Source organism: Klebsiella sp. 141153 (assembly GCF_032601995.1).
In the GTDB taxonomy this organism is placed as follows: Bacteria; Pseudomonadota; Gammaproteobacteria; order Enterobacterales; family Enterobacteriaceae; genus Klebsiella; species Klebsiella aerogenes.
In genome coordinates this window covers 1-57,671 of record NZ_JAQIRJ010000008.1, presented here as the reverse complement: position 1 = coordinate 57,671, position 57,671 = coordinate 1, and the positions used below count along the sequence as shown (strand labels likewise).

Here is a 57,671-nt window from a genome sequence, read left to right as displayed (position 1 = left end):
ATCGTCGTTACGCAGAGAATCAAGATAATCGAGATACTGTTGGTCAACGTCTTTGGTGACGTACACGCCGTTAAAGACAGAACACTCGAACTGTTGAATGTCCGGGTTTTCGGCGCGTACCGCTTCGATCAGATCGTCCAGATCCTGGAAAATCAGGCCATCGGCGCCGATGATCTGGCGGATCTCGTCAACTTCGCGACCGTGGGCGATAAGCTCGTTGGCGGTCGGCATATCGATACCGTAGACGTTCGGGAAGCGAATTTCCGGCGCCGCGGAGGCCAGATACACCTTTTTCGCCCCCGCTTCGCGCGCCATTTCGATAATCTGTTCAGAGGTGGTGCCGCGAACGATAGAGTCATCCACCAGCAGCACGTTCTTATCACGGAATTCGGCGCGGTTGGCATTCAGCTTACGGCGCACGGATTTACGGCGCAGCTGCTGGCCCGGCATGATAAAGGTACGACCAACATAGCGGTTTTTGACGAAGCCCTGACGATACGGTTTATCAAGGATACGGGCAATCTCCAGGGCGATATCGCAGGAGGTTTCCGGGATCGGAATAACGACATCGATATCCAGATCTTCCCACTCACGGGCAATTTTCTCGCCAAGCTTCGTGCCCATGTTCACGCGGGCGCTATAGACGGAAATCTTGTCGATAAAGGAGTCCGGACGCGCGAAATAGACGTATTCGAACAGGCATGGGTTGCTGACCGGGTTTTCCGCGCACTGGCGGGTAAACAGCTGGCCTTTCTCGGTGATGTAAACCGCTTCGCCCGGCGCGACGTCGCGCAGAAATTCAAAGCCCAGAGTATCCAGCGCCACGCTTTCGGAGGCGACCATATACTCGGTGCGGCCATCGCCGATATCGCGCTTGCCGAGCACCAGCGGACGAATACCGTTCGGGTCGCGGAAAGCGACCATGCCGTGGCCGATAATCATCGCCACGCAGGCGTACGCGCCGCGGATCTGGCGGTTCGTCGCGGCAATCGCGGCGAAAATGTTATCGGCTTCCAGCGGGTAATGACGGAAATTATCCAGCTCGCTGGCGAAGATATTGAGCAGAATTTCGGAATCGGAGGTGGTGTTGATGTGGCGGCGTTTTTCTTCAAACAGCTTTTGACGCAGCTCGTGGGCATTGGTCAGGTTGCCATTATGGGCCAACGTAATGCCGTACGGCGAGTTAACGTAAAAAGGCTGCGCTTCAGAAGCGCTGGAACTGCCTGCCGTTGGGTAACGGACGTGGCCAATCCCCATATTTCCCTGCATACGCTGCATGTGGCGCGCTTCGAACACATCGCTCACCAGTCCGTTGGCTTTACGCAAACGGAAGCAGTTATTTGCATCAATGGTGATGATGCCCGCGGCATCCTGCCCACGATGCTGAAGCACCGTTAACGCGTCATAAATCGACTGGTTTACCGGCATAACACCGGCGATACCGACAATACCGCACATACGTCTTTTCCTCGTTAAGCTACATCCCAACGCTTATGCTTTGGGCAAGAAACTTGACGAGCTCTGCAGATAGTCAAAGAACCATCTGATAACGAAACTGAACTGCGGGATAAGCTCAGACTTTTGCCAGTCTTCACTTTTTGCCATACCGGTGAAGCTGTCGAGAAAGAACAGAATAGCGGAGACGATCAGCACGCCGCGCAGGGCGCCAAAACAGATCCCCAACACCCTGTCTGTTCCTGACAGACCGGTTTTCTCTACCAGAGCGCCTATCACATAGTTAACGATAGCGCCGACGATAAGCGTTGCGATAAACAATATCGCGATAGCAATCCCATTTCGGACCAGTTCGTCTTCAAAGCCCGTGAACCAGACAGCCAGGTAAGTGTAGTAATGACTGGCGACAAAGAAGGCACATCCCCATGTCACCAGCGATAACGCTTCACGAACAAAGCCGCGGATAAGGCTAACCAAACAGGAAAAACCAATTACCGCAATAATGGCGTAATCAATCCAGACCATATACATCCCACGATTTTACGCCCTGTCGTCCAGTTCGGGGCGCATTCTAACAGAAAAAGAAAACGTTTGCGTAGGGATTTCCGTGCCCTACAGAAATAAAAATGGCGCTGAAAAAACATTCAACGCCATACAGCCTGACGCCTCTTCAGGGCGTATCCGGCAAGGGTTTCAGCAGGTTAACCCGCTTGCTGGCTCACCCAATCGGAGCGGATATGGTTTTTTAATTCGGGCTATATCCCATGACCACGCCGCTCAGGCCAGAAATTTGCTGCAGCTCGCCGAGTTGCCCCTTCAGCTTGTCTTTCGACGCATCCGGCCCCACCAGAATACGGGTAATTTTACCCTGAACCGGCGTGGATGGCGATGTCCAGGCTTTAAAGCCCGAGGAACGCAGCTTACCCACGATTTCGTTAACCTTATCGGCATTCTTCAACGCCCCTAACTGCACCACATAGGCTTTTCCGGTCGGCGCCGGAATCGCGGCCTGCTGCTGTTGCGGCTGTGGTTGCGGCTGCGGTTTCGCCGGAGGCGGCGTCTGCGCGACCTGCTGCGGCTGCGGTTTCTCAACCGGCTTCGGCTGTGGTTTCGGCTGCGGCTTAGCGGCCACCACCGGCTCCTGAACTTCATCGAAGCTATTGTTGTTTACCGGGATGCGCGACGGATCCAGCGATGGCGCCGCGGCGTCTCCCGCTCTCACCTCTTCCGCGGCGCCTTCCGGCGGCTGCGAAGGCAGCGCCTGGGTAGCCGCCGGCAGCATATCCGGCTCATCGCGATCGCCCGGCTTCGGCACCAACGGGATCGCCGCAAACTCATCCTGATAATGTTTTTTCTGACCGTCGAGCAGACCCGGGAGAATAATTACCCCCAGCGCTACCAGTACAATCGTCCCGACTAAACGGTTCTGAAACTTACTCGCCACCGATTCTCCCCGCGTCTATCTCTTCCATTACATGCGCTACCGTGTGGAAGGAACCACACACCAGCACCGTATCTTCGGCTTTGGCATCCGCCATGGCGGCATGCCACGCCTGGGCTACGCTGTCATAACTTTGCCCTGCGCGCAGATGCGCAATCAGCTGATCCGCCGTGGCGCCGCGCGGCCCTTCCAGCGGCGCGCAGTACCACGCGTCTACTTCAGGCGCCAGATTCGCCAGGGTTCCGGCGATATCTTTATCATGCAGCATACCAATAACCGCCAGTACGCGCCCCGTTTTCGCTAAGGTTTTGAGACGCCCGGCGAGATAAGCCGCCGCATGCGGGTTATGCGCGACATCGAGGATCACCCGCGGCGCCTCGCTGATAATCTGAAAACGCCCCGGCAGCATGGCGTGATGAATACCGTCGCGCAGCGCCTGTTCAGCGACGTTAAGCCCGCTGGCGCGTAGCGCCGCCAGCGCCGTCGCGGCGTTCGGCAATGGAACCTGCGGCAGCGGCAGCCCTGCCAACTCGCCCTGACCATCGCTAAAGTTCCATGACTGGCCAGTCACGCTATAACGCCAGTCGTGGTCGCGGCGCAACAGCGTCGCGCCTTTTTCATCCGCCACGTCGGCAATCGTGTGCGGCATATCGGGTTCGCCCACCACTGCCGGTTTGCCGGCGCGGAAAATACCGGCTTTTTCACGGCCAATGCTTTCACGATCCGGCCCCAGCCAGTCGGTATGATCCAGCGCGATGCTGGTGACCACCGCCACGTCGGCATCGACGATATTCGTGGCGTCCAGGCGCCCGCCGAGGCCCACTTCGAGGATAACCACATCGAGCTGCGCCTGCTTAAACAGCCATAGCGCGGACAGCGTGCCAAATTCAAAATAGCTCAGCGAGATATCGCCGCGTGCCGCTTCGATTTCGGCAAATGAGGCAGTATGCGCCGCTTCCGGCAGCTCAGCGCCCTGAATACGCACGCGCTCGGTATAGCGCACCAGATGCGGCGAACTATACACGCCAACTTTATAACCCGCCGCCATCAGCACGGATTCCAGCGTCCGGCAGGTGGTGCCTTTGCCGTTGGTACCCGCCACGGTAAAGACAAACGGCGCCGGTTTTAGTATCGCCATCCGTCCGGCGACTTCGCTCACCCGCGAAAGCCCCAGATCGATGGCTTTACTGTGCAGATGCTCCAGATAAGAAAGCCACGTAGCCAGGGGCGACGTGGCCTGAGGAATAGGATCTTTTTCCATGATGTCCGCGAGAGTTAACGGTAAAAAAAAGGGCAGCGCCTGTCGGCCCTGCCCTCTGCATTATCAGGCCTCTGGTTCCTGATCCGGTACCGGTGGCACCACCTCGCCTTCGTGAGGCGCATCGGCCTGCGGCGAAGGAAGATTCATCAGTTTCGCCAGGATGCTGGCTAATTTCAGACGCATTTCAGGACGACGGATAATCATGTCGATCGCCCCTTTCTCAATCAGGAACTCACTGCGCTGGAATCCCGGTGGCAGCTTCTCACGCACGGTCTGCTCGATAACGCGAGGACCGGCGAAGCCGATCAGCGCTTTCGGCTCGGCGATATTAAGATCGCCCAGCATCGCGAAGCTCGCGGAGACGCCGCCCATGGTCGGGTCGGTCAGCACGGAGATGTACGGTAAACCGCGTTCCTGCATTTTCGCCAGCGCCGCGGAGGTCTTCGCCATCTGCATCAGCGACATCAGCGCTTCCTGCATACGGGCACCGCCGGAAGCGGAGAAGCAGATTAGCGGGCAGTTGTCTTCCAGCGCCTGCTCAACCGCACGGACGAAACGCGCGCCAACAACGGAACCCATCGAACCGCCCATAAAGGCGAATTCAAATGCCGCCGCCACGACAGGCATGCCGTGCAGGGTGCCTTTCATCACCACCAGCGCGTCTTTCTCGCCGGTCTCTTTCTGTGCAGAGGCCAGACGGTCTTTATACTTTTTCGAATCGCGGAACTTCAGCACATCCTTTGGCTCGAGCTCGCTACCCAGCTCCACGAGAGAACCTTCGTCCAGCAGGCTATGCAGGCGATTGCGCGCCGACATACGCATGTGGTGATCGCACTTAGGGCAAACCTCCAGGTTGCGCTCCAGCTCTGCGCGGTACAGTACCTGACCGCAGCTGTCGCACTTGGTCCATACACCTTCAGGAATACTTGCCTTACGGGTGGGGGTTATATTGCTTTTAATTCGTTCAATCCAGCTCATTGATAACCTTTCTACCTGAACCTGGTCGATGCCAGTTTTGTCGCAAGGGGCGCATAATGCCACTTTTGCCCCTCACAGACCATGAATGTTGCACATTAAATCATAACATCCCGTAACATGGGATAAAAAAGTGGTCGAACCGCTCACACTTTGCGCGCCGAACGTCATAGCAACGCCCGGCGAAAATGCCGCTAAGGGCTTATTTGGCCTGCTTTGCCGCCGCCCGGCGATGGCGAATCAATTCGATAACACCTGGCAGTACCGACAGGACGATAATCGCCACGATCAGCAGCTTCAGATTTTCCTGCACGATCGGCAAATCACCAAACAGGTACCCGGCATAGGTGAACAGCAGTACCCACAGCAGCGCGCCTACCACGTTATACGCCGCAAAATGACGATAGGACATGTGGCCCATTCCCGCCACAAACGGCGCAAAGGTTCTGACGATCGGCACAAAACGCGCGAGGATGATGGTTTTGCCGCCGTGGCGTTCATAGAAGGTATGGGTTTTGTCGAGATAGCTGCGACGGAAAATCTTCGAGTTCGGATTGCTGAATAGCTTTTCGCCGAACAATCTACCGATGGTGTAGTTCAGGGCATCGCCAACAACGGCGGCAATGACCATCAGCGTGACCATCAGGTGTACGTTGAGATCGTTAGTTGGCAGCGCGGAGAGCGCGCCGGCGACGAACAGCAGAGAATCTCCGGGCAGGAACGGCGTCACCACCAGGCCGGTTTCGCAGAACAGAATCAAAAACAGGATGGCGTAAACCCAGACGCCATACTGTGCGACCAGCTCCGCAAGGTGCACATCAATATGCAGGATGAAATCAATCAAAAAATGAATCAGGTCCATATTTGTCTTAGCCTTTAGTGACAACCGCCCCCTGTTACGGGGGCGCTGATATTAGTCCGCCAAAAATAGCGGGCCCATCGGCATTACCGGCAGATCGAAATGGGCCGGATAATCCACCGACACCAGATACAATCCTTCCGCTTTCGCCGTCGCGGCAGCCAGAGTCCGGTCCTTCGCCGCCAGCAGTTCTGCAATCCAGCTCTCTGGCTGGTTTCCGGCGCCTACTTCCATCAGGCTGCCGACGATGTTCCTTACCATATGATGAACAAAAGCGTTCGCCTTCATATCCACCACCACATAAGCCCCGTGACGGGTCACGTTGATATGCATCACGTTGCGCCACGGCGTGCGCGACTGACATTGCACCGCGCGAAACGAGGTGAAGTCATTCTCGCCAATTAAACACTGCGCGGCGCGATGCATCCGCCCGGCATCCAGAGGGTGGTAATAATGCGTCACCCCCTGGCTTAACACCGCCGGACGCAGGCGGTGATTATAGATGACGTAACGGTAACGACGGGCCGTCGCGCTGAAGCGGGCGTGAAAATCGTCCGCAACATGCTTCACCCAACGCACGGCGATGTCACCAGGTAAATTCGCATTTACGCCCAGCGTCCACGCGGCGTCTTTACGCTGAGCGCGGGTTTCAAAGTGCACCACCTGGCCGGTACCGTGTACGCCGGCGTCGGTACGCCCGGCGCAGAATACGTGTACCGGTTCGGCCGCCACCTGCGACAGCGCCTTTTCCAGCTTTTCCTGCACGCTGCGCACTTCGTTTTGCCGCTGCCAGCCGTAGTATTTGCTGCCGTCGTACTCGATGCCCAGCGCGATTTTATACACCGGCTGCTGCTGTGCTTCAGACATCAGTACAAATACTCCTGAACCAGCTTCTCGGCGATTTTCACCGCCATCAGCGCGCCGCCAAAGCGCACGTTATCGGCAACCGACCAGAACTGAATCTGCTCGGGCATGCCGTAATCGTTATGCACGCAACCGATGGACAGACGCGCGTTACCGGAAGCATCGCCGACCTGCGTCGGGAACTCGCCCTCTTCAGAAAGCTCGATATCCTCGCCGCGGGTAAAGGCGTCGCGCGCCTCCTCCGCCGCTAGCGGACGCAGCGCTTCAAAATTCACCATCTGCGCATGACCATAGAAGACCGGCGATTGCACGACGCTCGCGGAAATCATCAGGCCGTCATCCTGGAGAATTTTGCGCGCTTCATCGACGATACGTCGTTCTTCGCGCACGCTACCTTCGCGATCCGGCAGAATCGGCAGCATATTGAATGCCAGCTGGCGACCAAAGAAATCGTCTTCATCAATCGGAATACCGTTCAGCAGCTTCGCGCTCTGCCCCGCCAGCGCATCGACCGCTTTTTTCCCCTGCGCCGAGGCAGACAGCAGGTTGGTAACGGTAATACGCGACAGGCCGCCATCATCGATCAGCGGTTTCAGCGCCGTCAGCAGCTGGCTGGTCAGGCTGTTTGGTACCGCAATCACGTTACGGTTGCGGTAGTCGCCGAGCACGAACGGGTTAACGTCCGGCACCACCAGCGGCACGTCCGGCTCCAGCGCGAACAGGCCGCTAAGATCGATAACCAGACAACCGGCGTTGGTGGCTTCTTCGACATACGCCGCGCTGGCTTCGACGCCTGCGGCGAAGAAAGCCAACTGGGCCTGGGTCCAGTCAAATTCGGCGGCGTCCTGCACGATGACCGATTTGCCACCATAACGCAGATGTTCGCCCGCGCTTTCATTGCGCGCCAGCGCATAAATTTCGCCTACCGGAAACTGGCGTTCAGCAAGGGTTTCAAGCAGGGCTTCGCCTACGGCGCCGGTTGCGCCCAGTACGGCAATATTCCAGCCTTCAGACATGGTGGTGTACTCCAGAAAATAGCGACCCTGCCGGATTATCCGACAGGGGCATTAAGAAGATATTAACGAACAGGATGATGTACGGCATTAAAACCGAGCTGACGCAGCAGCGTCGCTGCTTTTTCATCGCTGCACTGTACGTACAGGGACGACCATTCGCGGCGTTCCTGATAATTTTTACGCAGCTTGTCGAATTCGCCGGCAATGCCTGCCACTTTACGCAGCGGCGCATCATCGCGGCGCACATCATACACCAAATGGACCAGCCTTTTTAGCGTCGCCTGATCGAGCGGGCCGTGCAGAGTGATGCGGCCAAATTCCGGCGCCGGCAGTAGCGTATCCAGCGCCACCTGCTGCGGATGACCAATGAACGCGCTATAGGCTTCAAACACCTGAGTGGTGCCGCGCGCTTTGCCTTCAAGGGTATAACCGGCGATATGCGAGGTACCGATATCGACACGCGCCAGCAACTCAGTATTCAGATCCGGTTCGGGTTCCCAGACGTCGAGCACCACGCTCAGTTGCTGCCCGGCCTGCAAGCGCTTGAGCAGCGCCGCATTATCCACCACGGGGCCACGGCAGGCGTTAATCAGAATAGCTCCCGGCTGCAGGCGGCTAATCAGCGCTTCATCGGCAAGATGCAGCGTTTTATACTGTCCGTCTTTAAACAACGGCGTGTGGAACGTCAGGATATCCGCCTGCTGCACTAACTCGTCCAGGCTGCGGAAATCGCCTTCATCGCCGCGATCGGCGCGCGGCGGATCGCAGAGTAACGTTTTAATTCCCAGCGCTTCCAGACGTTTTTGCAAACGCCCGCCAACGTTGCCGACGCCGACGATACCGACGGTGCGGTCAGCCAGCGCGAATCCATCGCGCTCGGCGAGCATCAGCAGCGCCGAGAAAACATACTCCACCACCGCGATCGCATTACAGCCCGGCGCGGCGGAAAAGCCAATCCCCGCCTGCTGCAGCCACGCTTGATCGACATGATCGGTGCCTGCGGTGGCGGTGCCGACAAACTTAATCGTCTTACCGGAGAGCAGCGCTTCGTTCACCTTAGTAACGGAACGCACCATCAGCGCGTCGGCGTCGGTTAACGCTTCCTGCGGAATGGGACGACCGGGAACGGCCTGCACGTCTCCCAAACGGCTAAAAAGCTCACGCGCATAGGGCATATTTTCATCAACGAGGATTTTCACGGTTCAGTACCTGTCTGAGAACGAGAGTAAACCGGGGAAGTGTGCCATAATCTGGCCGCCAGGAACATCATCACCCGGCTTAAGTACAGCACTACGGTAAGGATTCATCATGACACCACCCGTTTCAGGTATGTCCGATCGCCCTCCGGGGACTGGCCCATCCGGCGCATCCGCCGTGGGTCCAAATGCGCTCACCATGCAGCAACGCACCGTTCTGGAGCGGCTGATAACGCGTCTGGTGACGCTGACATCGCAGCAAAACGCCGAAGTGTGGGCCTGCGTGAAGCACGATCTGGGTCTGAAAGGCGATACGCCGCTACTGGCGAGCCATTTCAGCGCGGCTGAGAGCAACCTGAATCAGCGCTTAAGTATCGCTCAGCAAAACCATCACCACCGGCAAATTCTCGCCCAACTCAGCGAACTGCTGACCCAGGGGAATAACCGTCAGGCGGTGAGCGATTATATCCGCCAGAATTATGGTCAAACCGTGCTGCATGCGCTGACCCAGGCGCAGCTGGAGAACGTGCTGCATCTGCTGCAAAACGGCCAGTTGGCGATCCCGCAGCCGCAGCAGCGTACGCCGACGCTGCGTCCTTTGCTGCCGGCGGAACATAACACCCTGAACCAGTTAGTGACCAAACTGGCCGCCGCAACCGGCGAATCGAGTAAGCTTATCTGGCAATCAATGCTTGAGCTGTGCGGCGTGAAATCCGGCGAGCTGATCCCCGCCACCCACTTCACCCCGCTCTCATACTGGCTGCAGGCGCGACAAACGCTGAGCGCGCAAACCGCACCGACGATGAATTCGCTGCAGGCAGCGCTTAAGCAACCGCTGGAGGCGCAGGAGTGGCAGAAAATCGCCGATTTCGCGCAAAGCAGTTGGCAGGTAACGCCAACGACGACCTTAACCAGCCCGCAAGTGCTAACGCTATTAAATAAAGTCTTTGCGCTACGCGTGGCCCGCGCCCAGGCGACAATGGCAATTACCCCGGTCGAGCCACTGCCCGCCCCCCATGCGGTGTATAGTAAAAAAGCGTGGACGGTGGCAATTGCGCTGCTGGTGGTGATTATTCTGCTGTGGCTGGTGCTGTAAGCCTAAAACAATAACGGCGGCCTGATAGCCGCCGTTATGCCTTTATTTACGTAGCGTCAACAGAGTGACCACAATCCCTAATACCGCGCAAATCGCCCCGGCAAGAAAAACGGATGCATAGCCCAACGAGGTGGCAAGCAGGCCAGTCAGCGGGCCGGTGACGCCGTAAGAGATATCCTGAAACGCGGCATAGCCGCCAAGCGCGGTGCCGCGAACCTGAGCCGGAACCCGTTTGACTACCTCCACGCCCAGCGCCGGGAAGATAAGCGAGCAACCGCAGCCGGTCAAAGCGGCGCCCGCCAGCGCCACCCAGGCGCCCGGCGCTTGCCACAGCAGCGTCAGGCCAATAGCTTCAATCAGTAGTGACACCATCGCCACCTTAATGCCGCCGAAGCGATCCGGCATCCAGCCGAACAGAATACGCATCAGGACAAAAGCGCCGCCAAACGCGGTCAACGTGAAGCCGGCCATCGCCCAGCCGTGGCTGGCGAAATAGAGCGAAACAAAGGTGCCGATTACCGCAAAGCCGACGCCCTGCAGGCCGAGACCAATCCCCGGCCGCCAGATCATGCCGATGACGCTCCATAGCGAAGGACGCTCGCCGCCGTGAGCGGGAACTTTACGGACCGTGCCGTTAATCGCCCACGCCAGCAACGGCAGCGCCATCGTGACGCAGGCCAGCGTCGCCACGCCGAAACGGCTGTAAATCAGCAGCCCCAGCGGCGCGCCCACCGCCAGCGCCCCATACATCGCCATGCCGTTCCACGACATCACTTTACCGGAACGACGCGGGCCAACCAGCCCTAATCCCCAGCTTAAGTTGCCGGTCAGCAGTTGGCTTTCACCAAAACCGAGAATCAAACGGCCCAGCACCAGCAGGCCAAATTTGGCCATTACCGGCACCGGCAGCAGCGCCGCCGCCAGCCAGGCGCCGCCGGCCAGAGCACAGGCCAACATTCCTTGCAGCACCGAGCGTTTCGCGCCGTACTGATCGGCCAGTCTCCCGGCATAGCCGCGGGTTAAGACCGTGGCGAGAAACTGGATGCCGACGGCCACGCCGACGAGAGTGTTGCCAAAACCGAGATCGTGATGCACAAATAGTGGGATAACCGGTAGCGGCAACCCCACGGTCATATAGGTCAGAAAAACCGCAAAGGTAATGCGAAATAGCGAGAGATTCTCTGAAGCGTTGTTTATCGTTTTTGTCGCTGCGGACATGCGTTACCCCAGTTTTGCAGAGCAAGGCGAGAAGATGGAATGAGAATAATGGCGAGCAATTTGCCTTCTCTCGCCGGGCGCTGTCAAGACGTCAAAAAAAGGGGAGCCTGAGGCTCCCCTGGTTCTGTTTCGTACCAATTAGGCGTTGTATTTACGCATAACCAGAGTAGCGTTGGTGCCGCCGAAGCCGAAGCTGTTGGACATCACGGTGGTCAGCTGAGCATCGGTCGGTTTGGTGACGATGTTAAGGCCGGCAGCCTGCTCGTCCATCTCTTCGATGTTAATGCTTGGCGCGATAAATCCGTGCTCCAGCATCAGCAGAGAGTAGATGGCTTCCTGTACGCCTGCGGCGCCCAGAGAGTGGCCGGTCATCGCTTTGGTGGCGGAGATAGCCGGGCTATTGTCGCCGAAGACTTCGCGGATAGCGCCCAGCTCTTTCACGTCGCCTACCGGAGTAGAAGTGCCGTGGGAGTTCAGGTAGTCAATCGGGGTATCAACGCCGTGCATCGCCATCTGCATGCAGCGCACTGCGCCTTCGCCAGATGGCGCAACCATGTCCGCGCCATCGGAAGTCGCGCCGTAACCGACGATTTCCGCATAGATATGCGCGCCGCGCGCCAGCGCGTGTTCCAGCTCTTCAACCACGACCATGCCGCCGCCGCCCGCGATAACGAAACCGTCGCGGTTCGCATCATAGGTACGGGACGCTTTGTCCGGAGAATCGTTGTATTTGGTGGACAGCGCGCCCATGGCGTCGAACTCGCAAGCCATTTCCCAGCACAGCTCTTCGCCGCCGCCGGCAAAGACGATGTCCTGTTTGCCCAGCTGAATCTGTTCTACTGCGTTACCGATGCAGTGTGCGGAAGTGGCGCAAGCGGAGCTGATAGAGTAGTTGACGCCGTGGATTTTAAACGGCGTGGCGAGGCAGGCGGATACGCCGGAAGCCATCGCTTTGGTGACAACATATGGGCCCACGGCTTTCAGACCACGCGGGCTACGCATGGCATCGGCGCCGAAGACCTGGAATTTCGGGGAGCCGCCGCCGGAACCTGCAATCAGGCCGACACGCGGGTTATTCTGGTATGCTTCCGGCGCCAGACCGGCGTCGGCTACCGCCTGCTCCATGGACAGATAAGCATAAATGGATGCGTCGCTCATAAAGCGCACTACTTTGCGGTCAATGAGGCCCGTGGTATCCAGTTTGACGTTGCCCCATACGTGGCTACGCATTCCTGAATCCTTCAGCTCCTGAGAGAAAGTGATCCCTGAACGTCCTTCACGCAGAGATGCCAGGACTTCCTGCTGGTTATTACCGATGCTGGAAACGATGCCCAAGCCAGTAATCACTGCACGTTTCATTCAATACCTCTGTAAGTCGCACTATTTTAAGTTTCGAGTCGCACAATAGCGTACACTTGTACGCCGAACAAGTCCGATCAGCCATTTTGTGTATAAATTTGCGCCTTCTGGCACACATCGTTAAGATCGCGCTACGCCTTGTGATTCGAGTAACTTACGTGAAACAAAACGCCATACAACCCGCCAACCTGGAATTCAACGCTGAGGGTACACCTGTTTCCCGAGATTTTGACGACGTTTATTTTTCTAATGACAACGGTCTGGAAGAGACGCGCTACGTTTTTCTCAACGGCAACCGGCTTGATAGCCGTTTCCCAACCCACCCGCGCTCGCTGTTTATCGTCGCGGAGAGCGGCTTCGGCACCGGGCTCAATTTCCTGACGCTGTGGCAGGCGTTTGCTGTTTTTCGTCGCGATAATCCGCAGGCTACGCTGCAAAGATTACATTTCATCAGTTTTGAAAAATTTCCGCTGAAGGCCGACGACCTGCGTCTGGCGCACCAGCACTGGCCGGAACTGGCGCCATGGGCTGAACAGCTACAGGCGCAGTGGCCGCTACCAATCGCGGGCTGCCACCGCCTGCTGCTCGACGATGGCCGCGTCACGTTGGATTTATGGTTTGGAGATATCAACGCGCTTACCGACCAGCTTGATGATTCCCTTAACCGCCAGGTCGACGCCTGGTTCCTCGACGGCTTCGCGCCGGCGAAAAATCCGGATATGTGGACGCCGGGGCTGTTTTCCGCCATGGCGCGCCTGGCCCGCCCCGGCGGCACGCTGGCGACCTTTACCTCAGCCGGTTTCGTGCGCCGCGGGCTGCAGGAGGCCGGTTTTAGCATGCAAAAACGCAAAGGCTTTGGCCGCAAGCGCGAAATGCTAATCGGCGAATTGACCGCCGACGCTCCGACGCTGGCGCGGACGCCATGGTTTGCCCGCAGCGGCAGCCAATCGCGCGAAGCGGCGGTGATCGGCGGCGGTATCGCCAGCGCCCTGCTCTCGCTGGCGCTGCTGCGTCGCGACTGGCAGGTGACGTTGTACTGCGCTGACGATGCGCCCGCCAGCGGCGCATCCGGCAATCGCCAGGGCGCGCTGTATCCGCTATTAAGCCAGCACGATCCAGCGCTGGCGCGCTTCTTCCCGGCGGCGTTTACTTTCGCGCGCCGCGTTTACGACGCGTTGCCAGTGGAATTCGATCATCAATGGTGCGGCGTAACCCAACTCGCCTGGGATGAAAAAAGCGCGCAGAAAATCGCCCAAATGTTGGCGTCAGATATACCTGCGGAGATCGCCCGCGCGGTGACGGCGGATCGGGTCGCTGAACTTACCGGCGTTGATACCGGCTGTGGCGGCATTACCTATCCTGCCGGCGGCTGGCTGTGCCCGCAGCAGTTGACGGCAGAATTGCTGTCGCTGGCGGCAACGCAGGGACTACGCAGCCACTTCGGTTATCCCGTTGAAACGCTCAGCGCGGAGGGCGACGGCTGGTTGCTCAATCAGCAGCATCATCATCAGGCGGTGGTACTGGCGAACGGACATCGCCTGACTGATTTTGCCCAGACCGCGCAGTTGCCGGCTTATCCGGTCGGCGGCCAGGTTAGCCATATCCCCACCACGCCGGGGCTTTCCGCCCTGCGCCAGGTGTTATGCTATGACGGCTATCTGACGCCGCAGAATCCCGCGAATCAGCAACACTGTATCGGCGCCAGCTATCATCGCGGCAAGACAGATACCGATTTCAGCGCCGAAGATCAGATGCAAAATCGCCAGCGCCTGATTGATTGTTTCCCGCAGGCGGCATGGGCAAAAGAGGTGGATGTTAGCGGCAACGACGCCCGCTGCGGCGTACGCTGCGCCACCCGCGACCACCTGCCGATGGTGGGCAACGTTCCGGATTATGAGAAAACGTTGACGCAGTACGCCACGCTTCACGAACAGCAGGAAAATGTCGACAGCGCGCCGGTTTATCACAATCTGTTTATGCTCGCGGCATTGGGATCTCGTGGGCTGTGCACCGCGCCATTGAGCGCCGAACTGCTGGCCGCGCAGATGAGTGAAGAACCGCTGCCGCTGGATAGCGACACGCTGGCGGCGCTGAATCCGAATCGGCTGTGGGTGAGAAAACTGCTGAAGGGAAAAGCGGTAAAATAACGGCGACTTGCGCCTTATCCGGCCTACGGTCCGTGCGGTCTGCCGTTAATTTATTCACTACGCAGGCTAAAACTGCCGGCGCTGGTGGCCTAAAAACCCCCGGTGGAGCTGCCGCTTACCGGGGCTACAGCGCTGTGCGATTTGGTAGCCCGGAAGGCCCTGTGCGCTCTCTGCGCCACGGAAAACATCTTGCAGAAGAATTAACCGGGAGCGCAAGATACTCTGGAGCGAAACGAGATAAATGCTTTCTCAAGATAAAAGTTGCAAACCGATAACAGTATCTACAGCCTGGTAGCCCCGGTAAGTGCAGCGCGACCGGGGAGAGTCTCCGGATGTCGGCTAACGCCTCATCCGGATGACATCAGTTATCAGGCCTGATTTTTCGCCTGCTGGTACAGGTTATTCCACATTCCCTGCACCAGAATCTGGTCCGGCGGCGACAGTTCACCCGCGCTGATGGCCTTTTCCAGGCTGCTGGCGACTTTATCATTAATCGCCTGCGCCGAGTGCTCCCCTTCCCCTTCCAGCTCGGCCACCGCCAGCGTCAGGTGGCCGCGCAGATAACCGCCAGCAAACAGTTCGTCATCACTGGCGTGGTCTACCATATCGTCAATTAACGCCAGAATGCGTGATTCAAACTCCGCGATCATCGTCTTTCCTCTTTCATTTGTAATTCGTGGCTTTAGTGCAGGTCTTCCGGCCACGGAAATTGTTCTGCCGTCAGCGGCGGCGTTTGGTAATACTGTTGCAGCGCGCGAATAAAGCGCGCCGGGCGCTCAGGGATCCCCTGCTCCAGATAAGTCATCACCTGGGCATGCACGCGCCGCTGAAACGCAATACGGTCGGGTTCAAAGTCGCCTTCCAGGTTGTCGCAGCTGACGTTAAATGGAAATCCCGCCGCCGTACAGAACAACCAGTCAAAAGCCTGTGGCTTAACCTCGACGTCTTCGAACTTGCTTTGCGTCATTGCATCGCGGCCGTCCGGGCAGTACCAGTAACCAAAATCCACCAGCTCGCGCCGCGCCTTGCCGGCGATACACCAGTGGGAAATTTCGTGCAGCGCGCTGGCGTAAAAGCCGTGGGCAAACACGATCCGGTTATAGGGCACTTCGCTATCTGCAGGAAGATAGATCGGTTCGTCGTCGCCTTTAACCAGACGGGTATTAAAATCATCGGCAAAGCAGCCGTCAAAGATCTCGACCAACTGCTGATAATGGTGTTGCTGTTGCATTAGTGAATTCCCAACCACTGCAAAATCTCAGCCCCGTGGCTGTCGTAAAGAAGTTTAGCGCTCATCACCGCGGAGACGATGACGATCATTGGCCGAATCAGCGACTGTCCTTTACTCAGCACCAGCCGCGAACCGGCGCGAGCGCCGATAAACTGCCCGGCCATCATCACAAAACCGGTAGCCCAAATCACTTTGCCGCCAATAATAAACAGCAGCAGGCCGCCAATATTGGAGGTGGCGTTTAGTAGTTTGGCGTGAGCGGTGGATTTCGCCAGATTAAACCCGGCGAGCGTCACAAAGGCCAGCGCATAAAAAGAACCGGCGCCGGGGCCAAAAAAACCGTCGTAGAAACCAACGCTGCCGCCAGCGACCAGCGCGAACGGCAAGCCATACAGGCGACGCTGACGATCGGATTCCCCGAGCTTCGGCATCAGCAAAAAGTACAGCCCGATGCCAATCACCAGCAGCGGCAGGATTTGCTTTAAAATATCGGACTGCACGTGCTGCACCAGCAGCGCGCCCGCCGTCGAGCCGATAAAAGTCATCAGAATATTGAGTTTCTGATCGGCGAGATTCACTACCTTGCGACGGATAAAATAGAGCGTCGCGGAAATGGAACCGCCGCAGGCCTGTAGCTTGTTGGTCGCCAACGCCTGAGCGGGCGGCATACCCGCCGCCATCAGCGCCGGGACGGTCAACAACCCGCCGCCGCCGGCTAAGGAATCAATAAATCCGGCCAGAATCGCGACAAAAAAGAGCGCCACCAGAACCATTGGCGACACCATAAACAGCTCGGCAAAACTATCCATTAGAGAAGATGCTCATCCAGTAGCGCCTGGCAGGAAGGCGGCAGCGGAGGCGGCGTCTTCTTCACAGGTGGGGTTGACCCAGGTTTAGGTGGTTCAAACCAGCTTTGCAGCTCGGCTCCGCAGCCATCGCCAGCCGGCGGCGGTGCTTGATCTTCGCACTCAAGGCTGCCCGCCGGGCAACGCAGGCGCACGTGCATATGAGCGCGATGCTGGAACCACGGGCGGACTTTGCGTAGCCATTGGCGATCGTTACCGGCATCGAGGCACAATTGCTGTTTGATAGCCGGGTTGACGAAAATACGTGTTACATCGTTATCTTCCGCCGCCATTTTAATCAGGTTGCTGATTTGCGGGCTCCACAGCGACGGCACCACCCGCTTACCATCGCGGGCGACTAAGTCCAGCGCCTGCGGTTTCAGCAGCTGTGCGGAGGTCCAACGGGTCTGCGGTAGTTGCAGGAAAATATCAACATCCAGACCCGACTGATGGCTGGCGTGGCCGCCGTTAAAGCGCCCGCCGGCAGGCATGCCCATATCGCCAATCAGCACCGTCCCCATACCTTTATTGTGCGCCTGCAGGCTCAGTCGCTGAATAAACTGCACGAGATCCGGGTGGCCGAAGTAGCGCCGCTGATCGGTACGCATCACCTGGTAATCAGGGGAGTTCAACGGTAACGGCTGGGCGCCGACGATGCAGCCATTCGCAAACGCGCCAATAGACTGAGCGCTGCCGCTAATCGGCTGGGATATTTTCTGCCACGGCGTCGCCGCCAGGCTGGCGGTGCTGGCCAACAGCGCCAGCAGTGCGATAACGGTATTTTTCATCGGTTACCAGCGTGGAATTGTTGTCGTCACGTCGCCATTCTGCGCGCGCTGACGCATAAAGTGATCCATTAACACGATAGCCAGCATGGCCTCGGCGATTGGAACCGCGCGAATGCCGACGCACGGATCGTGACGCCCTTTGGTGATCATTTCGACTTCTTCGCCGAAGCGGTTAATCGTATGACCGGGAACGGTAATACTGGAGGTTGGCTTCAGCGCGATGTTAGCAACAATTTGCTGACCGCTGCTGATACCGCCAAGAATGCCGCCGGCGTGGTTACTCTGGAAGCCAGCTTTGGTGATTTCGTCGCGGTTTTCACTGCCGCGCAGTTTGACCACCTCAAAACCATCGCCGATTTCTACCCCTTTCACCGCGTTGATGCTCATCAGCGCGTGGGCGATATCGGCATCCAGACGGTCGAAGACCGGCTCGCCGAGGCCCGGAGGAACGCCATCCGCCACGACGGTCACTTTCGCGCCGATCGAGTCGCCCTCTTTTTTCAGGCCGCGCATCAGTTCATCCAGCGCCTCGATTTTATCCGGATCCGGGCAGAAGAATGGGTTCTGCTCAACCTGATCCCAGTCTTTGATAGCCAGCGGAATATCGCCCATCTGCGTCAGGCAGCCGCGGATAACAATACCGAATTTGGCCGCGAGGAATTTTTTGGCAATCGCCCCGGCCGCCACGCGCATCGCGGTTTCACGCGCGGACGAACGCCCGCCGCCGCGATAGTCGCGCAGGCCATATTTCTGCTCGTAGGTGTAATCCGCATGGCCCGGACGGAACACATCTTTGATAGCGCCGTAGTCCTGAGAACGCTGATCGGTGTTTTCAATCAGCAGGCCAATGCTGGTGCCGGTGGTCACGCCTTCGAAGACGCCAGAGAGGATTTTCACCTGGTCCGGTTCGCGGCGCTGGGTGGTGTAACGCGATGTCCCAGGGCGACGGCGATCCAGGTCGTGCTGCAGGTCGGCTTCGGTCAGCGGAATGCCTGGCGGCACCCCGTCGACGATGCAGCCCAGCGCCAGGCCGTGCGATTCGCCGAAGGTGGTGACGCGAAAGAGTTGTCCAATTGTATTTCCTGCCATCACGGCTCCGTTCTTTTCGTTATGTTTGCGTGTTGTTTTTTTAGTCTTTATAAATGCCGAAATGCGCGCGCGCGTCAATGAGCTGCTGTTTAGTCAGCATAAAGACGCCATCACCGCCGTTATCAAACTCAAGCCAGGTGAACGGCACGTCCGGGTACTGCTCCATCAGATGTACCATGCTGTTACCGACTTCACAAATCAGAATACCGTCGTCGTTGAGGTAATCCGGCGCGCAGCCAAGAATGCGGCGCGTCAGCTTCAGACCATCGCTGCCGGAAGCCAGACCCAGCACCGGCTCATGCTCATACTCGTCCGGCAGGTCAGCCATATCTTCTTCATCAACGTACGGCGGATTGGTCACGATCAGATCGTACTGCAGCTTCGGCAGATCGCGGAACAGATCGGAGCGGATCGGCGTAACCTGGTTAATCAGGCCATGCTCTTCAACGTTATGTTCGGCAACGGCCAGCGCGTCCGGGGAGATATCGACAGCGTCGACTTCGGCTTCCGGGAAGGCATAGGCGCAGGCGATAGCAATGCAGGCGCTACCGGTACACATATCGAGAATATGTTGCGGTTTATGGTTTATCAGCCCGGCGAACTGGTTATTGATCAGTTCGCCAATCGGCGAACGCGGTACCAGCACGCGCTCATCGACATAGAATTCATGGCCGCAGAACCACGCTTTGTTGGTCAGGTAAGCGACGGGAATACGTTCGTTGACGCGGCGAATCACGCGCTCGACGATACGATGTTTTTCGCTGGAGGTCAGGCGCGCGGCGCGCATATCTTCCGGTATATCTAACGGCAGGTACAGTGAGGGTAATACCAGCTGTACGGCCTCATCCCACGGGTTATCGGTACCATGACCGTACCAGATGTTGGCGGCGCTAAAACGACTTACCGCCCAACGCAGCATGTCCTGAATGGTCTGCAGCTCATTGACCGCTTCATCAACAAAAATTTTATCCACGCAATCCTCCAGGGCACGCTCTGCTATAAATTCGGCGGCTAGTTTGCCACGACGGCGGCGATAAATCAGCATTCTTGCGCAGCAGGAGTGGGGAAAAATAGGTTTTCCTTGCCTGAAGCGCGGGCGAGTCGGGTAAACTACCGAAAAGAAATAGTGAGATTGGGCAATGAAAAAGAAAACACCGCTAAGCGCGGAGGATCAGGCGCTGTTCCGCCAGCTAATGACCGGCACCCGGCAAATTAAACAGGACACCATCGTACACCGCCCGCAGCGCAAGAAACTCAGCGAGGTACCGCCCAAGCGATTGCTGCAGGAACAGGTGGATAACAGCCACTATTTTTCCGACGAATTTCAGCCGTTGCTCAATACGGAAGGCGCGATGAAGTACGTGCGCGCGGATGTCAGCCATTTTGAGCTGAAAAAACTGCGCCGCGGCGACTATTCGCCGGAGCTGTTTCTCGATCTGCACGGTTTAACCCAACAGCAGGCGAAACAAGAACTCGGCGCGCTGATTGCCGCCTGCCGCCGCGAACACGTCTTCTGCGCCTGCGTGATGCACGGGCACGGCAAACATATCCTCAAGCAGCAAACGCCGCTGTGGCTGGCGCAACATCCGCATATTATGGCGTTCCATCAGGCACCAAAAGAGTACGGCGGCGATGCCGCGCTATTGGTACTGATTGAAGTTGAAGAGTGGTTGCCGCCGGAGCTTCCGTAAACGGAAGCTCCGGGGGGAAAGCCTTAGATTGCTTTCGCCATTCTCAAATTGCAGGGGCTCATCTGCCAGGTGAATTCGCCCTTGCCGTCGGCGTCGAGGGTGACGCAGGCAATGGCTGAGGTCGTAAACATCGGGGGCGTTTCCCCCGGGCACAGCTCTGAGACGAGGTACCCCACCAGCGGCAGGTGTGAAACGACCAGCGCCGTTTTCACGCCTTCATTTGCCAGCGCCTGAAGATAAGCGCTGACCATCCCTACATCGCCGCATGGCGTGAGTTCCGGCATCACGTCGACATCTTTCGGCAGGTTCATGCACTCCCCTACTATGTCCAGAGTTTGCTCTGCACGCAGGTAAGGGCTGACAAGCACCCGCTCAATATCCACTTTTTGACCTTTCAGCCAGGTTGCCATCTGACGAGATTCGTCACAACCGCAAACGGTTAAGGGACGAACGGAGTCACTGGCTGCATCGAGGGCAGCGTCGCCGTGACGCATGATAAAAACTTGCATATTGCACCGCTTTTGTTAACCAGAATCACCGCAACTCGCTCTGCGTAAACAATACGTAGGCGACCCGGTGGCCGGGCATTGTGCCTGATCCATCCAACGAATGAAACGCTGTTTTTTACCTCAATGGCGTAAGTATAGTCAATATTTGTTTACAAAACAGCCAATCAACAGCGCCAGCCAACGTTGGATTTACCTTCTTTTGACCACAACTTAGGTCGTCCGTTCACCAGTGGGCCAAAAGGTCGCCCCCTGCTCGGCCATGCGCAATAAGGTGTCGCACGGAGAAAAACGAGGGCCGTACTGTGCGGCCAGACGCTGCAAGATTGCGGCGACTTCACCCGCGCCGAGGCTATCCATATAGCGGAACGGGCCGCCGAGAAACGGCGGAAAACCTATACCAAAGACGGCGCCGATGTCGCCATCGCGCGCGCTGCGCACGATCTGTTCATCAAAACAGCGCGCCGCTTCGTTGAGCATCATCATCACGCAGCGTTCAGCAACCTGCTGAGCAGACAAACGCGCCTGCGGACTGGCTACTGCCAATAATGGGTAAATAGCCGGGTCAGCCCGTTTTTTGCTTTTACGCCTTTTTGTCTCATAAAGATAGAAACCGCGATTATTTTTTCTCCCTTTGCGATCGTCCTTCAAAATCGCGTCAATGATATTTGCAGGCGGGCTAAAACGTTCACCAAAAGCGGTCTCCAGTACCGGGATAATCTTAGTGCCGGTATCAATGCCGACTTCATCCAGCAACTGAATAGGTCCGACCGGGAAACCAAATTTAACCAATGCATTATCAATATGTTCGACCGGCTCGCCTTCCAGCAGCAGGCGCATGGCTTCATTGATATAGGGCGCCAGAATACGGTTAACATAAAAACCGGCGCGATCCGCGACCACGATTGGCGTTTTCCCCTGCAGCTTCGCGAGCTTGACCACCGTGGCGATAGTTTGCTCATCGGTCGTTGCGTGCGGGATAACCTCAACCAGCGGCATTTTTTCGACCGGGCTGAAAAAATGCAAACCGATGACCTTCTCCGGCCGGGCGGCCTGAGCGGCGATCTCGCCGATCGGTAGCGATGAGGTGTTAGAGGCAAAGATCGTCTGCGGCCCGCAGTATTGTTCGATCTCGCCCACCATCCGCTGCTTGAGCGCCAGATCCTCAAACACCGCTTCGATCACCACATCGCGATGGGCAAAGCCATGATAATCTGTGGCCCCGGAAATCAGCGCCAGCTGACGATCGCGTTCACTGGCGCGCAGATAGCGGCGACGCACCTGCTTATCCAGCAGATCCCAGCTGTACTTCAGCGCATGATTGATGCCTTTCGCCTGAATGTCTTTTATGCGTACCGGCAGACCGCCTTTACAAGCGGTGACGTAAGCAATACCGCCTCCCATTAAACCACCGCCTAGCACGCCAATGCTTTTAAGTGCAGCAGGGTCAGCCTCGGCGCCACGATCTTTTTTCAGATCGGTACTGGCAAAGAAAATAGAGCGTAACGCTTGCGATTGCGGCGTCATCGCCAGTTCGCCAAACGCCCGCGCCTCTTCTGCATAACCGCTGCTGCAGCCGTGCGCCAGTCCGTTTTCTATCACCTGTAAAATACGCTCTGCCGCCGGGTAATTACCCTGCGTTTTTTGCCGGGTCTTTTTTGCCGCCATGCGGAACAGCAGCTGACGGCCCAGAGGCCCGGCAAGCACCCGTTCGCGCGCCGGTACTGTTCGGCTCGCCGGCCGGCCCTGTAGCGCCAACTCAACCGCGGTCTGTAGCAATATCGATTGCGGGACAACATCGTCCACCAGACCGGCTTTCAGCGCCTGACGCGGACGCAATTGTTTACCGGTGAGGATCATTTCGAGCGCCGTACTGACGCCAATCAGCCGCGGCAGGCGTTGAGTGCCGCCCGATCCCGGTAGCAACCCCAGCTGTACTTCCGGCAATCCCAACCGCGTTTTATCATCATCGCTACAGACTCGCCCATGACAGGCCAGCGCCAGCTCCAGGCCGCCGCCAAGGCAGGCGCCGTGAATGGCGGCAATCACCGGGATAGAAAGCGCGTTGATCTCGGCCATGATCTGCTGACCCTGACGCGCCAGCGCTTCGGCCTCTGCGGCGCTGGTACAACGAGCAATCATGTTGATATCGGCGCCGGCGATAAAGTTATCGGGTTTAGCGGAGATAAATACAGCGCCGCGCAGCGTTTTATTCTCGCGGAGCTGACGGATAATCGCCCGTACCTCGCCGCCGAACTCGGCTTTCAGGGTATTCATCTTTTCGCCGGGCGCGTCTATGGTAATAACGGCGATGTTATCCGGGCGAATTTCAAGCGTAAAAGCTGTTGCCGCTTCCATTATTCGACCTCCAGAACCATAGCGGAACCTAACCCCCCCGCCGCGCAGGCGGTAACCAGACCAAATCCGCCGCCGCGGCGCCGGAGTTCATGCAAGGTCTGCGTAATCATGCGCGCGCCGGTCGCCGCAAAGGGGTGTCCGTAGGCGATAGAGCCGCCCAGCACATTGAACTTGCTGGCATCGACTTCCCCGGTCGCCTGCGCGCGGCCCAGAACTTCCCGGGCGAAACGATTGCTGGCTAAACATTGTAAATTCGCCAACGTCTGCGCCGCGAAAGCCTCATGCATATCAATCAGCGTGAGGTCTGCAAGGGTAATGCCGGCCCTGTCGAGCGCCAGCGGCGTCGCCCACGCAGGGCCCAGCAGCATATCCTGCCAGACATCAATAGCGGTGAAAGCGTAGCTACGCAGATAGCCCAGCGGCGTTAACCCCAACTCTTTGGCTCGGGATTCGGTCATCATGATCACCGCGGCGGCGCCGTCGGTGAGCGGCGTACTGTTTGCCGCCGTGACGCTACCGTGTTTGCGATCGAACGCCGGACGTAACTTCTGGTAATCCGCGAGGGTTGAATTTTTACGAATATTGTTGTCCTGTTCCAGCGGCTCGCGATAAGGCGGCACATAGGCCGTCATCACTTCACTGGCCAATTTGCCCTCTTCCCAGGCGCGGGCGGCAAGCTGATGCGAACGCAGCGCCAGCGCGTCCTGATCTTCACGGCTGATGCCCCAGGTTTTCGCCATCTGCTCAGCGGTGTCGCCCATCCGCAGGCCGGTTGAGTATTCCGCGACAGCAGGCGGCACCGGTAAAAGATCGCGCAGGCGCAGGCGGGAAAAGAGTTTTAGCCGTTGACCAAGGGTACGCGCTTTATTGGCATCCACCAGGGTGCGAGCCAGTTTTTTACTCACGCCGATGGGGAGAACGGAGGAGGAATCCGCGCCGCCGGCAATGCCCGCGCGGATCGTGCCGGCCATCAGGCTTTCGGCAATATTGGCTACCGCCTGAAAACTGGTGGCGCAGGCGCGACTAACACTATAGGCGTCGGTATGCACATTCATGCCGGTACCGAGCACAATTTCACGAGCAATATTAGGCGCTTCCGGCATCTGCACAACCTGGCCAAAGACCAGCTGTTCAATCACTTCCGGGGGAACTTCACTGCGCGCCAGCATTTCGCCGACGACCATTTTACCCAGATCAACGGCCGGAACGCCGTGATACGCCGTCGCCTGACGGGCAAATGGGGTACGTAAACCGCTGACAATGGCAATGCGATCGCCCTGACGGGTGATAAGCGGTAATGCCTGACTCATAACACTCCCCTGTTAACCGATAAAACCAAGTGGTCTGACCTGATAACTAGTCTTAACTAATTTTTTACATTAAGCCAATCGGGGAAGAGAAAAAGTGGGAGCCAAAACACATTGAATAGAAAAGATAACGCCTCAGGAAAGAGGCGTTAAGAGAGAGGATTAACGTAACCCCAGCTGGAAGATCAGCGATTCCGCTTCGCAGCTAAAAACAAAATCGATATTCAGCTGCACGCCGCCGTCAACATCGGTGAACGTCGAGTTAATTTTGCACGGTTCAGACTCAACATTGCGGGCTTTTTCGCTCAGCGCGGCGAGCGTCGCTTCCGCTTCTGCGCGGTTGGCAAACACGCGGCTGTAGGAGGCGGTGCAGTCGGTGTTGTCCACAATGGTGCCAACATCCATACAGCAGCAAACTGGGGTTTCATCAGCGCTACATTTACTCATCGTAGATTTCCTCTGTATATGCACCTTTGGTGCCAGACAAATAATGCGCCTATTTTACGCCCGCCCCCGGCCGCCCTCCAGTTGTTAATAGCAAGAAAACGGTTAAGTGACAGAAATCACACTTAAAAATGATCCAAAACAAAAATGCCCCACTTTGGGCATGACGCACCGGGGCAATTTTGCCAGCTGGATCGCGTTTCTGTTATCACAATTGAAAAATCTCATAAACAAACTTGCAACAACTCATCTGGTCAGACCTATACTCAGGCCACTGGTCTGATTTCTCTGTCGTAAAGCAGACCCTACACTTCGCGCTTCTGTTACGGCATGTAACATAGTTTAAATAAAAATAACTCAATGAGGTTATGGGCATGAGCCAGAAAACCCGCTTTACCCAATCTGCCCTTGCAGTGGCTGTAGCACTTGTTTCAACCCAAGCCTGGTCCGCAGGATTCCAGTTAAATGAATTCTCCTCTTCAGGTCTTGGTCGTGCCTATTCCGGTGAAGGGGCAATCGCTGACGATGCGGGCAACGCCAGCCGTAACCCCGCGTTAATCATGATGTTTGACCGCCCGACGATGTCGGCAGGCGCCGTCTTCGTCGACCCGGACGTTAATGTTTCTGGTACCTCGCCTACCGGTAAAAGTCTGAATGCAGACAATATTGCCCCAACTGCATGGGTACCAAACTTCCACTTTGTTTCGCCAATAAACGAGCAGTTTGGTTGGGGTGCATCTATTACCTCTAACTATGGTCTCGCGACTGAGTTTGCTGATGACTATGCTGCCGGCAGTATGGGTGGCAAAACCGATCTCACCACCGTTAACCTCAATTTAAGCGGCGCCTATCGCCTGAACAGCAACTGGAGCTTTGGCTTAGGGTTTGATGCGGTGTATGCGAAAGCGAAAATCGAACGCTACGCAGGTGATTTAGGACAAATCGTTGCCGGTTCCGGCAAGCTGCCGCCAGCGCTAGCGGGCCGGGTCTCCCAGATCCCTGCAGACACTCAGATTGCGCATTTGAACGGCAACGAATGGGGCTTCGGCTGGAACGCCGGTATCCTGTATGAGCTGGACAAAAACAACCGCTACGGTTTCACCTACCGCTCTGAAGTTAAAATCGACTTTGATGGCAACTATAAGAGCGATCTGCCGTCCGCGTATAACCAGATCCTCGGCAACTTCGGTCTACCGGCCGGTACCGATGGCCGTACCACTAACGGCGCGCTGACTCTCAATCTGCCAGAAATGTGGGAGCTGTCGGGTTATAACCGCGTCGCGCCGCAGTGGGCAGTGCACTATAGCCTGACCTACACCAGCTGGAGCCAGTTCCAGGAGCTGAAGGCCACCGGCAGCAATGGTCAGACGCTGTTCTATAAAGATGAAGGCTTTAAAGATGCTTATCGCATCGCGCTGGGTACCACCTATTACTATGACGATAACTGGACCTTCCGTACCGGTATCGCCTTCGATGATAGCCCGATTCCGGCTGGCACCCGCTCCATCTCTATCCCGGATCAGGATCGCCTGTGGCTGAGCGCCGGTACCACCTACGCGTTCAATAAAGATGCTTCAGTGGATGTCGGCGTTTCTTACATGCACGGTCAGCACGTAGAAATTAAAGAAGGTCCTTACACCTTCCGTTCTGAAGGTACCGCCTGGCTGTACGGCGCGAACTTCAACTACCGCTTCTGATAAGCAAACGATATGAAAAAAGGGTGAACATCATGTTCACCCTTTTTCTTTTATGAATCGCGTGGATTACTGCGAATCGATATCTTTCAGCTCATCCTGAATCGCCTGCGCGTTCGGGTTGTCTGCCGGCGTCAGCTTACCGCCGTTAGCGATAAAATCGTGCCGCTGGAAGTAGGCTTCACGCATCAAGATGTACGGATCGGAAGACTGGCGCAGCAGGCCATCGGAATCCAGCAGCTGAGCGCGAGTTTCAATCCCTTCTACCGCCCATTTACCGATAGACATCGGCCAGGTCAGCCAGGAGAGTACCGGATACAGGCCATCGGCCATGTCGCCGCCCTCATCACGCAGGGTGAAACTGCCGTAGAACGGTAACTGTACGTACGGGCCGTAGCCCACGCCGTAGTGGCCCAGCGTGCTACCGAAACGATGCGGTTCAACGCGCTGCAGCTGCGGGTTCGCCATACCGGCCACGTCGATCAAGCCGCCCATCCCAAGAATGGTGTTAAGGAAGAAGCGAGTGAAATGCACCATGCCTTTATAGGGATCGCCCTGCAGGAAGGAGTTGACCATTACCGCCGGTTCTTCAAGGTTGCTGGTGAAGTTGCTTAAACCATTACGCGCCGGTTGCGGCACATAATCACGCCAGGCGACGGCAACGGGGCGCAGTACATAAGGATCAACCACATTAAAGTTGAAGTTGAACATGGTACGGTTAAACCCTTCAAGCGGATCTGAACGCCCCTGCGACCGATCGTCAGTGCTGGAACTGGCGCATCCCACCAGCAATGTGGCGCCAAGCGCAAGCGCCGACAGGCGATAATTCATAGGTTTCTCCCTGTTAATTCTGGCTATCGCTGGAGGCATCCGGGACGGCGCCCCCATTAGCATTTTATCGTTGGGTAGCTGCTTTCAGCATAGCCTTCTTTGGCATCAATGTAGCTTCCCGATTCTATACATATTTTGCAATATTCGTATTGCTATTCTTGCCATTGCGCTGAATTTAGGAGCATATCCTGTGCCGCCGCGCTGATTTCTCTCTACGCTTAGTAACAAATACAAAGGGAGAGCAGCCATGACCCGACAAAATAGCGCCACCGGCACACATGATAGCGATGAACGCGAAGTTGAAAGCGAAGAGAAGCAACATGGCGAGAAAATAGAAGTGGATGAGGAGCGTCTGCCTTCGCAGGCAATGGCCACCCATGAGGTGATTCGCCAGGAGGGAGAAAAGGAGCTCGAGCGCGATGCCATGGCGCTACTGTGGTCAGCGATTGCCGCCGGCTTATCAATTAGCGCTTCGCTGGTGGCCAAGGGAATTTTTCATGTTCACCTCAGCGCCCTGCCCGGCGGTTATCTGCTGGAGAATTTGGGTTACACCTTCGGCTTTATTATCGTCATTCTCGCCCGTCAGCAGCTGTTTACGGAAAATACCGTTACCGCCGTGCTGCCGATTATGCATAAACCCAGCGCCGGTAATATTGCGCTATTGCTACGCCTGTGGGGCGTGGTGTTATTAGGTAATTTATTGGGTGGCGCTATCGCCGCCTGGGCGTTTAATATCATGCCGATTTTCGATGACGCCACTCGTGAGGCGTTTCACAGCATCAGCCAGAAAGTCATGGAGAATACGCCTGGCGAGATGTTCGCCAATGCGATTATTTCCGGCTGGCTGGTGGCGACAATGGTCTGGATGTTCCCGGCCGCTGGTTCGGCGAAAGTCATCGTCATCATCCTGATGACCTGGCTCATTGCACTGGCGGACACCACGCATATCGTCGTCGGCAGTGTGGAAATTTTCTATCTGATTTTCAGCGGCGCCCTGCCCTGGCAAGAGTTCATCTGGCCCTTCGCGCTGCCGACGCTCGCCGGCAACATCTGCGGCGGCACCTTTATCTTCGCCCTGCTAAGCCACGCCCAGATTCGCAACGACATGACCCAGGAACAGAAAGCCAAAGCGAAGGCCGAAGCAGATAAAAAGGGCTAAACGGCTGCAAATTAAGCAATTAATCGCAATGCGCTTAACGGGCGGCGGAAAAAACGCTATAATCCCGCCGCCTTGTCCCCTTAGTTAAATGGATATAACGAGCCCCTCCTAAGGGCTAGTTGCAGGTTCGATTCCTGCAGGGGACACCATATGCACCCCTTCTGACATCTACCAAAATCAATAAAACCCCCTTATAATCAGTGATAAGCTCTCTATTCTGGCTACGCAATGTCTACTAATGTCTACCCATTTCAACGTGAATCAATAAACGTTTGGGGGCCTTAGCGGGGGCTTATCCTGTTCAATGTAAAATGAGGCCCCCAAAATGCCCTTAAATGCGCGTCAAGTCGAGACTGCAAAACCCAGAGACAAAGCCTACAAACTCACTGATGGCGGAGGGCTCTATCTTATGGTCAACACTAACGGTTCAAAGTACTGGCGCATGAAGTATCGATTTGGCGGGAAAGAGAAAAAGCTCTCTTTCGGAACCTACCCGACCATCTCACTTGCGGAAGCCCGAACTAAACGAGATGAAGCAAGAAAGGTATTAGCAAATGACAAGGATCCAGGGGAGGTAAAAAAAGCCGCACAGCTCGCCAAAAAGCTATCAGTTACCAACACATTTGAAGCAATAGCTCTCGAATGGTACAACGCAAAAGTATCTGGCTGGTCAAAGAGTTATGCAGATTACGTCAACCGAGGTTTTAAAAATAATATCTTTCCCTTTCTAGGCTCTCAGCCAGTGAATGAAATTAAACCCCTAGAGCTATTATCTGTATTGCAACGAATGGAAAAGCGAGGAGCGCCAGAGCTCGCAAGCAAAGTACGCCAGCGTTGTAATGAGGTTTTTCGCTACGCGATTGTAACAGGTCGTGCCGAATACAACCCTGCTGCTGATCTTGGTAGCGCTTTGCAAGGCCATGAGAAACAGCACTATCCCTTCCTTACAGCCGCTGAGCTGCCTGATTTTTTGCAAAAGTTATCAAACTACTCTGGTAGTCTTATTACTCTTCTGGCAACCCGTTTGCTCATTCTGACAGGCTTGAGAACAGTAGAGTTACGTCTGGCTGAATGGAGTGAAATTGACTTCGATAATCGTATCTGGGAAATCCCCAAAACTAGAATGAAAATGAAACGTCCTCATGTTGTCCCGTTATCGGCTCAATCTTTGAGCGCACTCCGTCAATTGAAAGTACTAACAGGAAACTACAAACTCATTTTTGCAGGTCGCAATGATGTGAACAAAGCGATGAGTGAAGCTAGCATCAATATGGTTATAAAGAGGATTGGCTACGATAAGAGAGCAACTGGGCATGGTTTTCGTCATACTATGAGTACTATTTTGCATGAGCAGGGATTCAACTCGGCATGGATCGAAACACAACTAGCCCACGTAGATAAAAACTCAATCCGTGGAACCTATAATCATGCCCAGTATATAGAAGGTAGAAGGGAGATGATGCAATGGTATGCAGACTTTATGGATGCGTTTCAGGGAGGTGATGTAGTATTAAAAAAAGAACATTTTCGAAATGTATAAAAGATTAATTAGGTCTATTAATTATTTTATACAAAGTTGGGTTTATTATCTGCTTTTGTTAATCAATTATACGTCTTAGGTACGCACTTACTAACTAGGAGTGAAGTGGTCAACAAAAACTGGCCACCACTTTAGAGTTTTTCCAGTATCGGTTTTCCGATTCGTTTGGTGGTAACCCACCATTATATTCGTGCGGTCTGAGTGCGCTGTAATATCCAACGATATAGTCCGTTATTGCGTGATCTGCATCGCTGAAGCTTACGTAACCTGTCACCGGCACCCATTCGTTCTTCAGACTCCTGAAGAAGCGCTCCATTGGACTGTTATCCCAGCAGTTTCCACGCCGGCTCATACTCTGCTTAATCCGGTATCGCCACAGTAACTGCCGGAACTGCCTGCTCGTATAATGACTGCCCTGATCACTGTGGAACATTACCCCGACGGGCTTACCGCGCGTTTCCCACGCCATTTCCAGTGCTTTCATGGTGAGTCTGCTGTCCGGTGAGAACGACATTGCCCAGCCCACTGGTTTTCTTGCGAACAGGTCGAGAACTACGGCGAGGTACGCCCAGCGCTTACCCGTCCAGATATAGGTCACATCACCGCACCACACCTGGTTTGGTTCCGTTACAGCGAACTGTCGCTCAAGATGATTCGGGATAGCAACGTGCTCATGACCGCCGCGCTTATACCGGTGAGTCGGCTGCTGGCAACTGACCAGCCCTAGCTCTTTCATGAGCCTGCCAGCAAGCCAGCGCCCCATCAGGTAGCCTCTCTGGGTTGCCATTGTGGCGATGCTTCTTGCTCCGGCCGAGCCATGGCTGATGCCATGTAGTTCAAGTACCTGACTGCGTAATACAGCGCGTCTGCCGTCTGGCTTTTCAGGACGGTTTTTCCAGTATTTATAGCTGCTGCGATGAACCCCGAATACATGGCAGAGAGTGGCCACAGGATAACGCGCCCTGAGTTTCCCGATTATCGAGAACTGTTCAGGGAGTCTGACATCAAGAGCGCGGTAGCCTTTTTTAGAATATTGCTTTTCATTTCAATGCGTTGTAGCTTTTTCTTTAACTCACGTATTTCGATTTGTTCCGGCGTTATCGGGGAGGCTTTTGGCGTTTTGCCCTGACGCTCTTCGCGCAGTTGCTTGACCCATTTCGTCATCGTGGAAAGACCGACATCCATAGCTTTAGCAGCATCAGAGACGGTGTAGTTTTGATCGACAACCAGCTGAGCGGATTCTCGTTTGAATTCAGGACTGAAATTTCTTCTTTTCATTGGAGCACCTGTGTTGTTCTGAGATGAGCATATCACCTCTGTTCAGGTGGCCAAATTCAGTAAACCACTTCAATGGCATTAGCCAGCGTTTAGACGGAAAGCCGGATGCGCTGAAAGTTGCACGTCCGGTTTGGGGAGGAGAGGCAGGGAAATAGTCCGACTACGTCCTGCCTCTTACTCTACTCCGCACCAGGCCGGGATGGTTGTATATGGCGGTGATTATCGATCTCTTCGCCCGTCACGTGGTCGGCTGGTCGATGAAGCCCACTCTCTCACGCGCAATGGCACTCGATGCGTTTGATGATGGCCATCTGGCAGCGAAAACCTGAGGGCGAGGTCATAATGCACTCAGACCAAGGCAGCCAGTACGGAAGCGACGACTGGCAACGGTTCTGTCGGGCCAATAATCTGGCCCCCAGAATGAGCGACATTGTAACTGCTGGGATAAAGCGGTGGTCAAATCGTTCTTCACTTTACTAAAAAAGAACGCATCAGGAATAGAATATACAAAACCAGGGATCTGGCCCGGGCCGATATCTTCGATTACATTATAGTGTTCTACAACCTGGTCCGGCGTCACAGTCATCTCGGCGGCGTCAGTCAGGAGGCCTTCGAACAGGCCTCGTCGTGAAAACAGAATTTGTCTACGGTCATAGGGTCAGTCCATGGAGACAGGGCTGCTTTGCGTCTAACTTTACCATTCGATCAAGCATTTTGGCGTGGGCATTGATTGTATCAATGCCGCTTTTGAATAAAACCGCTCAAAATGATGATTTGGTATCGCCTGGCGGATTCTTTCTGGTTAGTAGCTGCAGGGTGGAGCACTGGAAGAAGTTCTGTTTCCAGTCCTTTACAATGTCGAATGCACTCAACACCCGGCCGTTAAGAAGATAAAGGGGGAAAAGCAATTGTGATAACCTTCTCAACGCAGTAGTAGCTATATACACCCCGGCGCTCTGGTGCCAGTTGAGTGATGCGCTTGGATAAATACGCTTAAACTGCAGGACGCCGCGTCTCATTGCATCAAGTCAACACGGACAAAGAAGTCAACCGGCAGCCCCGTAGCTTTACACATCACTGCAACAGCATCCCGCTGTGTCCTGTAGTCAGTGCTGTCGGCCCAACGCCAACTGTAATGCTTACTTATTCAGCATGGCTTCTGCAAGAAACGTCTTGAAACGGGAGTTCTCTTAAAAATGTCGTACATTAGTATCTCACACATATTTTTAATAACAATATGCTGTTGGGTAATTATTATAGTCTATTCTATACCCCCCCCCCAATTTGAATAATGCTATTAATTGTATATTATCCCTGTTTAAAAATGCACCTGGTATAATATCCAATAAAACATCTTTGCTAATACTATTATCTACCTGTATAACAGAATCATTTGTTCTCATTGTTACCATCCCATTATAATATATATATGAAAACGAAGTTTTTAATCCTATTATACCAATAAACCTCCCACTTTCAAATATCTTACCACTCACCGCAAAGTAACCATTCCTCGCATTATAAAACCTATAGTCTTCAACATATTGCAAATTATACCCATTAATATAAATACTACCATATGCTTTACATGAAAAATTTAAAACAGCACCTCTAGGAAACTCAATTGATATTATCTTGTTTTTTAGCAGCAGCAGCACAATACTAAAGAAAACACAAACAATAACAAAAAATATAATAAATTTAATATTAAATATTTTTTTCATAATCATACCTTACCACAGATGTACATGTTTTACTTTCAAAGCCACTACTGATTTCTTGATCACACTTTATATACGAGTAATGAGCTGATAATGGATAATAGGTTATATATATATAAGAAGGAGTGGTGCAACTAACTTCATTTTGTTTCATGATAATATTTATCACATTTAATTTATCAAATCCCAACTTATTATCAAAGTAAAAAAAACACCCCTTCATCTTTGTATTAAAATAGTATTCCACTTTCGGAACGGAATTAATATAATGATCACCATAAAAATACAAAACCCAAAAAAAAGAAAGGATAAAAAACATAACAATCATACATACACAAATAGTCTTTCTTACATATCTTTTTATTTTTATAGGATAAACACAATTGTTATTGTTATCCAGGCTTTTAATTTCATGCTCACATTTTTTTTCAGTATCAAACAACTGAACTTCTACATCCGATGAAAAATAATACCCCTTCCCTTTTTTGGTTACTATAAAATCCTTACTCAAGCCAATGGAATTAATAATAGCACGTAACTTTCTTATATTTTGTACTAATGTATTTTCTGAAATAAACATCCTTTTTTTTACCCAAACTTCATCTATAAAGAAATCTTGACTGATTATCTCTCCATGATTGCTGAGGAGGATAAATAAACATTCAGAAAGATTCCTTGTTAGAGCAACTGTATCATTACTGGCTCGATTCGTGAGAATCATGGTCCCAACATCAAATGTTACACTATTGTTTATTAAATACACTTTACTATTCACCCCCCCCCCTAAATAAATATACTATTCTTATAAATACTAGCTCACATAATCAGTGAAATACAAAAAATCAGTAAATCATAAATGAAACAAACCAACAAAAGCTAGATAACCAAATGAAAAAACTAGCTTTTTTTTATTTACATCCATGTTTTAAACAAATCATTTATGCGATAAAAATTAAACTTAACATTTATATGTATATATATTAATCTTAATCCACAATACATTCACTGCTTTGTTAAAGAGACGTGTTCACTTATCATTGTTTAACCTTGAAATATTATCAGAAGCCAAAGAGAAGGACTAAGCAGGCTGCCGAAAGAAAATCACCCCTTATTCAATTAACCTTGGAGAATAAGAACCTCACATGGAGTATTTTATGAAAAAAATGTTAATAACAGATAGCTCTTTCTATCAAATTGCAATACAAACCATCGTTACCGAAAGTTATCTAATTGATTTCAAATTCGAATTTAAAAAAATAAAAACATCAAAACTAACTAATCGTGATTGTATCATTCTATATATAGCAGATCCTGGAACTTTATTCAGTGTGTATGCATATTTTTCTCGCAGCACGGCGGCAAATATTATTGTTGCATTGGATTTTGATCTGAAACGACCTTTAGTTCAAGTAAACAACACATATTTTTTGTCATCTAATGTAAATTACCTCATGCTTGATAAAATAATAACCAACAAAACAAAATATAAACTCCAAAAAAAACTCACACCTAAGGAGGAATCAATTTTAAAACTAATTCTCGATGGCTATAACTGCGAGGATATTGCAAAGAAGATGAATTTAAGCATCAAAACAATTTCGTTACATAAAACTAACGCAAAAATGAAAACTGGAATTTTAAAAAACAATGATTTTACATCTTTTTCATTGTTCAAGATCCTGCTTTCCGAACAAACCCCCCCCCTCCCTCCTAAAGCATTTCATTAAGAAATACTCACGCTCTAAAACTAGAGCGTGAGTATTTCTAAGTTTTTAATTTATTTACCCTGACAATCTTTGTTGAGTTTAATAAATTTTTCGTTATAGATGATGTAGTGGTTACCGGGCTTACGCAGCGACGACTGGCGAACGACATCGCCGGGGCGCAGATACCAGGCGTCACCCTCCCCTTCCGTGGTGTCGCATCCCGGTTTGATCAACAACTTAAACCAGGTATTGCCGGTATTACTGACGCTTCCCGCCGTTTTATCGAACGCCCATTTGAACTGAACCTGTCGCGGTCGCGCCACCAGAATGGTATCCATCACCACCACCGGCTCCATGCTGATCTGCCCGCCCGCCGGGGCGCGCATTACCAGGTTGCGCGTGGGAATTTCACGAAACGAGACCCGATAGTAGCGCTCACGATTATCCTTCGGCCCATGGTAATAGAACTTAAAATATTCGCTTTCGCCCGCCTGCAGCGTGAGCTGGCGTGGAGCAAATAGCAGTTCGCCATCCGCCTGGCGAGTACGAACCTCATGGCCGCCGGGTCGGTCGATGCCCACCACCGACACCCGATACAGACGCGCACTTTTGTTGTTGTTGAGCACTCTTTTGGCGACAAACTCGTCGTCAGAGGCCAGCGAAAAGGTCAGATTGCCGACGGAAATCGCCTGCGCCAGCGGCGCGGCCAGCAGCCACAGGCTAACCAGCGCCAGCTTAATTAATGTTACGCCACGTCGCCTGGACATGAATCTCTCCTGAAGCGCTGACCTCGCCAAACCAGCCGTTGTCGGTGATGGTGCGCAGCGAGATAGGATCATCCATAGCAATCGAGAAGCGCACCGTTGTTTTATCCATCTGCCCCACATCGCCGGAAATATCAGTCCACGGCGTGGTCAGCCATAGCGCATCGGTCATGTCGTGCCAGCTATCGTCGCAGCCGGCATCGTAACTTTTCGTCGCCCCGCTTTGGGTAATGAAAGAGAGCGACGCCGGAAACGGCACCTGCGCGGTACCGTCCGCCGAGCTGAACAGACAATACGAGCGCCCGCCAATCGCCTGTGCCGGACCGGTCACTTTAATCAACACCTCATCGGCGGCGGTTTTACCGCTGGTGGTGACGATGTAGCCGAAATCCAGCGCCGGTTCGCCGCTGCCGACATAACCCTCACGTGATGGCGCCGAGGTGTACTCATCGGAGATAATGCTGATGCTGAAATCACGCGGTTTGATAATCAGGCTATTGGATGTCGAGAATTCATACCAGCCGGATTCCGGCGAAGTGGTGTTATAAAAACGGAAGTTAAACAGATCCTTGGTGTTAATGTCGCTAATCCCCAATCTCACCATCTGCTTAAAGAAGTTGCTTGAGAAGAAGATATAGACAGAATCGGAGCTCTTCATCTCGTTGAAAGTATAATACTGTGAAATACCATTGACCGGTTTCCATGAATTACCGTCAAGGCTGAACTGCATATCGTACATCCCTACAGCAGAGGCCAGCGATGAATTATTTATACTCGGGAAGATGTGAATCGAAGTATTGCTTAATCCATTGGTTTGCAAGGAGTAGTTGACCATTCTGCAACTTAACCCAGTACTAGTGCCGATGGTTTGCGTGCGGCAATCGGCATTACCTTCACCCAGAGTGGGGACACCATCACTATTAATATAAACTTCCGACAGAGTGTGAGTGTTAATCAGGCGTAAGTGGCTCGCTTTGATATGGGTTACGTCGCGGACATACCAGTTGCCTGATACCTGATCTTTGCAACGTTTGCCATTACTCGCATCGTAAACGACCGATGTCTGACAGGAATTAATCGTCATCGTAAAACTACCGCCTACCGGCATCTGCTGCAGATACTGATAGAAGGCATCGGACATCATCCCGTGCATCCATTTGACACCACCACTGGTTACCTTCGCGCCATAAAAACCGATGTCGTCGGTCGTCTGCGGCTGGATCAGACTGGTCGACATATCACATCCTGCATACCAGTTAATACAGCGTAGCCCCAGTAATGGGTGGGCAACCGGGGAATTATCCAGCCACATATCAAACCGATAGTTAGCGATAAGCGGGGTGTTGTAGCCATTATCGATATAACCCAAGCTCTGCTGATAAATTGTGCCTGAACCATTGTATTTTAAACCCGTCCAGCGGTTCCCACCGGTCATACGCGGATCTAACGCACCACCAGGTGTGACGAAAAAGTTATCATCAGAGTTATTTTCAACCAACACGAATTGCGAGGGAGATGCTTTTGGCCAAGTAGTTTTAGTTACTGCACCATATGCTTGAATTACTGAAAGGCTAATACCTAACCACATAATTACCAGAATGTTTACCCAATTAACTCTCATTAACTTTTCCTGTCTGTTGTACCGCCGCCCATGAAGAGAGACCGCTGCATACTACGTCCCCTACCCACACCGCGCCGCGTGCCTGACTGAGCTCCAGCGCCACTTCACAGGTTTTATTTCTGCCGTAGCTAAAATCGATGGTGGGATATTTTTTATCGACATCCATGACAAACTCACCGTTTTCATCGGTGCGGGTGCGTCCGATATGGTTATTAATGCGCGCGTTCGCCAGCAGCGTGCCGTCTTCGGCGCGGATGCGCCCGGAGACGGTGACCATCTGCTTCACTTCCGGCTCGATCACCGCCACGTTACCGGGATAAAGCGTCAGGTGGCTCTTACGGCCGCTGACAATGTCGTAACTGTCGATCGAGTTTTTACTGTTCTGCAGTTCGACTTCATAGCGGCTGTACGGCGACAGCGGCAGATAATTGCGTTTACCGCTGAGCTGCACGATGCGCCCGTTAACCTTAGCGCTGAGCTTGCCGTCGTCTTCCAGCCCGGTATTGAAGATCACCCCGGCGTTGCCATCGGTTCGCCCGCTGGCGGCGATATTTTTCCCCTGCCAGCCGACGCTGCCGCTGGCGGTCAGGTTGGTGTTCACGTAGCCGTCGGCGCCGCTGTTGACGTTCAGCGTGCCGTTGGTATAGCGCGTTTCGAACTGCGTATAAGCGCCGCCGCTTAAGGTTTTGTCGTCGCCGGTATCGCCGGAAATCGCCCGCGAAATATTGGCGCCGACGGTTCGAATCGCCCCTTCATCAAACTGCTTACGCGCCGAGATGTTAGCCATGGTATAGCCGTTCTGGTGGGTCATCCCGGCGCTGAACCAGTTGCCCAGCGGCAGTGATAAATCGAGGGCGATATATTTCCCGGTGTTGGCGTTGCTATCACCGTTGTTATAGCGCTGTAAGCCCGCGCGCAGGCCTAGCGAGCCAAAAGAGCCGCTATAAATCGTCTGGTAATAATCCGCCGTGTAGTAATGGCTATTGTAGCGGCGGTCATCGTTATAGCTGATGCTAAAAGTACCTAGTTTTGACCACAGGGCGTTCAGGTTCAGTGTGCCGCCGATCGCCCGGTTATCGGCATCGCTGCGGCGCAGCTTATCGCCGATAACGGTCTTCTCCTGGTTAATCCACAACGAGCTAAAGCCGCCGGGTAAGGTGGCGCTGACGCTGCCGATGCTGCTCCAGGAGCTGTCGCTGGCCAGCATGTTTTGCAGGTTAAGATTCACCGCCTCGGTTAGCGGCAGCGTAATGCGCGTTTCGCCGACGGCGTTGCTATCGTAGCCGTAGCCGGTGGCCGCCCAACTGAGCGTACTCAACGATCCGGAAGCCGACGCCCCCGCCAGCCAGCTCTCTTTCGCCGGCTGCGTCTTTTTACCGCTTTCCGACCAGCGGTCCATGTGGAAGCTGCCGCCCCACACTTGCCAGGCCAGCGGTGCGCCCGCGCCACGTCCACGGCTGAACAGTTTGTTGACGCGTTGGGTGCGTTTGCTGACCACTCTTCCGTTAACGATAACTTCGACGTCAACGTCGTAAATACCGTACGGCAGGCCTCGGGTATCAACTTCATGATTCCCCATGACGAAGTTCTGCACGCTTAACAGGCGCCCGTCGCGCATCAGGTGAACCTCGCCTGCCGCCGGTAAGAATGCCACCACTGGCGTTGCCGACTGGCTGTTGTCAAATACCGTCGAGCTGGCCTGGTTGCCCCACGACGCGCCGTAGATTTTACCGGCCGAAATCGCGGTCATCGGCCCCAGCGATTGTAAGTTCCAGGTATCCAGCATCCCGCCGGCAAAACGGTGCCCGGCGAAGTCGCGCTCGTACATCGCTTTATACAGTTCGTTGTCCTGGTGGCTGGTGCCGATGCCGTACAGCGAGCCGTCGAGCACCACGTGATGCTCGCGCAGCGCGCTAACGCTATTGAGTGACAAATAGCTGGAGGTATTACTGCCGCCGCTACGCATCTGGTTGTTGTAGACCCCGAGGTTGTAGGTAAGGTTATTACTGAAAGTTTTAACGCTCGACTGGCCAATATCCTCGCTGCGCGACCGCAGCACGGTTCCCAGCGCCTCACGTTTCACCACCAGTTGTAGCAGCAACTGGCGCAGACTAAGTTGCAGCTGCGCGGCATCGGTTAAGGGGATCTTCAGCGCGTCGTTGAAAGCCTCATTGGATAAACGGCTGAGCTGTTGACGTGTCTCGTCGCTGACGCGAGCGTTGTCATCGCCCTCTTCGAGGGTGATTTGCCGAACCCGCAGCACATCGCCATCAAGCCAGATATACGCGGCGCCGATACGCTGATCGTTCTGATTATCGCGGCTGCCTTCAAGATGAATAAACAGAGGAATGCTCATGCCGTCCTGCAAAGCCTGGCTGAAAGCCTGCGGGATAATCACGCCGCCGATTTGCTGCACGCGCTCGGCGGCCATGCTGTCGCTATAAGGCGCCAGCAAAAGAACCATGCCGGAGGCAAGCAGCGCGTTCAGTCCAGGGGTGATCCGTCGTAAAGGCATAGTCTTAATCCATCAGCACACATGTCTATTTCACGGGAACAAACTGCTCGCCCTGCCAGAGCGCGACCCGTCCTTTTTTGTCAGCAATATTGACGCGCGTGAAGCGACGCGATTTCCCCGGCATCAGGTAATAATTTTCTTTGCACTCTTTGCCATCGGCGATTTTCAGACACGGGCCGTAGGCGATGATGCGCAGGGTGGCGTTCCCGGTATTGGTCAGCGTGTCGCCGGCAAACTGATAGCGAAAATTCGCCTGCCGCGGCGCCACCACCAGAATGGTGCCAATACGGGCAGAAGCGGTGGCCACCGCGCTACGCTGGGAGCCATTGCGCTGGGCATCGCTTAAAGCCTGATCGAACCAGACAATACGGTAGTAGCGCTCTTTATCATCCGCCGGGCCTTTGTAGAAAAAGCGCACCACTTCACTGGCCTTTGCGGGCAATAACAAGCTGGCGGGGGTCAGCAGGACTTCATCCTGTTTATCCATCGGGATCACTTTGCCGCCATCCAGCGGTGAAGAGAGACGTTCCAGATGAATATTGATTAAGCGTCCGCTGTCGGTGGTATTTTTAATCTCTTTACTCAGCGTGCTGCTGCCGCTGTTCATAAAGGAAGAGATATCGCCGACATCCAGCGCCAGCGCGGGATTCGCCAATCCCAGCAGCAGGCCAATGGCCAGGAGATGTTTTTTCATAAGCGTTCAGTCCATGAAGAGGCAGGGGTATTCCCCCTGCCCGGTGCTACGAGAAAATCAGCTGGTCCAGGTGGCGTCGAACTGCACGCTCACGTCACCGCTCCAGATCCCTTCCGGTAGCGTGCTGTAATCGGTTACCGCGGTGGTGCCGTCGGTGGTACCGCTGATGATGGAGAAGTTAAAGCCGTCCTGCGCGGTGGTTCGGCCTGCGGTGTTGTAGCCGTTAGACAGCGCGCTGAGGTTGCCGCCCAGTACGCCGTTAGCGGTGTCGATCATGATGGTGTCAGCGGTCTTCTCTACCGCGGCGCCGTTATAATCCACGCCCACGCTCAGCGTTGAACCGGAGGTATCCAGCTGGGTCAAGGTGTTAGTGATAAGACGAGAAGTCAGTTTGAAGGCAGTCGCCGTGGTATCGCCTTCAACCGCAACATCAAACAGACCTTTTTGTGAGTTAAAGCCTTTAATCCCTTCGGCATACTGGAAAGCCAGGCTGCCAAGCGGGGTAACAACCAGTTTGCTGGAAGTGTCTTTTTTCGCGGTTGCAGACCAGGTAGCCACAGCCTGAGCAGTAACGTCAGCAGCCTGAGCAACCCCCATACCCGTGAAAGCTGTTACCAGAGCGATAGCAACAAGTGTTTTTTTCATTTCTTTTTTCATCCTGAGTTGTAATATAGTTAGCACTTAACTACTTTTACTTTTACAAAGTAAAAATAGTTAAAAACTTATTAATACTTTAAGCGCTTATAAAAGCCCCCCATGTCAAAGGTAATTCTGTGCGCAAATAATTTTAAAAACTAGCAAAGCTATAAAACCTTATTAGATATTTATTATGCCAACGCTCAACGCGGCCTCCTTTCAATTTAGGCTGAGAAATATCGTTTAAAACACGATGGCATGCAAACTATGTGGGCATTATATATTTACGTAAAAAACTAACAATACACATTTCGAAAATTGAGAATTTATCCTATACAGAAAAATCCTAAAAAACACACAATGCAACCCTATCCTTATGATTTTATAAAATAAAATATAAACACACTCATTTTTTAGCAAACAACTAATTTTTTATTCGAATAAGGAAAACCATCAATTAGTAAGCATTTAAAATACAGAGCAACACAAATTGCCATAATTATCATACAAATAATAATCATACCACCTAAAAACTGCCATGAAGAAATTATAACACTATTAAATAGTTTGGATTGTATATTATTTAATTAACACCCTGAACATCCTATAGTGCCATACTTCTTACGCCAGGTGTAAAAGGTGGCGTCGGAAATGGCGTGCTTGCGGCAGAGCTCACGGGCAGAAACCCCGGCTTCGGCCTCTCGGAGAATACTGATGATCTGTTCTTCGGAAAAACGCTTCTTCATGGGGATGTCCTCATGTGGCTTATGAAGACATTACTAACATCGCGGTGTATTAATCAACGGGGAGCAGGTCAGATTGAGAACAGTAGAATTACGTCTGGCTGAATGGAGCGAAATTGACTTTGATAATCGTATCTGGGAAATCCCAAAAACTAGAATGAAAATGAAACGTCCTCATGTAATCCCGTTATCAACTCAATCCTTGAGCGCTCTTCGTCAATTGGAAGAACTAACAGGAACCTACCAGCTTATTTTTGCAGGACGAAACGATGTTAACAAAGCGATGAGTGAAGCTAGCATCAATATGGTTATAAAAAGAGTTGGCTACGATAAGAGAGCGACTGGTCATGGTTTCCGGCACACCATGAGTACCATTTTGCATGAGCAGGGGTTTAACACCGCATGGATTGAAATGCAGCTTGCACATGTGGATAAAAACTCGATTCGTGGAACGTACAATCATGCGCAATATCTGGATGGAAGACGAGAAATGATGCAGTGGTACGCTGATTATATTGATAGGCTGGAAGGTACAAATACCTCAGTATAAAACCTCAGCCCTTTATGGGCTGAGGTTTAGCGTTTTAGTAATTATGGACCGACCCCATGCCTGTAGACCAATTCAGTCCTCACAACGAAGCCTGTTCGAAGGCCTCCGGACTGACGCCGCTGAGATGACTGTGGCGCCGGGCCCAGTTGTAGAACACTTCAATGTAATCGAAGATATCCGCCCGGGCCAGATCCCTGGTTTTATATATGCGTTTTCTGATCCGTTCTTTTTTCAGCGAACTGAAGAACGATTCGGCCACCGCATTATCCCAGCAGCTGCCATACCAGCTCATGCTCAGCACCAAGTTATTGGCCCGGCAGAAGCGCAGCCTGTTCGGCATTGATGTTTGATGCGCTCGTTGGCGATTTGGAAAGCACCAACATCTGTCTTTGGGACGATGTAGTCTATTTAACTGAGCCGAAGGTCCGGTGTGAGCGAAAAACGGACCTTCAAATCCGAACCGGTTCAATTGATTAACCTTGGCTGTCAGTCAAGCCATCGTTAACATGAATCCGATCGAAAATTCCTTATCGCATTTTTACAAATACGCAGTGGCAAGAAAGATAGACTCTGGCTCATGACAAGTAGATTTGTTCATTTGTATAAAGAGACTTCGCCTTCAGGACGCGTTTTGAACCTGCGATGCATCCACAGGTATTGCTCAGGGGCACGGAGAATTTCACGCTCGATGATCTTGTTCATATAAGCCGCTGCGGCGACCTTGTCCTCCCCTGGATAGCCTGACAACGGATTGCTGATATACATGTGATAACCTTTTTTATCGCTACGTCGAATCATGCTAAGTGTGAGCAAGTCTGCACCAGCGAGTTTTGACAAAGCATACGTGCCGTTCGTCGTGGCTGCTTTGTTTACCGAGAAAAAAGGTGCAAAAACGCTTCCCTTAGACCCATAATCCTGGTCTGGTGCAAACCACACGGCTTCACCAGCTTTCAGCGCATGAACAAAACCAGATAAATTACGCCGATTTATCATGGCCTTATTTGAACGCATACGCCCTTTTGTCTGTACCCATTCCATTAATGGATTATTGTGTGGACGATACGTTGCCATCATAGGATGGCATAACCCCATTACTCTTCCACACAATTCAAGGGACATAAAATGTATCCCGACAACCATTACCCCTCTGGTAGCACCGGTCAGGTTTTCAAGCCCTTCGACATCAAACCATTTTTTAACTCTCGCATCGCTCCAGAACCAGGCCATTCCTGTTTCCATCAGACCCAGCCCGAGAGAAACAAAGTTTTTATTGACCATCTGGCTACGGGCAAACGGTGTCATCTCGGGAAAGCACAGTTCGATATTTCTAATCGCAATTCCTTCCCGGCGTTTCAGAAAGGGTCTGGATATTTTTCCAAGGCCAGAGCCCAGAGTATGTAAAACCGGGTAAGGAAGTTGAACGAGAAGCCACAGCAGACCCAAACCAGACCAGGTAAGCCAGTGGCGAGGATGAAGTAAATTATGAGTAAAAGTCTGTGCCATAAATTTCCTTAATGCTAATGAAGGTTATAACGCAAAAGGAAAACAATGAGGCAATTCGTCTTTAGCGATACATTTTGTTTTAGACAATTTAAAGTCATCTAAATTCAGAAAAAATAACTTTGCAATGACTGGTAAAGAATTTAAAGCGTCAGGAATGAATTGTAAGCCAGCAAATTTATTCTGTTATAAATCCATGGTTTTATCATTGATACTCAAGGAATTGTCTTCTTGATTCATCATCATCAAGGTACTCAAAAGAAAGAAGCCGAATTTTGGTAAGTTTATAAAACCACTCACAATCGTTTCGTTGAATAATTTCGCCTGGTTTGAAACATATCCCGGATGCCACCCGAATAATCGCATATTTACCATTACTAAACCTGACCCGGTGAATACAGAAAGGTTGGCCAGCCTGTCCGTGACAGCTGTTCGACATGATATGCCCTTCAATAAAAACAGATTTTTTAGATTTCATTATCATACCCTCGACAACAGCAGTACAGGAGGAATGTTGTCATTTTCCGACATCACTGACGTTAAGTGGCAGAAGCTGATCAGCCGCCGATACACCAGCATTCTGAAGGTCTGAACAACAGTCCGCAGGCAGGGCACTCAAGAACCGCATCTTTTCTTAGTTTACCTGCTTTCTGATCGGCTCTGTGTGCACATACCGGGCAGGCAACATGAACCGGTCTTTCTTTAAAATACCTGAGCCCATTTGTATAAGACATAAATAATTCTCTGAGGAATAGAGTAATTATTATACGCTTTAATATAAAAATAACTGGCATAAGTTATGTTAAGTTGTGTCTGAATCAGGATATCAGATATTGAAAATTGAACGTCTGATTTATGATACACTACCCTTCCGTGAGAAATTTAAGATGAAATCAGAAGACACCCTTGACTGGTATCCGGCACAACTACCGCCTGTGAAAATTATTCTTGGCGAAGCCGTGCTGGCTGTGGGTAAACAGGGCCGACCGATTAATACCCGCACCTTGCTGGAATACCTTCAGGTCATGCAGGCCAAACAAAAAAGGCGGGATGACAAAATCGCCATGCAGACTGCGATTGATGTTCTCAGGGATAATCAGCGCATTAACGGCAGACGTTAATGCACCTCCGGGATCAGTGTCAGTTCTGAATGATCTCAACCGTATGGTTTTGTCCATCATCCTTCAGCGGTATTCTGTCATCAGGGAGGAGAACACCATCCAGCGTCACGCAATATTCTGCATCGCCACGTGAAACACTAATCTGATAATGGCTTTCACCATATTGATATGCCATAGAAAAAGACGACCACGAATCCGGTAATAGGGCATGAACACTAAAGTCAGTGCCGGAACGTTTTATCCCCAGTAATTCCTCGGTAAGTAAACGCCAGGCCCAGCCTGCGGAACCGGTATACCAGCTCCACCCTGCACGTCCGGTATGGGGAGCGACGCTGTAGACATCAGCACTCATAACATAAGGCTCAGCTTTATAAATCCCGACCAGGCCCGCATTCAGGGTATGATTTACAGGGTTGAGCATTGACCAGAGTTGCCAGGCTCGTTCGGCATTCCCCATTCGGGCAAAGGCCATCACTGCCCAGATGGCGCCATGCGTATACTGCCCTCCATTTTCCCGCACACCGGGCAGGTACCCCTGTATGTAGCCCGGATTTGGACCGTGTCCGTCGAAAGGAGGCGTTAACAGTTTGATCAGCCCTCCTTCGTTATCCACAAGGTGCTTATCCAGCGCCTGCATGGCCTTTGCGCACCGTCCCGGGCTCGCGGCGCCGGACAATACAGACCAGCTCTGCGCAATCGCATCAATCCGGCAGTCCTGTGAGGTTTTCGATCCCAGGGGAGTACCATCGTCAAAATACCCGCGCCGGTACCATTCCCCATCCCAGGCGTGGGCTTCGAGATTGCTTTGCAGGCGCAGGGCCTGTGAACGGCACATCGCGGCGACGCTTTCATCCAGCCTGCGCTCCGCAAGCGCTGCAAACCTCTGCAAAATGTCGTACAGGAAGAAGCCCAGCCAGACGCTTTCACCTTTGCCTTCGATACCCACCCGGTTCATCCCGTCATTCCAGTCACCAGCCCCCATCAGTGGCAGGCCATGCTCCCCGAAGCGAAGTCCATAGTGAATAGCTTTGACGCAGTGTAACCAGAGTGTCTCTTCGGTGCCGCTGATGACCGGCGTGTCATAGACAGACTCTTCACTAGGCTGAAGCGGGCGTCCCTCCAGATAAGGAATGCGTATTTCCAGTGCATCCATATCCCCCGTCGTTTCAACATAGTGGCAAACAGCAAGCGGCAGCCAAAGATAGTCATCGGAACAGCGGGTACGCACACCGTTGCCGTGTGGAGGGTGCCACCAGTGCTGCACATCCCCCTCGATAAACTGCCGTGATGCACAGAGTATTATCTGTTCACGCATCCGGTCCGGAGCAGCGTGGCTCAGAGCCAGCGTATCCTGCAGCTGATCGCGAAAACCAAATGCACCGCCAGACTGATAGTAGCCACTCCGGGCCATAAGACGGCAGGCGACCGTCTGATACAACAGCCAGCCATTAACCAGTAAATTTACTGACATGTCGGGGGTGTTAACTACGATTTTATCGAGCACATTGTGCCAGTGATTATGAATCCGGTTCAGCTCCTGGCGGACCGTATCCTCGTTCATGTAGCGGGCCAGCGTCTCCTGAGCACAAACATCATTCTCCTCTGCGCCGAGGATAAAAATAAACGTCCTCTGGTCCCCGTCAATTAATGTAACCGCCGATTGCACCGCTCCGCAGGGATCCAGACCGGCCCCCGTCTTACCAGAAAGCTTTTGCAGTTTCATGGCCGACGGAGCGTGAAGGGAACCATTACGGCCAATAAACTCCCGGCGGTCCCCTGTCAGAGAACAGTCATTACCGCTGACGGCAAAAAATGCAGTTCGGCCGGCACCATTATCACCATAAAAGTTATTCGCAAGCACCCCGCAACCTCCGGGCGTTCTGGCCACATGTGTCACAATGTGAGGGGCTGAGCGCGTTCGTGTTTCTCCGAGCGTCCACTCTACATAGCCTGTGACGGAAAGTTGACGTGTCCGTCCCGAAGAGTTACTGAGCGTCAGGAGCACCAGTTTAACCGGATCTTCTTCAGCAACCAGGACCGTCAACTCGCTGTCTATACCACTCTCACGATGGGCAAAAACGCTGTAGCCAAAACCATGGCGGGTCAGGTAATCACCGTGTCCGCGAACAGGCAACGCTGTCGGTGACCAGTTTTCCCCGGTCTCTTCATCACGCAGATAAAACGCCTCGCCAGAGCGATCGCTCACAGGATCGTTCTCCCACGGCGTCAACCGGTATTCATGGGCATTCTCATACCAGGTATAGGCCTGCCCTGCCTCTGAGATCACACTGCCAAAACGAGAATTTGCCAGTATGTTCGACCAGGGAGCCGGTGTAAGCACATTTTCCCGAAGGACGATCTGATACTCCCGCCCATCCTGAGAAAATCCACCGTACCCATTGAAATGGCATAACTGACTGGTATCAGGGCTCCAGTCCGTATGTTGATTACGCTCGCGCACAGCACGCGGAATGAATGCCCTTGCCGGCGATTTCAGGGTATGAATACGCTGGTTAAGCTGCTCATTAATACCCCCTGCGCGGTCATCAAGATAAAGACAGGCCACGCTCATCAAAAGCAACTTATCCTCAGCGGAGAGATGCTCACCGTTGCGGACAAAAAGCCCGCCCTTTTTATCCAGCAGACTGGCTTCAGACCCGGCATAAATTAACTCCATAATCTGATTTTGTAATCCCTGCTGGTAGCCGCCGGGGCTGTTATTCAGGATAACTAAATCAACATCCAGCCCTTTCTGTCTCCAGTAACGGTGTGCCTGAATCAGTGTGGTCACTGAGGTGATACTTTCCTCGCTGGTTATACTCAGCAGCACTATCGGCAGATCCCCTGAAATTGCCCAGCCCCACAGTCCGGACTGGCCACGCCGGTTGCGGCCGATCGCCTGGCCTTCGGCGCGCAGCTCCTGGACAGGGTAAAGCACAGCGCTGGCGAGACTATTGAACAACGTGGCATCATCTTCACTGGCGTTCATCTGGCGCAATACCACCAGACTGTGAGACCAGGCCAGTTCAAAGACGCGATCGGCGATAGGGTAATCGCGATATTTCTCCAGCAACGCCAGGCTCTGCTTACGGGTCTCGCTGATGCCATAAATGATATCAATCGTAACCGGCTGCCCCGGCTGCAGAATAATGGCGTTGCGAATTGCCAGTATCGGATCCAGCACCGAGCCCGACGTGTTGCCTAGCATTCCTCCCGTCTCTATTGCCTGTGCATTCGCAGGGTTTCTGCCACGTCCAATAAACCTTGTCCTGTCCGTTTCAAACGACACGTTATGTCGGTTATCGCCGTGCACCACCATCATGTGAAACAGGCAAGGGCCCGGTTCATCCGGTGAGCGCGGGCGCCGGTGGCAAAGAATAGCGTCACGCTCAGTAGCCAGCTCAGTCTGAATAAACAAATTGCTGAATGCCGGGTGTGCCAGATCGCTGGCATCAGGTGCCAGTACCACTTCAGCATAGGTTGTCAGCTCCAGAGAGCGAGGCTTGCGACCACGATGAATCAGTGTGAGCCGTCGCAATTCAACATCATCCTCCGGAGAGATCACCACCTGAGTTTTGACGCTGAGTCCCCCGAAGCTGCGTCTGAATTCTGCCCCCGCATCGGTGAACAACACTTCCTCGTCTTGTCCGCTGGTGTAGCCTGTTGGTTGCCAGGTATTGCTCCACACATCTCCCGTCTGGGTATCGCGGATGTAGCAGAATGCTCCCCAATTATCACGGGTGGTATCACTGCGCCAGCGCGTTAGTGCAATATCATTCCAGCGACTATAACCGCCGCCGCCCGCGGTCAACATCAGATGATAATGGCCGTTGGACAGCAGTTGAATATCCGGGGCGGGGGTATCCACGCTATAGAAAATACGGGGTTCATAGCGAACGGGTTTGACCATGCCCTCATGAGATTCAAAATGACGGCGCGGACTGTACAGATCGACCGCATCCGGCACGCGCTCCTGTAACAGCAGACTCGCTGACCGGAATACCGTGCTGGACATAAAGCGTTCAGTCATGGGGGCGTCAAGCAGCACATGAGCCAGCGCCTGAAATGCCATACCCTGGTGATGCGCCATCCAGGACTGTACCACCGCATAGAGCTGACCGGTTGCAAGACGTGAGGGGGTATAGTCCAGCGCTTCATAAAAACCGTATTCTCCGCGTGCACCATTTTTTTGCAGCCTGAACAGGTTCTCACAGGCTCTCTGTGGGGAAACCATCAGCGCCAGCAGCGTGGCGTAAGGAGCGACAACCATGTCATCGGCAAGTCCCCTGCGCAGACCGAGCCCCGGTACGCCAAATGCCTGATACTGATAATTATGCTGAACATCAAAAGCATGATAGCCAGACTCTGAAACACCCCATGGTACCCCGCGTTCTTTCCCCCAGTGAATCTGGCGCATAACCGCCGACTGACTCATTTCATCGAGCAGGCTGCCGGGCCAGGTGGGCATCACCAGATTCGGCATCAGATATTCAAACATGGATCCGCTCCATGACATCAGGGCAGTTTCATTATCAATCGTGGTAAACAATCGACCCAGCGCGTACCAGCTTTTAAGAGGCAGCTGATTAGTCGCAATGGCAAGAAAGCTGGTCAGGCGGATTTCAGACGGCAGGAGATCGTAGTGGCTCTTGTCAGGCATATTGGTGTCACAGTTATAACCGACGCTGAGCAGACTGGTTGCTTCACTGTACAGAAAGGCGAAATCCATCCGGGCATGCTCATCCAGCCGCTGTTCCAGCTCGGTGATAATATTGAGTCGCATTCGGGCCTGCTCCGCTACTGACGCCGGAGGCGTTCCTGTACCGGTTAATGTCGGACGGGCAAGCTCGCTCAGCGTCGGCAGCGTCTGTTCATTCCAGGATGCAGGCAACCAGCCAAGCAACAGAGACCACTCATGGCAAAGCTGAACCAGTTGATGCTCCAGATGTCCAGCCCAGCGCATCTGAAGAGGAGATCCCTGATGACATGCGCTGGTCAGATGGTTGCACTGGGTGCGCATGCTTTTCAGTTCACTGAAAAATGCCTGTGGAGAGAGCGACACCGCGTTCAGGCAATGCTTGCGCAGCAGTCTCAGGCTGTCAGGTGGGTTCTTACCCCACTGTTTTTCCAGAATATCCATCGTATCGTTCAGTCCTGCCAGTATCTGTTGGTTGCTTAAAACAGGCTGATGACGCATGGCGGACAGGCCTGCACGCAGGGTCAATAAATGCCCGGCCATATTGCCGCTGTCGACGCTGGAGATATAGCGTGGACTGAGGGGGACCAGCGTACGGGTGTCATACCAGTTGTAGAGATGGCCCCGGTAGTGCTCCATTTGATCCATCGTGTCGAGCGTGAGCGACACGCGCCGGAGCACCTCTCCGCCAGGCAGGTAGCCAAAGTCCCATGCCGTCAGGTTAGCCATAAGTGAAAGACCAATATTGGTAGGAGAAGTTCGGTGTGCCACCGTCGGTTGTGGTATTTCCTGATAATTATCAGGCGGAAGCCAGTTCTCTTTTGCTGTGGCAAATGTTTCAAAAAAAGCCCAGATTTCACGGCTTGTCTGGCGTAACAGCTGTTTTTGTTCCTGATTAGGCGAAAAAACCTTACGCACGGGCTGGCGACTCAGCCAGCTCATCAGCAGCGGTGCCACACACCATACCAAACCGATCGGTAACGCAATCCCCAGCAGCTGTGGAGCAAATTGTCCGGTCAGTATTGTCAGCGCCACGCCACCGGCAACGTTCAGCCACATCGCCTGATAAAAACGTGCAACAGTGGGTCTGGCCTGACTGCTGTCCTGGCTGTGGCTGACCCACTGGCTGAGGTGACGCCTGCTTATCCCCAGTCGCCATAGCGTCACGGCGATCGCTTTCAGCGAATATCCGGCTTCGTGCGGCAGTATCGCAAAATTAAGGCTGATACCTGACAGACGCTTTAGCGCGCCCGCCCCCACCAGTAACAGATGCGGCTTCACGCGGCGACGCAGAGGTTTATGCAGAAGGTCGTGGCTAATGCAGAGGATGGCTGGCAACAGCCATATCAGCAACAGTATGCCCAGCCAGTAAACCGGATTGGGTACCCAAAGCAGAGCGAAGAACAGCAATATCAGTAAGGAGGGGGCGACCAGACTGCGACGTAGATTATCGAGTAATTTCCAGTAAGAAAGCGCGGTCAGCGGATTCCTGACCCGGGTTCCATCGGCTTTTCTGACGCGTGGTTTTAGCCAGTTAAGCAGTTGCCAGTCACCCCGGATCCAGCGTGAACGTCGTGCAACGTCCGACAGATAATTATTAGGGTACTGTTCGTACAGTAACACCTCGCTCAGCAGACCCGAACGTGCATAGCATCCTTCAAGCAGATCGTGGCTGAGTACCAGATTTTCCGGGCAGATGTTGGTAGTGGCCTGCATAAAAATATCAACATCGTAAATCCCTTTGCCCACAAACGAGCCTTCCCCAAAGAGATCCTGATAAATATCCGAAGACATCATCGAATAAGGGTTATTGCCCGGTACGCTGCTGCGCAGGGCTGCGTAACGCCCCTGACCGTTGCGTGGTATCTCCTCCGCAAGACCGGGCTGTAAAATACCGAATCCTTTGACAACCCTCTGGCGTACCGGATCATACTCAGGCGTATTCAGCGGATGTGCCATCGTCGCGACGAGTTTGTGTGCCGTATCGCGCGGGAGCACCGTATCGCTGTCCAGGGTAATGACGTATTTTATGTGACCCGGTAAAAGGTGGGCTGGCATCTCTGCAACGCTGACGAATTGCGTTCCGGGATGGCGCAACCAGCTGTTCAGTAACGCCAGTTTTCCCCGCTTGCGTTCATAGCCCATCCACGCTCCTTCCGAGGGGTTCCATTCAGGCTGGCGATGTAACAGATAAAAACGTGGTCGGCCGGAGGGGTAGCGGCGATTAAGCGCCTGAGTATCGGCGATAGCCTGTCTGAGCAGCGCGTGACTTTCCGGCGAGGGTTCATTTTCAGAATCAGCAAAATCAGTGAGCAGCGCGAACCTGAGATTTTCGTTTTCATTCCCCAACCAGCAGACTTCAAGACTGGTGAGGAGCTGGCTGAAACTTTCGTGGCTGGTCAACATGCAGGGAATGACTAACATGGTGGCACTGTCAGCGGGAATACCGGCTGAAAAATCCATCCCCGGCAAGGGGCGAGGAACGCGAAAACGGGTGGTTGCGTCACTGAGTAAATCACTCATTAACTGAGTTAAAGCGATAACCAGAGGTAATATCACCGCGATTAACAACCAACCTGCGCCCTGCTTGGCAGTTTCGTGCAATATTGCCGCGGTCGCTGCGGTTGTCAACAACGCCAGGCTGCCAAGCCATGACAGCAGGGTTATTCTGTTGAAACTGTGCCGCAAGCGTATGAGTCTTGAGGTGTCTGCCAGAAGATGTATATCCAGTGCCTGTCGACCTTCGCCGGCGAGATAATAACCAATATGATGTTCCGGTGTATTGGGGGCTTTTTCCTCTGAAAGCGCCAGCACCCTGTCAGCAACCTCAGGCTCGCTGAGCCCACTGTCTCTGGCCAGGACCTCAACTACGTGCCGGTAATGATCCCGGGTATTGAAGTGCATCCGGGGATAGATACCGGCAGGATCATTTCTTAATGCCTGTTCGACGACGCTTATCGTTTCGGCGAAATCAGCCCAGTCCGTTTCACCCAGTAATCGCAGACCTGCGATGCTGTTACTGACAGACAGCTGGCTGGCGGCAAGCTGTTGATTGAAGTTATTTATGAGAATGTCAGTGGTGACTCCCTGTTCCCGAAGGCACTGATCAACCCAGGTAAGAGGTAACGACAGCGCGTTGCCGTGCCCCTGCAGACGCCGCACCAGTTCTGCGACAAACGCGCTGGATAACGGAGGACGGGACCGCGCCAAATCGGCAACCACCATAATTAAATCACCAGGCGCACTCTCTGCACATTCGAAAATCCTGGTTATCCACGTATCTGCCAGGTTTCTGTCCTGTTGCGCTTTTATCACTTCCATACTGATACGACGAAGATTTTCAATCAGCGCCAGGCGCAGCATTCCCGGTAATGCCCAGATTTCACCTAGTGTCAGCGGAGTCACCTGTTGATAGGCAGCGAGATAGCTGGTCAGACTGGTGGCATCCCAGCGGCCATCACCGTGAGCAATGGCCTCTGATGCGATATGATAAATTCTTGGGCAATTCAGCGGCGACATCAGCGACGGGAGACCTTTACCAAAACTTTTCGGCAAGTGCTGGCGGACGGTACGGATTTGTTCCTCAATCAGATAATAATTGTCCAGCAACCACTCCCCGGCGGGCATGATACTGGTCTTTTTACCTGCATTAAGCTCATAGCAGTTTTGGGTGATAACGGCCTCATTGTCGCCAAGCCGTTTCAGAAGATAATAGGGATGTTTATCCGGTGATACTTTATGGGTCCGTGCCAGCTTCTGACCATAGCGTTCCATCTGGGCAGTCGAAAAGAGTTCTGACCGCGGAGTGCTTTCGCTTGCAGGATCGTTCGCCGAAAACGTTAGGTTTTCGGCAGCATTCATCGGAATACGGGAGCGGTTAAACCACGCTCTGGGGTTCATTTTCATAGCATTGCTCTGATGCGACATTAGCGCGCAGGAGCAGTTGCGAAATCAATTCAGAAACGTTCTCTCAGGATGTGCGTCAGGCATCAGGGATTTAACAGCTGCCGGAATCTAACATAAGTATAGGACATGAGCTCTGTTCTGCGGTTTTGGTCGAGCTAGCGTCGGGAGATAAACAGAGCCTTACATCCGGGGCAAAGCATGGTCTGGTTGAGCCGGATTTTTGACAACGGTTGTGCTGATTTTAAGCCACAAACAGGACAGGCAGCAGTGGCAGTAGACGCACTGCTGAAGAGTTTCATTGCGTAATTGATAACAGACATAACCATTAACCTTTCAATGAATGAGATTCACTGTACCACGTGTGGTTAAGTTTTGATCTGTTAATTTTGTCACGCTGAAAATCAGGAAAGATAAATGTTTGCAGCCACAGGCCCCCTGAGACCGTTGATCCGGCAAAATTCTATGCGGCTTCCAGGGATGAGTAATTCTGATTCGCGAAAGTTAACGGCTGAAATGTGAAGCAGAACGTCTTTTCGGCCATCAGATGGGATGATGAGGCCTCTACCACTAAGAATGTCAAAGCTTTTGACAATTCCTGTCATTTTATGGGACAAGTCAATTCCTTACTGAAAACACGTAAAGACTATACATTGAAAATGGCATTCAGCCATTTTTATTTTTCCTACAGGACCTCTGGACGGCTAAAAGATAATTTGCTTATATCGATTCCATGTGCCTTAATGAATCCCATCAGTTCGATGTACGAATGAAATTTTGAAGTTTTCCGGGCAGTTCTCATTACCAGGCGCTATCGTTGATATCCCCTCTTTTGAGTCCATACGTTTAATCTTATACGTTTACTATCAATACAATCATGTATAACGGAGTCAGTATGACCTCGAGAATTATGGGCCTGGTTAAATGGTTTAACGAAGACAAAGGTTTTGGCTTCATCTCTCCTCTTGATGGCAGCAAAGATATCTTTGTCCATTTGTCTGCACTTAATGGTGACAACTTTAAAACTTTATTTGAAGGTCAGAAAGTTGAATTCGCCATTCACCGCGGAGAAAAGGGTCCTGCTGCTGCAAACGTAACACTTTGCGATAAATAAATCATTGTGGGTCTGCGATAACGATGAAGGATTATTCCTGAGTAGACAGACCCATAACTTAAATCAGATGAAAGTCGTTTATTCATAATATCTGATCAGCATATTTTTCAAAATTATGAGTATGCTAAGCGATGTGATGAAGTGCAGTACTACTGCATAAAAAGTCTAAAAGCACAAACTAACCACATGTTAAATAAGAAGTGCGTAATGGCTTTGACCTTAATGGCATCTGCCAGTTAATATCCACGAGAGAACAGGGTAATAGAATATGATTAAAGTCCTTGTTTTCTTTAATGCTGAATCCTGTAAAGTCATGACCGTTCTGGAAGGTATATCCTCTATCAGGCAGGAATATCCAAACGGTGAAGAAACACACCTTCGGATTATGTCTGCAGGTTTTCCTTCTTTAACTGGCGATCATGGTATTGTTTACGTGGCTACTGACAGGGAGTTAACGTCACAGGAGATACTTGATGCGGCCAGGAAGTATTTATAGCATTTTTGTCATGCTCTCTGCTCCACGTTTAATTGCATGCTTACCCTATTTATCAGAATCGAACAAAAAATGAGTTAAAAGCATTTATGGCCTGCTAACAGCAGGCTTCTTTTACATTACACTTTTTTAGAAACGCCTCTATAAAGAGAGAGTAATTCGCTACCCTCTGACAAAATGCAGGTGTCTCCCCCCTGCGTGCCATCTTGCTATTTGTGAAAAACCTTGCTAAGTGGCGGCGCTGCCTCTCCTCATTTTAAATCTCATCAGGTGTGACTGAAGCAATAAGTTATGAGGGTATAAAAAGGCTCTCCGGATGACTCCTGGCATCATAGTTTTAAGCACCTTCAAAAATGCATGGACATTTCGTAGGAGTTGTAATTTAGTTCTTGCACATTCTTCTTAATTTTGTCTTGCGATAAGAGATTTATATAAGTAGTCTAAACCTCGTTAATAACAATATGTACCAATCGGATTAAAATGCTTAGTAAGAAAAATCGGGTTGATGAGCAACCGTCGACATTGGTATTTGCTGAACAACGAAAAACTTTAAAAGGTCTCTTTATGTCAGATGCTCTTACACAGTTAAACAATATCCGTACCTTACGTTCTCAGACTCGTGAAATGTCATTAGATGTACTGGAAGATGTTCTGGAAAAGTTTAAAATTATTCTTATAGAACGACGAGAAGAAGAGACATTACGTCTTGCAAATGAAAGTCAGCGCCGCGATAAACTGGAATCACTTCGTCAGATGATGCTTGATGAGGGTATCGACCCATCCGAACTTATGGCTGTTGTTGGCTCTCCGGGTAAGATTAAAAGGACGCGCTCCCCCCACCCGCGAAGTATCGATATACTGACGAAACTGGAGAGTCAAAAACATGGTCAGGTCAGGGGCGAATGCCGAAGCGGATCTCAAATCTGATTGCTGAAGGTGGGGAATTAAAAGATTTTGAAATCAGCTAAAAAGAGCCAGGTATAACCCGGCTCTTTTTTGTGTAGGCCGCAAGTTGCCTTAGAGAATAGTCGAGAAACATTTAGTTCCGTCGATGTAGCCGAGAAGCTGTTTAAAATCACAGTGCTGCTTAAGGGACAAACCGTTTATCTTGCAGATCGTTACAGCTAGCAAAAAAAGAGCCATCAGGAGCTTTCATCCCGAGCCAATCAGGACAATATATAATGTATGTTCTTCGTGAATCTATACTGCATAAGCTTAACAACGTCCGCTCCTGGCACGGAGCGGACGTGTTAATGAAGCTGAAGGTCCGCTGGGAGCGCTTAGCGGACATGCCATCAGCTTATCAGCCACCTTTACGAGCATTCCATTCATCACGTGTGATTTCCCATAGCTCGGAATCCAGCAGACCGCTGACATATGCTTTCTTTTCAGTCCTAATGAGCCGCATGCCACTGCTTTGTGAGATACGTTTGGAGCGGTTATTGAGAGCCGCTTTCGGCGCACGCAATATAGTCTTATTTAAGGAATTGAACCAATAATCTGTAGCTGCGTTACAGGCCTCACGCATAAAACCTTTGCCCTGATGCTCCGGTGCTAACCAAAATCCTCGGTTGTTATCCTCAACATCATAAAGACAGATTAAACCTACCATGTTGTCAGGTGTTTCACGATGCCTAATAGTCCAGATCCAAGCGATTCCATTTGCTATATCAGGCAAGGCAACGTTATTGACATAATTCTCGGCGCCATTATCCGGATAGGGCCACGGTACTGATGAGACCATGTACCGAACAATCTCCCAGCGAGGATACAGTATCTGAATTTGTGAGGCATCTTCTGAGGATAATGGTTTTAACAGTAAGCGTTCTGTATAGAGTATAGGTATTGGCATCAGCACTTTTCCTTCCTGAACTTAGTGTCTATTACTGTTTAAGCCATTAAATAGCTATCTCAATGTATCTTGATGTACAGAAAATATCCATACAATAGGAGGCGCGGTTAACAAGCAGTCAGGGGCAGTTTTTGGCACTGCGCGGATGAACCAACTGAGTTTAAGCTCCAGTCTGAGCGAAGAGCAAACCACACTATCTGAGGTAACGTATTACTGTTAATGGTGAACCCATTAACGCTAATACTATTATTACTTTTTTTCATCAACGGTTAGGCAGATGCATTAATGGTTAAGCTTAAGGAAATAGAAATGAAATATCCAGGCGCAGGGGCCTGGCAAATGGGAGACAGTCCAGAACTGGCAAGCGAGCTTGCTAACCTTATTAAAAAAGGAA

Annotated in this window: 48 protein-coding genes, 1 tRNA gene and 6 pseudogenes (1 of these 55 running past the window's edge); 16 read left to right on the top strand and 39 right to left on the bottom strand. The window is 52.5% G+C overall.

The genetic code is table 11. The features are described from left to right. The 9 genes from purF to pdxB all read right to left on the bottom strand — a co-directional run. On the bottom strand, positions 1–1,458 hold the 5' portion of the coding sequence (purF, locus tag PGS10_RS16300; RefSeq protein WP_047043320.1) for an amidophosphoribosyltransferase. It extends 60 nt beyond the left edge of the window; 1,458 of the gene's 1,518 nt are visible here — the first part of the coding sequence; its start codon is at positions 1,456–1,458; the stop codon falls past the left edge of the window. A gap of 33 nt (positions 1,459–1,491) precedes the next feature. Beyond that, a complete protein-coding gene (gene cvpA / locus PGS10_RS16295; protein WP_015706172.1) occupies positions 1,492–1,980 on the bottom strand; it encodes a colicin V production protein in 489 nt (162 codons plus the stop codon). Positions 1,981–2,200: 220 nt separating this feature from the next. Further along, complete coding sequence (gene dedD, locus PGS10_RS16290; protein ID WP_045391498.1) at positions 2,201–2,899, bottom strand: cell division protein DedD; 699 nt, start codon at positions 2,897–2,899, stop codon at positions 2,201–2,203. Then, on the bottom strand, positions 2,889–4,157 hold the full coding sequence (gene folC, locus PGS10_RS16285) for a bifunctional tetrahydrofolate synthase/dihydrofolate synthase (RefSeq protein WP_047043324.1): 1,269 nt from the start codon (positions 4,155–4,157) through the stop codon (positions 2,889–2,891). Before folC ends, dedD begins: the two co-directional genes overlap by 11 nt. Before the next feature lie 63 nt (positions 4,158–4,220). Next, positions 4,221–5,135 (bottom strand): acetyl-CoA carboxylase, carboxyltransferase subunit beta, encoded by a 915-nt coding sequence (accD, locus tag PGS10_RS16280; protein WP_015365554.1) that lies wholly within the window; start codon positions 5,133–5,135, stop codon positions 4,221–4,223. A 199-nt stretch (positions 5,136–5,334) separates the two neighbouring features. Further along, complete coding sequence (locus PGS10_RS16275; RefSeq protein WP_047078309.1) at positions 5,335–5,994, bottom strand: DedA family protein; 660 nt, start codon at positions 5,992–5,994, stop codon at positions 5,335–5,337. A 51-nt stretch (positions 5,995–6,045) separates the two neighbouring features. Further along, positions 6,046–6,858 (bottom strand): tRNA pseudouridine(38-40) synthase TruA, encoded by an 813-nt coding sequence (truA, locus tag PGS10_RS16270; RefSeq protein WP_316423254.1) that lies wholly within the window; start codon positions 6,856–6,858, stop codon positions 6,046–6,048. Further along, positions 6,858–7,871, bottom strand: coding sequence for an aspartate-semialdehyde dehydrogenase (locus tag PGS10_RS16265; protein ID WP_045364476.1), 1,014 nt, complete (start codon positions 7,869–7,871; stop codon positions 6,858–6,860). The genes truA and PGS10_RS16265 overlap by 1 nt, the downstream gene beginning before the upstream one ends. Before the next feature lie 62 nt (positions 7,872–7,933). Further along, complete coding sequence (gene pdxB, locus PGS10_RS16260) at positions 7,934–9,070, bottom strand: 4-phosphoerythronate dehydrogenase PdxB (protein WP_045391501.1); 1,137 nt, start codon at positions 9,068–9,070, stop codon at positions 7,934–7,936. Positions 9,071–9,179: 109 nt separating this feature from the next. Here pdxB and flk point away from each other — a divergent pair, with 109 nt between their 5' ends. Continuing rightward, the gene (flk, locus tag PGS10_RS16255; RefSeq protein WP_020078229.1) at positions 9,180–10,163 is read left to right on the top strand and encodes a flagella biosynthesis regulator Flk; all 984 of its coding nucleotides are present in this window, start codon (positions 9,180–9,182) and stop codon (positions 10,161–10,163) included. Positions 10,164–10,205: 42 nt separating this feature from the next. Here the strand turns inward: flk and PGS10_RS16250 are convergent, their stop codons facing one another. Continuing rightward, positions 10,206–11,381 carry an MFS transporter gene (locus PGS10_RS16250; RefSeq protein ID WP_045391503.1) on the bottom strand — a complete coding sequence of 392 codons (1,176 nt, stop codon included), beginning with the start codon at positions 11,379–11,381 and terminating at the stop codon, positions 10,206–10,208. 138 nt (positions 11,382–11,519) lie between these two features. Continuing rightward, positions 11,520–12,740, bottom strand: a complete 1,221-nt coding sequence (gene fabB, locus PGS10_RS16245) for a beta-ketoacyl-ACP synthase I (protein ID WP_015706178.1) — start codon at positions 12,738–12,740, stop codon at positions 11,520–11,522. A 158-nt stretch (positions 12,741–12,898) separates the two neighbouring features. Here fabB and mnmC point away from each other — a divergent pair, with 158 nt between their 5' ends. Then, positions 12,899–14,887 carry a bifunctional tRNA (5-methylaminomethyl-2-thiouridine)(34)-methyltransferase MnmD/FAD-dependent 5-carboxymethylaminomethyl-2-thiouridine(34) oxidoreductase MnmC gene (mnmC, locus tag PGS10_RS16240; protein ID WP_316423253.1) on the top strand — a complete coding sequence of 663 codons (1,989 nt, stop codon included), beginning with the start codon at positions 12,899–12,901 and terminating at the stop codon, positions 14,885–14,887. Between the two features lie 368 nt (positions 14,888–15,255). On the opposite strand, the gene PGS10_RS16235 is transcribed toward mnmC, so the two are convergent. The 6 genes from PGS10_RS16235 to prmB are packed head-to-tail and all read right to left on the bottom strand — an operon-like array spanning position 15,256 to position 19,813. Beyond that, positions 15,256–15,537 carry a YfcL family protein gene (locus tag PGS10_RS16235; RefSeq protein ID WP_045391507.1) on the bottom strand — a complete coding sequence of 94 codons (282 nt, stop codon included), beginning with the start codon at positions 15,535–15,537 and terminating at the stop codon, positions 15,256–15,258. 32 nt (positions 15,538–15,569) lie between these two features. Then, positions 15,570–16,118: an elongation factor P hydroxylase gene (locus PGS10_RS16230; RefSeq protein ID WP_316423252.1), complete on the bottom strand. Its 549-nt coding sequence runs from the start codon at positions 16,116–16,118 to the stop codon at positions 15,570–15,572. Then, positions 16,118–16,927, bottom strand: a complete 810-nt coding sequence (locus tag PGS10_RS16225) for a sulfite exporter TauE/SafE family protein (RefSeq protein WP_045391512.1) — start codon at positions 16,925–16,927, stop codon at positions 16,118–16,120. The genes PGS10_RS16230 and PGS10_RS16225 overlap by 1 nt, the downstream gene beginning before the upstream one ends. Beyond that, complete coding sequence (mepA, locus tag PGS10_RS16220) at positions 16,927–17,751, bottom strand: penicillin-insensitive murein endopeptidase (protein WP_015706180.1); 825 nt, start codon at positions 17,749–17,751, stop codon at positions 16,927–16,929. Before mepA ends, PGS10_RS16225 begins: the two co-directional genes overlap by 1 nt. Before the next feature lie 3 nt (positions 17,752–17,754). Next, positions 17,755–18,840 (bottom strand): chorismate synthase, encoded by a 1,086-nt coding sequence (aroC, locus tag PGS10_RS16215; RefSeq protein ID WP_049059558.1) that lies wholly within the window; start codon positions 18,838–18,840, stop codon positions 17,755–17,757. Positions 18,841–18,880: 40 nt separating this feature from the next. Continuing rightward, positions 18,881–19,813, bottom strand: coding sequence for a 50S ribosomal protein L3 N(5)-glutamine methyltransferase (gene prmB, locus PGS10_RS16210; protein ID WP_047043358.1), 933 nt, complete (start codon positions 19,811–19,813; stop codon positions 18,881–18,883). Between the two features lie 166 nt (positions 19,814–19,979). On the opposite strand from prmB, the gene smrB reads away from it, so the two are divergent. Beyond that, positions 19,980–20,531, top strand: a complete 552-nt coding sequence (gene smrB, locus PGS10_RS16205; RefSeq protein ID WP_045391516.1) for an endonuclease SmrB — start codon at positions 19,980–19,982, stop codon at positions 20,529–20,531. 23 nt (positions 20,532–20,554) lie between these two features. Here smrB and sixA read toward each other — a convergent pair whose 3' ends face one another. The 4 genes from sixA to PGS10_RS16185 all read right to left on the bottom strand — a co-directional run bounded on the left by sixA (position 20,555) and on the right by PGS10_RS16185 (position 25,149). Further along, positions 20,555–21,040, bottom strand: coding sequence for a phosphohistidine phosphatase SixA (gene sixA, locus PGS10_RS16200; protein ID WP_045391518.1), 486 nt, complete (start codon positions 21,038–21,040; stop codon positions 20,555–20,557). A gap of 210 nt (positions 21,041–21,250) precedes the next feature. Next, positions 21,251–23,395, bottom strand: a complete 2,145-nt coding sequence (gene fadJ / locus PGS10_RS16195) for a fatty acid oxidation complex subunit alpha FadJ (protein WP_316423251.1) — start codon at positions 23,393–23,395, stop codon at positions 21,251–21,253. Then, a complete protein-coding gene (gene fadI, locus PGS10_RS16190) occupies positions 23,395–24,705 on the bottom strand; it encodes an acetyl-CoA C-acyltransferase FadI (RefSeq protein ID WP_047078314.1) in 1,311 nt (436 codons plus the stop codon). The genes fadJ and fadI overlap by 1 nt, the downstream gene beginning before the upstream one ends. Positions 24,706–24,864: 159 nt before the next feature. After that, a complete protein-coding gene (locus PGS10_RS16185) occupies positions 24,865–25,149 on the bottom strand; it encodes a YfcZ/YiiS family protein (protein ID WP_015706185.1) in 285 nt (94 codons plus the stop codon). 371 nt (positions 25,150–25,520) lie between these two features. Here PGS10_RS16185 and fadL point away from each other — a divergent pair, with 371 nt between their 5' ends. Further along, positions 25,521–26,843: a long-chain fatty acid transporter FadL gene (gene fadL, locus PGS10_RS16180; protein ID WP_045391524.1), complete on the top strand. Its 1,323-nt coding sequence runs from the start codon at positions 25,521–25,523 to the stop codon at positions 26,841–26,843. Positions 26,844–26,909: 66 nt separating this feature from the next. On the opposite strand, the gene mlaA is transcribed toward fadL, so the two are convergent. After that, positions 26,910–27,671, bottom strand: coding sequence for a phospholipid-binding lipoprotein MlaA (gene mlaA, locus PGS10_RS16175; RefSeq protein WP_045376992.1), 762 nt, complete (start codon positions 27,669–27,671; stop codon positions 26,910–26,912). 247 nt (positions 27,672–27,918) lie between these two features. Between mlaA and PGS10_RS16170 the strand changes: the two genes are divergently transcribed. The 3 genes from PGS10_RS16170 (at position 27,919) to PGS10_RS16160 (ending at position 30,370) form a co-directional block, all read left to right on the top strand. Further along, positions 27,919–28,830 (top strand): formate/nitrite transporter family protein, encoded by a 912-nt coding sequence (locus PGS10_RS16170; RefSeq protein ID WP_045391527.1) that lies wholly within the window; start codon positions 27,919–27,921, stop codon positions 28,828–28,830. 74 nt (positions 28,831–28,904) lie between these two features. Next, a tRNA-Arg gene (locus tag PGS10_RS16165) sits at positions 28,905–28,979 on the top strand. Positions 28,980–29,155: 176 nt separating this feature from the next. Further along, positions 29,156–30,370, top strand: coding sequence for a tyrosine-type recombinase/integrase (locus PGS10_RS16160; protein WP_113374305.1), 1,215 nt, complete (start codon positions 29,156–29,158; stop codon positions 30,368–30,370). A 109-nt stretch (positions 30,371–30,479) separates the two neighbouring features. Here the strand turns inward: PGS10_RS16160 and PGS10_RS16155 are convergent. Then, a protein-coding gene (locus PGS10_RS16155) for an IS3 family transposase (RefSeq protein WP_316423250.1) occupies positions 30,480–31,648 on the bottom strand; the annotation gives its coding sequence in 2 pieces (ribosomal slippage) (positions 30,480–31,399 and positions 31,399–31,648; 1,170 coding nt in all). A gap of 176 nt (positions 31,649–31,824) precedes the next feature. On the opposite strand from PGS10_RS16155, the pseudogene PGS10_RS16150 reads away from it, so the two are divergent. Continuing rightward, positions 31,825–32,279, top strand: a pseudogene (locus PGS10_RS16150) (IS3 family transposase); the annotation flags it as partial. A gap of 595 nt (positions 32,280–32,874) precedes the next feature. Here PGS10_RS16150 and PGS10_RS16145 read toward each other — a convergent pair. Both PGS10_RS16145 and PGS10_RS16140 read right to left on the bottom strand, forming a co-directional pair. Beyond that, entirely contained in the window at positions 32,875–33,372 is a 498-nt protein-coding gene (locus tag PGS10_RS16145) for a hypothetical protein (protein ID WP_113375080.1), read from the bottom strand. Beyond that, the gene (locus PGS10_RS16140; RefSeq protein ID WP_162750254.1) at positions 33,356–34,144 is read right to left on the bottom strand and encodes a winged helix-turn-helix domain-containing protein; all 789 of its coding nucleotides are present in this window, start codon (positions 34,142–34,144) and stop codon (positions 33,356–33,358) included. The genes PGS10_RS16145 and PGS10_RS16140 overlap by 17 nt, the downstream gene beginning before the upstream one ends. Positions 34,145–34,523: 379 nt before the next feature. Here PGS10_RS16140 and PGS10_RS16135 point away from each other — a divergent pair, with 379 nt between their 5' ends. Beyond that, on the top strand, positions 34,524–35,096 hold the full coding sequence (locus PGS10_RS16135; protein ID WP_213193660.1) for a helix-turn-helix domain-containing protein: 573 nt from the start codon (positions 34,524–34,526) through the stop codon (positions 35,094–35,096). A gap of 50 nt (positions 35,097–35,146) precedes the next feature. On the opposite strand, the gene PGS10_RS16130 is transcribed toward PGS10_RS16135, so the two are convergent. The 6 genes from PGS10_RS16130 to PGS10_RS16105 all read right to left on the bottom strand — a co-directional run bounded on the left by PGS10_RS16130 (position 35,147) and on the right by PGS10_RS16105 (position 42,051). Continuing rightward, complete coding sequence (locus tag PGS10_RS16130) at positions 35,147–35,842, bottom strand: fimbria/pilus periplasmic chaperone (RefSeq protein WP_113375077.1); 696 nt, start codon at positions 35,840–35,842, stop codon at positions 35,147–35,149. Further along, positions 35,811–37,427, bottom strand: coding sequence for a fimbrial adhesin EcpD (gene ecpD, locus PGS10_RS16125; RefSeq protein ID WP_410477092.1), 1,617 nt, complete (start codon positions 37,425–37,427; stop codon positions 35,811–35,813). The genes PGS10_RS16130 and ecpD overlap by 32 nt, the downstream gene beginning before the upstream one ends. A 22-nt stretch (positions 37,428–37,449) precedes the next feature. Continuing rightward, positions 37,450–39,975: a fimbrial biogenesis outer membrane usher protein gene (locus PGS10_RS16120; protein WP_316423249.1), complete on the bottom strand. Its 2,526-nt coding sequence runs from the start codon at positions 39,973–39,975 to the stop codon at positions 37,450–37,452. Positions 39,976–40,000: 25 nt separating this feature from the next. Continuing rightward, on the bottom strand, positions 40,001–40,669 hold the full coding sequence (locus PGS10_RS16115; protein ID WP_015368090.1) for a hypothetical protein: 669 nt from the start codon (positions 40,667–40,669) through the stop codon (positions 40,001–40,003). A gap of 57 nt (positions 40,670–40,726) precedes the next feature. Continuing rightward, positions 40,727–41,314 (bottom strand): common pilus major fimbrillin subunit EcpA, encoded by a 588-nt coding sequence (ecpA, locus tag PGS10_RS16110; protein WP_113375070.1) that lies wholly within the window; start codon positions 41,312–41,314, stop codon positions 40,727–40,729. A 578-nt stretch (positions 41,315–41,892) separates the two neighbouring features. Next, positions 41,893–42,051 (bottom strand): transposase, encoded by a 159-nt coding sequence (locus PGS10_RS16105; RefSeq protein WP_316423248.1) that lies wholly within the window; start codon positions 42,049–42,051, stop codon positions 41,893–41,895. A 73-nt stretch (positions 42,052–42,124) separates the two neighbouring features. On the opposite strand from PGS10_RS16105, the pseudogene PGS10_RS16100 reads away from it, so the two are divergent. Next, positions 42,125–42,598, top strand: a pseudogene (locus tag PGS10_RS16100) (tyrosine-type recombinase/integrase); the annotation flags it as partial. 79 nt (positions 42,599–42,677) lie between these two features. Here PGS10_RS16100 and PGS10_RS16095 read toward each other — a convergent pair. The 4 genes and pseudogenes from PGS10_RS16095 to PGS10_RS25115 form a co-directional block, all read right to left on the bottom strand. Then, positions 42,678–42,923, bottom strand: a pseudogene (locus PGS10_RS16095) (IS3 family transposase); the annotation flags it as partial. A gap of 269 nt (positions 42,924–43,192) precedes the next feature. Beyond that, the gene (gene lpxP / locus PGS10_RS16090; RefSeq protein ID WP_042893874.1) at positions 43,193–44,101 is read right to left on the bottom strand and encodes a kdo(2)-lipid IV(A) palmitoleoyltransferase; all 909 of its coding nucleotides are present in this window, start codon (positions 44,099–44,101) and stop codon (positions 43,193–43,195) included. A 202-nt stretch (positions 44,102–44,303) separates the two neighbouring features. Continuing rightward, a complete protein-coding gene (locus tag PGS10_RS16085; protein ID WP_170833537.1) occupies positions 44,304–44,576 on the bottom strand; it encodes a hypothetical protein in 273 nt (90 codons plus the stop codon). Positions 44,577–44,655: 79 nt separating this feature from the next. Beyond that, on the bottom strand, positions 44,656–44,832 hold the full coding sequence (locus PGS10_RS25115; RefSeq protein WP_213076229.1) for a YnfU family zinc-binding protein: 177 nt from the start codon (positions 44,830–44,832) through the stop codon (positions 44,656–44,658). A gap of 153 nt (positions 44,833–44,985) precedes the next feature. Between PGS10_RS25115 and PGS10_RS16080 the strand changes: the two genes are divergently transcribed. Next, positions 44,986–45,219 carry a hypothetical protein gene (locus PGS10_RS16080; protein WP_042893886.1) on the top strand — a complete coding sequence of 78 codons (234 nt, stop codon included), beginning with the start codon at positions 44,986–44,988 and terminating at the stop codon, positions 45,217–45,219. A gap of 19 nt (positions 45,220–45,238) precedes the next feature. On the opposite strand, the gene PGS10_RS16075 is transcribed toward PGS10_RS16080, so the two are convergent. From PGS10_RS16075 to cspF, 3 genes are all read right to left on the bottom strand, one after another. After that, entirely contained in the window at positions 45,239–53,821 is an 8,583-nt protein-coding gene (locus PGS10_RS16075) for a GH36-type glycosyl hydrolase domain-containing protein (protein ID WP_042893876.1), read from the bottom strand. Between the two features lie 155 nt (positions 53,822–53,976). Beyond that, a complete protein-coding gene (locus PGS10_RS16070) occupies positions 53,977–54,141 on the bottom strand; it encodes a YnfU family zinc-binding protein (protein WP_213076404.1) in 165 nt (54 codons plus the stop codon). A gap of 81 nt (positions 54,142–54,222) precedes the next feature. Continuing rightward, on the bottom strand, positions 54,223–54,435 hold the full coding sequence (cspF, locus tag PGS10_RS16065; RefSeq protein ID WP_072035681.1) for a cold shock-like protein CspF: 213 nt from the start codon (positions 54,433–54,435) through the stop codon (positions 54,223–54,225). A 278-nt stretch (positions 54,436–54,713) separates the two neighbouring features. Between cspF and PGS10_RS16060 the strand changes: the two genes are divergently transcribed. From PGS10_RS16060 to PGS10_RS16045, 4 genes and pseudogenes are all read left to right on the top strand, one after another. Further along, positions 54,714–54,932, top strand: coding sequence for a cold shock domain-containing protein (locus PGS10_RS16060; RefSeq protein WP_042893878.1), 219 nt, complete (start codon positions 54,714–54,716; stop codon positions 54,930–54,932). Between the two features lie 268 nt (positions 54,933–55,200). After that, a complete protein-coding gene (locus PGS10_RS16055; protein WP_010434226.1) occupies positions 55,201–55,428 on the top strand; it encodes a hypothetical protein in 228 nt (75 codons plus the stop codon). A gap of 561 nt (positions 55,429–55,989) precedes the next feature. Next, a pseudogene (locus tag PGS10_RS16050) lies at positions 55,990–56,393 on the top strand (H-NS family nucleoid-associated regulatory protein). Positions 56,394–56,445: 52 nt separating this feature from the next. Then, positions 56,446–56,553 (top strand): annotated as a pseudogene (locus tag PGS10_RS16045) (arsenical resistance protein ArsH); the annotation flags it as partial. A 175-nt stretch (positions 56,554–56,728) separates the two neighbouring features. Here PGS10_RS16045 and PGS10_RS16040 read toward each other — a convergent pair. Continuing rightward, positions 56,729–57,277, bottom strand: a complete 549-nt coding sequence (locus PGS10_RS16040) for a GNAT family N-acetyltransferase (protein WP_015705173.1) — start codon at positions 57,275–57,277, stop codon at positions 56,729–56,731. A 285-nt stretch (positions 57,278–57,562) separates the two neighbouring features. On the opposite strand from PGS10_RS16040, the pseudogene PGS10_RS16035 reads away from it, so the two are divergent. Continuing rightward, a pseudogene (locus tag PGS10_RS16035) lies at positions 57,563–57,671 on the top strand (ASCH domain-containing protein); the annotation flags it as partial.

Bases quoted from the DNA above. Each gene is read 5' to 3' on its own strand.
- cvpA (WP_015706172.1), bottom strand. From the start codon at position 1,980: ATGGTCTGGATTGATTACGCCATTATTGCGGTAATTGGTTTTTCCTGT.
- folC (WP_047043324.1), bottom strand. From the start codon at position 4,157: ATGGAAAAAGATCCTATTCCTCAGGCCACGTCGCCCCTGGCTACGTGG.
- accD (WP_015365554.1), bottom strand. From the start codon at position 5,135: ATGAGCTGGATTGAACGAATTAAAAGCAATATAACCCCCACCCGTAAG.
- PGS10_RS16275 (WP_047078309.1), bottom strand. From the start codon at position 5,994: ATGGACCTGATTCATTTTTTGATTGATTTCATCCTGCATATTGATGTG.
- truA (WP_316423254.1), bottom strand. From the start codon at position 6,858: ATGTCTGAAGCACAGCAGCAGCCGGTGTATAAAATCGCGCTGGGCATC.
- PGS10_RS16265 (WP_045364476.1), bottom strand. From the start codon at position 7,871: ATGTCTGAAGGCTGGAATATTGCCGTACTGGGCGCAACCGGCGCCGTA.
- flk (WP_020078229.1), top strand. From the start codon at position 9,180: ATGACACCACCCGTTTCAGGTATGTCCGATCGCCCTCCGGGGACTGGC.
- PGS10_RS16250 (WP_045391503.1), bottom strand. From the start codon at position 11,381: ATGTCCGCAGCGACAAAAACGATAAACAACGCTTCAGAGAATCTCTCG.
- fabB (WP_015706178.1), bottom strand. From the start codon at position 12,740: ATGAAACGTGCAGTGATTACTGGCTTGGGCATCGTTTCCAGCATCGGT.
- PGS10_RS16235 (WP_045391507.1), bottom strand. From the start codon at position 15,537: ATGATCGCGGAGTTTGAATCACGCATTCTGGCGTTAATTGACGATATG.
- PGS10_RS16230 (WP_316423252.1), bottom strand. From the start codon at position 16,118: ATGCAACAGCAACACCATTATCAGCAGTTGGTCGAGATCTTTGACGGC.
- PGS10_RS16225 (WP_045391512.1), bottom strand. From the start codon at position 16,927: ATGGATAGTTTTGCCGAGCTGTTTATGGTGTCGCCAATGGTTCTGGTG.
- mepA (WP_015706180.1), bottom strand. From the start codon at position 17,751: ATGAAAAATACCGTTATCGCACTGCTGGCGCTGTTGGCCAGCACCGCC.
- aroC (WP_049059558.1), bottom strand. From the start codon at position 18,840: ATGGCAGGAAATACAATTGGACAACTCTTTCGCGTCACCACCTTCGGC.
- smrB (WP_045391516.1), top strand. From the start codon at position 19,980: ATGAAAAAGAAAACACCGCTAAGCGCGGAGGATCAGGCGCTGTTCCGC.
- sixA (WP_045391518.1), bottom strand. From the start codon at position 21,040: ATGCAAGTTTTTATCATGCGTCACGGCGACGCTGCCCTCGATGCAGCC.
- fadJ (WP_316423251.1), bottom strand. From the start codon at position 23,395: ATGGAAGCGGCAACAGCTTTTACGCTTGAAATTCGCCCGGATAACATC.
- fadI (WP_047078314.1), bottom strand. From the start codon at position 24,705: ATGAGTCAGGCATTACCGCTTATCACCCGTCAGGGCGATCGCATTGCC.
- PGS10_RS16185 (WP_015706185.1), bottom strand. From the start codon at position 25,149: ATGAGTAAATGTAGCGCTGATGAAACCCCAGTTTGCTGCTGTATGGAT.
- fadL (WP_045391524.1), top strand. From the start codon at position 25,521: ATGAGCCAGAAAACCCGCTTTACCCAATCTGCCCTTGCAGTGGCTGTA.
- mlaA (WP_045376992.1), bottom strand. From the start codon at position 27,671: ATGAATTATCGCCTGTCGGCGCTTGCGCTTGGCGCCACATTGCTGGTG.
- PGS10_RS16170 (WP_045391527.1), top strand. From the start codon at position 27,919: ATGACCCGACAAAATAGCGCCACCGGCACACATGATAGCGATGAACGC.
- PGS10_RS16160 (WP_113374305.1), top strand. From the start codon at position 29,156: ATGCCCTTAAATGCGCGTCAAGTCGAGACTGCAAAACCCAGAGACAAA.
- PGS10_RS16145 (WP_113375080.1), bottom strand. From the start codon at position 33,372: ATGAAAAAAATATTTAATATTAAATTTATTATATTTTTTGTTATTGTT.
- PGS10_RS16135 (WP_213193660.1), top strand. From the start codon at position 34,524: ATGAAAAAAATGTTAATAACAGATAGCTCTTTCTATCAAATTGCAATA.
- PGS10_RS16130 (WP_113375077.1), bottom strand. From the start codon at position 35,842: ATGTCCAGGCGACGTGGCGTAACATTAATTAAGCTGGCGCTGGTTAGC.
- ecpD (WP_410477092.1), bottom strand. From the start codon at position 37,427: ATGTGGTTAGGTATTAGCCTTTCAGTAATTCAAGCATATGGTGCAGTA.
- PGS10_RS16120 (WP_316423249.1), bottom strand. From the start codon at position 39,975: ATGCCTTTACGACGGATCACCCCTGGACTGAACGCGCTGCTTGCCTCC.
- PGS10_RS16115 (WP_015368090.1), bottom strand. From the start codon at position 40,669: ATGAAAAAACATCTCCTGGCCATTGGCCTGCTGCTGGGATTGGCGAAT.
- ecpA (WP_113375070.1), bottom strand. From the start codon at position 41,314: ATGAAAAAAACACTTGTTGCTATCGCTCTGGTAACAGCTTTCACGGGT.
- PGS10_RS16105 (WP_316423248.1), bottom strand. From the start codon at position 42,051: ATGAAGAAGCGTTTTTCCGAAGAACAGATCATCAGTATTCTCCGAGAG.
- lpxP (WP_042893874.1), bottom strand. From the start codon at position 44,101: ATGGCACAGACTTTTACTCATAATTTACTTCATCCTCGCCACTGGCTT.
- PGS10_RS16085 (WP_170833537.1), bottom strand. From the start codon at position 44,576: ATGAAATCTAAAAAATCTGTTTTTATTGAAGGGCATATCATGTCGAAC.
- PGS10_RS25115 (WP_213076229.1), bottom strand. From the start codon at position 44,832: ATGTCTTATACAAATGGGCTCAGGTATTTTAAAGAAAGACCGGTTCAT.
- PGS10_RS16080 (WP_042893886.1), top strand. From the start codon at position 44,986: ATGAAATCAGAAGACACCCTTGACTGGTATCCGGCACAACTACCGCCT.
- PGS10_RS16075 (WP_042893876.1), bottom strand. From the start codon at position 53,821: ATGAAAATGAACCCCAGAGCGTGGTTTAACCGCTCCCGTATTCCGATG.
- PGS10_RS16070 (WP_213076404.1), bottom strand. From the start codon at position 54,141: ATGTCTGTTATCAATTACGCAATGAAACTCTTCAGCAGTGCGTCTACT.
- PGS10_RS16060 (WP_042893878.1), top strand. From the start codon at position 54,714: ATGACCTCGAGAATTATGGGCCTGGTTAAATGGTTTAACGAAGACAAA.
- PGS10_RS16055 (WP_010434226.1), top strand. From the start codon at position 55,201: ATGATTAAAGTCCTTGTTTTCTTTAATGCTGAATCCTGTAAAGTCATG.
- PGS10_RS16040 (WP_015705173.1), bottom strand. From the start codon at position 57,277: ATGCCAATACCTATACTCTATACAGAACGCTTACTGTTAAAACCATTA.